Here is a 57,671-nt window from a genome sequence, read left to right as displayed (position 1 = left end):
TAGCGAGTGCTTACGCCATTGGTAGAGATACTCACGTGGGTGACACAATTATCGGAATCAAAGGAAGAGTTGGTTTTGAAGCGGCTGCTCCGCTTATTATCATCAAAGCACACCATTTACTAGAGAAACATACTTTAGGAAAATGGCAACAATACTGGAAAGAGCAACTAGGAAACTGGTACGGAATGTTATTCCACGAAGGGCAATTTTTGGACCCTGTGATGCGTAACATCGAGGCTTTCTTGCAAGACACACAAAAAACAGTTAACGGAAAAGTTTTTGTTACTTTAAAACCATACCACTTTATCTTGGACGGAATCGAGTCTGAAAACGACTTGATGAACACTGGTTTTGGTCAATATGGAGAGATGAACAATGCTTGGACATCAGACGATGCGAAAGGATTTATCAAAATTTTGGGTAACGCTCAAAACATCTTTTCATCAGTAAACAAAGAAATTTACGAGTAAGACAAATTGTTTTCTTAGGAGCAGAACCATTTTGCTTTTTAAGAAACATCCATCCCGCTGTACGTTACAATCTTTTCCTTTTGAAAAAAAAGGAAAAGGATTTTCACTGCCATCGGGGCTAATGAGAAAGTTTAAGTTTTCAAAGAAACTTTTACAATCTTTTAAAACCATTAAGAAATTAAGATTATTAAGCTAAATGAAACTTAATTACTTAATGGTTTAAATAAAAAATGTTTTAAAAATAGATTGCTTTTTTCAAAGAGACAATCTTAAAAAAAGAGATTATGATTACTATTGGAATAATTGGAGGATCAGGATATACTGCGGGCGAATTAATTAGAATTCTAATGTTTCATCCTAATGCAAAACTTGATTTTGTGTACAGTACAACCAATGCAGGAAAACCGCTTTCTACAGCACATCAAGATTTGATGGGCGATATCGAAATGAATTTTACTGACACCATCAACCCTAATGTGGACGTACTTTTCTTGTGTTTAGGACACGGAAAATCAATTGCGTTTTTAGAAAACAACAAATTCTCAGACAATACCAAAATTATTGATTTAGGAAACGATTTCCGTTTGACTAAAGACAAGGAATTTGATGGAAAATCATTTGTGTACGGTTTGCCTGAACTCAATAAATCCGATATTAAAAAAGCCAATTATATTGCAAATCCTGGTTGTTTTGCTACTGCTATTCAATTGGCCTTATTACCATTAGCAGCCGAAGGTTTACTAACCGAAGATGTTCACATCAATGCAACTACAGGTAGTACGGGTGCGGGTGTTAGTCTATCAGCAACATCGCATTTTAGCTGGAGAAACAACAACTTCTCACACTATAAAGCTTTCGAACACCAGCATTTGGGTGAAATCAATCAAAGCATCAATCAGCTACAAGCTTCTTATAGTGACGAATTAATTTTTGTCCCGAACAGAGGAGATTTCCCAAGAGGAATTTTTGCAACCTTATACACAAAATCGGAAGAAAGTTTAGAAGATTTAGTGGCTAAATACGAAGCTTTCTATGCAGACCAACCTTTTGTAACGGTTACTACTACTAACATCAACATGAAACAAGTAGTACAAACCAACAAATGCATTATCAGTTTATTAAAAAAAGGAAACCGGGTTTTAATCACATCAACAATTGATAACTTATTAAAAGGTGCTTCAGGTCAAGCCGTTCAAAACATGAATTTAATGTTTGGACTCGAAGAAACAACTGGCTTGCACTTGAAACCGTGTGGATTTTAATCCCCACCCCAGCCCTCCCCAAAGGGGAGGGAGGCATTATTTCATATACTTTGTCAATTATTTTAGTCTTATAGACTAATCAAAAAAATAAAATGAATTAATATAATCGTGAACTAACTGTTCTTTCTCTTAAAAAGAAAGAACAGTTAGAATCTAAAAGCAACACCCCCCGTTGTACATATTTATTCCCCCTCCTTCGGAGGGGGTTAGGGGGAGGAATACTATGAACTTATTTGACGTTTACCCATTATACCCTATTACGCCTGTAAAAGCAGTGGACTGCACAATTTACGACGAAAAAGGAATTGAATATTTAGACTTATACTCTGGCCACGGCGTAATATCCATAGGACACACTGAGCCTAATTATGTAGCCAAAGTAAAAGAACAATTGGATAATTTGAGTTTTTACTCAAATGCGATTCAGAATCCATTACAAGTGGAATTAGCTGAAAAATTAGGAAAAGCCTCTGGCTTGACTGATTTTAGCTTGTTCTTGTGTAGCTCTGGTGCTGAAGCCAATGAAAATGCTTTAAAAGTTGCTTCTTTTCACACAGGAAAATCAAGAGTAATTGCTTTTGACAATTCGTTTCACGGAAGAACTTCGGCTGCGGTTGCTGTAACTGACAATCCTAAAATTGTGGCGCCTATCAATGCACAACAAGTAGTGACGTTCTTGCCATTGAATCAAATTAATTTGGTGGAAGCTGAACTAAAAAAAGGAGATGTTGCTTGTGTGATTATCGAACCTATTCAAGGTGTGGGTGGTTTAGACCAAGGAACAACCGAATTCTTTCAAGCTTTGGAAAAAGTGTGTAAAGCAAATGAGGTGATTTTAATTCTTGACGAAGTGCAATCAGGTTACGGAAGAAGTGGAAAGTTTTTTGCGCACCAACACCACGGAATCAATCCAGATATTATAACAACAGCTAAAGGAATGGGGAACGGTTTCCCTATTGGTGGCGTTTTGATTTCGCCTAAATTTCAAGCGAGTTACGGATTATTAGGAACTACTTTTGGTGGAAGTCATTTGGCTTGTGCTGCTGGTATTGCGGTTTTGGATGTGATTGAAAGCAAAAACTTGATTGAAAACGCTAAGAAAATAGAAGCTTATTTCATGGAAGCGATTAAAGTAATTCCTGAAATCAAACAAGTAAAAGGAAGAGGCTTGATGCTGGGCGTTGAGTTTGATTTTGACGTGAGCGCTTTGAGAAAGAAAATGATTATCGAAAAACATATTTTTACAGGTGGAGCAAACAACAAAAACTTGTTGAGAATTTTGCCACCATTAACGATTACAACAGATGCTATTGATACTTTTGTAGTAGCGTTGCAAGAGAGTTTGGCTGAGTTGAAGTAGGATTTTAAGTTATAAATTAAAAATAAAAATCTGCTAAAATCTGTGAAATCAGCGTGCTATAATTTTCACGCAGATTTCGCAGATTTAAAAAAGATTTTAAAAACTTCACTTTGCAAATATAAAACTAAGGACTTAGGACTAGTTTTATACACAAAGATTGGTTTGCGTGAGTGATAGCAGCGAAAATCCTTTTTTATTGATTGTAGCGTAGCGGAAATGAATAAAAAAGATTGTAGCGAATAGCCCGACCCGAAGTTTTTACGGAGGGTCACGCCCAAAATAGAATAACATATAGTAAAAAAAATATGAGTACATTATTATCCATAGAAAAAAGAAACGCTGTATTGAATACGATGGCGACACTTTTGGAACAAGAAAGAGAAGCTTTGAAAGCCATCAATCAACAAGATTTAGCCAATTATAATGGCGAAGACTTAGCTATGGAGAAACGGTTACTCGTGGACGATGCTAAGGTGGACGGAATGATACTTTCGGTACAACAATTAGCGAGTCAAGAAGATCCTGTGGGGCAAGTTCGTTATGAATTTACCCACGACAACGGCATGCGCATTAGCAACAAAACAGCGGCTTTTGGAACGATTATGATTATTTACGAATCGCGTCCAGATGTTACTGTGGAAGCTGGTGGAATTGCCTTTAAATCGGGAAACAAAATTTTGTTGAAAGGTGGAAAAGAGTCTTTGCTTTCGAACCAAAAAATTGTGAGTCTTTGGCATCAAGCTTTGGAAAGCAATGGCGTAAGTACTGAATGGGTGGAATATTTGAATTATGACCGAGCGCAAACCCAAGCTTTCTTAGAAAAACCAACGCAAAGAATCGATTTAATCGTACCACGTGGTGGCGAAAAATTGATTGAATTTACTAAAAAACACGCGACTTGCCCTGTGATTGTAAGTGGTCGTGGCAATAACTTTGTATATGTCAATGCTGATGCCGATTTAGGCAAAGCAATGTCAATTATCATCAACGGAAAAACCTCAAATATTTCGGTTTGTAATGCTTTGGATAAAGTATTGATTGATGTTAATATACCAAACTGGGAAGTTTTTGCTAACGAATTAATAACCAAATTAAAAGGGTTTAAAGTAACTGTTTTAGGAGATGAAGCTATTGCTAAAGCGACTGGAGTTCCTGCAATTGAAAATGATTTGATTTGGTACGAAGAATTTTTGGATTACAAAATTGTAATTGGAACGGTTAACTCTAATCCAGCAGCAATAGAAATGATTAATAAATATTGTGGCGGACACTCGGCTTCTATCATTACAGAAAACACTGGTCTAGCACAAGAGTTTATGGAGAATGTTGACGCATCCTCAGTATATCATAATGCTTCGACTCGTTTTACTGATGGTGGGCAATTTGGTTTAGGTGGCGAATTAGCCATCAGTACCGATAAATTACACCAACGCGGACCAATAGGTTTGCAACATTTGGTAACCAATAAATGGTATATTTACGGCGAAGGACAGATTAGATAGTGTTCAGTAATGCGTTTTTAGTGTTCAGTCAATGCAACGTTGAAAACAATATTTGATAACAACTAGATAAAATAGCTTTGCGAACTTCGCGTTTTTAAAGCATAACATAAATAAAACTTTGTGCCCTTTGCGGTTAAAAAGATGGCTAAAAAAAGAATTTTATTAAAATTAGGTAGCAATACGCTAACCAAAGAAACCAATCATATTTCGAGAGGAAAGATTGAGGACATTGGGATGCAAATAGCAGAATTGAATGAGGACTATGAATTTATCATCGTGAGTTCAGGGGCGATTGCTGCTGCCAAACAGTTTGTAAAACTTGAAAAACAAGATAAAGAACTTTTTGTAAAACAAGCGTTGGCATCTATTGGTCAGCCTCATTTGATGCGGATTTACCATGAGAATTTCAAGGATTTAGGGTTGCATACTTCTCAATGTTTGCTTTCGTATTCTGATTTCGAGAAGGAACAAACTAAGAAAAACATTGTCAATACCATCAATGTTTTGGTCAAAAACAATTACATTCCTATTATCAACGAGAATGATACCGTTGCTACGGATGAGATTAAATTTGGCGACAACGATAAATTAGCCGCTTTAACCGCTGTGTTATTAGAAGTTGATATTTTGATAATAGCCACAAATACCGATGGTTTTTATACCAAGGAATCCATGCAAAACGGAAATCCTGAAACCATTTTAACGGTTGCTGAGTTAAACGATTTGGAAAAGGAAATTGGAGACTCTAAATCCTCACATGGTACGGGTGGTATGCAATCCAAAATCGAAGCTGTAGCCATTGCAAAAGAAGCTAATATTGAAACTTGGATTGTCAACGGCTTGAATGATAATTTTATATTGAATGCTATAAATAACAAAATTCCATTTACTAAGATTGTGTAAAATGGGACGCGGATGTAGCGGATTTGCTATCGCAAAAACACGGATAAAAACAGATTTTATTTTTTTTTTTGTGTTTATTATGCGGATAAAATAAATTAGCTAAAGCTTATTTTAGATTGAAACAGATTTACAACAGTTCTATTGAAATTGATTACTTTTTTAATGAGGAGATTTATTTTTATAATTAAATTATTTAAAAATTATGTCACTATTGCACGAAGACCTCACAGATATTATTATCAAAACCTTTTATGAAGTGTATAATGAATTGGGACAAGGGTTTTTAGAAAAAGTATATCAAAATGCTTTATACATAGAGTTAAAAAATAAAGAACTTGCTGTAGAACCTCAAAAGAGAATCGCAGTGTATTACAAAGGACAGCAAGTAGGTGATTATATCGCCGATTTAATTGTTGAAGACAAAATCATTCTTGAATTAAAGGCTGCTGAATCAATTGTGATAGAATTTGAAAATCAAATACTAAATTATCTAAGAGCTACTGATTGCGAAGTTGGTTTACTACTTAATTTTGGCAAAAAACCAGAGTTTAAAAGAAAAATATATGAAAACAAAAGAAAGCATCGAAAATAAAATCCGCTAAATTTGCATAGCCATACAAATCAGTAGTAATCGATAATTAGCTATAGCTAATCCGTTTAATTTTAAAAAAAATCTGCGACAATCTGTGACTTCGCAATTGCGAATCCGTTTTATCAGCGTACCAAACATAAAGAGTATAAAAATTCGCTAGAATCAGCGTCCAAAATTACCAACGTATGAACTACATTTCTATAAAAAATATCGACAACCTATCACAATGGGTTGAAGATGCATTAAAAATTAAAAAAAATCCACTAAAACACAAAAAACTAGGAAAACACAAAACCCTTGGAATGTTGTTTTTTAACCCTAGTTTAAGAACCCGTTTGAGTACTCAAAAAGCGGCTTTAAATTTAGGAATGAATGTCATGGTGATGAATTTCACCAGTGAAGGATGGACATTGGAATTTGAAGATGGTGCTATCATGAGTCAAGGTGCTTCTGAGCATATCAAAGAAGCTGCTGAAGTTGTTTCGCAATACTGTGATATCATTGCTATCAGAGCTTTTGCTGGTTTGGTTGAAAAAGACAAAGACAATGCCGAAATAGTATTGTCTGGTTTCTTAAAACACGCTACAGTACCTATCGTGAATATGGAGGGAGCAACGGGTCACCCACTGCAATCATTGGCTGATGCTATTACGATGGAAGAATTCAAAACACCACACAGACCAAAGGTAGTTTTATCATGGGCACCACACCCAAAAGCGTTACCACAGGCTGTAGCCAACTCTTTTGTAGAAATGATGCAATTACAAGATGCTGATTTTGTGATTACCCATCCAGAAGGATACGAATTGAATCCAGAAATCACCAAAGATTCCAAAATAGAATACGATCAAAACAAAGCTTTTGAAAATGCCGATTTTATTTACGCCAAAAACTGGAGTAACTACAACGAATACGGTCAAATTACAAATGCGGATACCAATTGGACAATAACTGCCGAGAAAATGGCATTGACTAACAATGCCAAATTCATGCACTGTTTACCTGTAAGACGTAATGTAATTGTGGAAGATGCAGTCATTGACAGTGAAAACTCTATTGTGATTCAACAAGCGAATAACAGAACTTATGCCGCACAATTAGTACTTCAAAAAATATTAAAAAATGCAAAATAAACCCTCGGTAACCCTTGTGAAAATTGGTGGAAACATCATTGATGATGCCAATGAATTACAACATTTTTTAGCGGACTTCTCTAAAATAGAAGGGCATAAAGTACTGATTCACGGTGGTGGAAAATCGGCTACTAAGATGGCAAAAAGCATTGGTCTTGTTCCTCAAATGGTGGATGGCCGTCGTATTACGGATGCAGCCATGCTTGAAGTAGTCGTGATGATTTACGCGGGACAAATCAACAAAGATATTGTGGCCAAATTACAAGCCCATAACACGAATGCCATCGGATTCTCTGGGGCTGACGGAAATTTAATTCAATCCACTAAAAGAAATCACCCCACTATTGATTACGGCTTTGTAGGTGATGTTCAAAAAGTAAACACACCGCTTTTACAAACGTTAATCACTAACGGAATTACCCCTGTTTTTTGTGCCATTACGCACGATAAAAAAGGACAATTACTCAACACCAATGCTGACACTATTGCAAGTGAATTAGCAATCGCCTTATCCGAAGTTTTTGATGTTACTTTAAACTATTGCTTCGAAAAACCAGGAGTATTGACGGATGTTGATGATGACAATTCGGTCATCCTACAAATGCATTCCGCCTTATATGCTAAACTAAAAGAAGAAGGAGCTATCCATTCGGGTATGATACCTAAATTGGACAACTGTTTTAATAGTTTGTCCAAAGGTGTTCAAAAAATAAGAATAGGACACCACAAAATGTTACAAAATGCAAATGCCATTTGCACAAGTATTCAATTATAAACGCATTTTTTTCAGTAGTAGTTAAACCCACTGAAAATTTGCGCCAAAAAAAAACAAAATGAAAAACCAAGAAACACTTACACAAGAAGCAATCCAATTATTAAAAGATCTGATTGAAACGCCTTCCTTTTCTAGCGAAGAACAACAAACAGCCGCTTTAATAGAGCAATGGTTTATTCAGAACAACATCCCTTTCGAAAGAGAAAACAACAATATTTGGGCGTTCAACAAGCATTTTGACAAAAACAAACCTACTGTTTTATTAAACTCCCACCACGATACCGTTCGTCCTAATCAAGCTTATACTAAAGATCCTTTCAAAGCCATTGTAGAAGACGGAAAATTGTACGGTTTAGGAAGCAATGATGCGGGGGGTTGTTTGGTATCCCTATTGGCTTCTTTTGTTTATTTTTATGAAAAAGAAAATCTAAACCACAATATTGTTATCGTTGCCTCTGCAGAAGAAGAAAGCAGTGGAAAAAACGGTTTAAATAGTGTTTTAAAACATTTACCTGAACTAGAATGTGCCATTGTAGGCGAACCCACTTTAATGCAATTGGCCGTAGCCGAAAAAGGCTTGTTGGTTTTAGACATCAAAGTCAAAGGAACCCCTAGTCATGCTGCTCATCAAAACGATGACAATGTGATTTACAAAACCATGTCGGTTATTGATTGGTTCAAAAACTATGCTTTCGAAAAAATATCAGAGCAATTAGGTCCTGTTAAGATGACGGTAACTCAAATCAATGCAGGAAAACAGCACAATGTAGTGCCATCTGACTGTGATTTGGTAGTTGATATTCGTGTCAATGATTGCTACAACAACACCGAAATATTAGAAACAGTACGAGCAAATGTTGATGCCGAAGTCAATCCTCGCTCGATGCACTTAAACGCCTCGTCTATCCCAGTTTCACATGGATTAGTACAAGCAGGAATTGCGTTAGGCCGTACCACGTATGGTTCACCTACCCTTTCGGATCAATCGGTTTTGAGTTGTAAATCATTGAAATTAGGCCCTGGTGATAGTTTGCGTTCACATTCAGCAGATGAATTCATCTATTTGAACGAAATCGAAGAAGGAATCGATTTGTATATTAAAATCTTAGGGGACTTTTTAAAATAATAATACACTGTACGGACAGGTTGCAATCTGTCTTTTTACATAAAAACATACAAATATGAAACTTTGGGAAAAAGGAATACCAACCGATAAACAAATTGACTTATTTACTGTTGGAAACGATAGAGAATTGGATTTGATTTTGGCCAAACATGATGTTACAGGAAATATCGCTCAGGCTAAAATGCTAGCTAAAATCGGCTTGATTACTAATGAGGAACGTGACGATTTACTAGGGGCTTTGGCAGAAATTCAGGAAGATATCAATGCAGGTAATTTTACTATCGAAGATTCATTTGAAGATGTACATTCAAAAGTAGAATATTTACTTACTCAAAAAGTAGGCGATGCTGGAAAAAAAATCCACACTGCTCGTTCTCGTAACGACCAGGTTTTAGTAGATATGAACCTGTATTTAAAAGAAGAAGTGCTTCAATTAAAACAGCAAGTAAAAGCCCTTTTTGATTTATTAATGGCTTCGGCAGAAAAATACCAAAACGTATTATTGCCAGGATATACGCATTTACAAATTGCCATGCCAAGTTCGTTTGGGATGTGGTTTTCGGCCTATGCTGAAAGTTTAATTGACGATATGAGTATGTTGAATGCAGCGTTGAAAGTAGTCGATCAAAACCCATTGGGTTCCGCTGCAGGATATGGTAGCTCCTTCCCTATTGACCGAACGTTTACTACCCAAGAACTAGGCTTTAGCACTTTAAAATACAATTCGGTTGCGGCACAAATGAGTCGTGGAAAATCAGAGAAAACGGTTTCTTTTGCAATGGCTAGTGTAGCGGGTACGCTTTCAAAATTCGCTTATGATGTGTGTTTGTATATGAGTCAGAATTTTGATTTTATTGGGTTGCCAGCCAATTTGACAACAGGCTCAAGCATCATGCCTCATAAAAAAAATCCTGATGTATTTGAATTAATTCGTGGGAAATGCAACAAAATTCAGTCGTTACCATATGAGCTAACTTTAATTACAAACAACCTACCAAGTGGCTATCACAGAGATTTACAACTTTTAAAAGAAGGTGTTTTTCCTGCGATTCAAAACTTAAAAGCTTGTTTGGATATTGCTATTTTCTCTATTCCAGATATTAAGGTAAAAGAGAATATCTTGGACGATAAAAAATACGACTATTTATTTACTGTAGATACTTTGAACGAAATGGTATCGGCTGGAATTCCATTTAGAGATGCCTACAAAGAAGTAGCATTGCAAATTGAAGCTGGAAATTACCAATCGCCAAAAGCGACTAAACACACCCACGAAGGTAGCATCAACAATCTTTGTTTAAATGAGATTAAAGAAAAGATGAATCAAGCTTATTAAGAGCTTGTTTTCAAATTATAAAGCCACGAATTCACGAATTACATTGGTTTATTCGTGAATTCGTGGCTTCCTTTTTATTAACTTCAATAAGACAAAATCAGGTAATTTGGTGATCTGTGGCTAACTATTTTAACCATATAAGTCATTGAAGTTTTTCTTGCTCCAAAAATGAAGTAAAAGTTCAGATAAGTTATTTTCATAAATGAAAATGGAATATGTGGCTTAAAATTTAACCGCAACGGACACAAAGTTTATACAAAGAAGACAAAGATTTATTTAATTTCTTCGATTTCTCCAATCTGTGTTCCTTTTTAAAATTTAACCGCAAGGGACACAAAGCTTACGCAATGAACAAAAGTCAAATCTCAAAAAAAATCCTTTTAATCTGTGGAATCTGTGGCTAAAAATTTTAACCATATAAGTCATTAAAGTTTTTTCTGGTTCCAAAATGAATCAAAAGTTTAAATAAAATATTTTTGACAAATGAAAGTCTGTCTAATCTGTTTAAATCTGTGGCAAGACACTTCACCACAAAGAAAAAAAAAATCTGCTAAATCTGCATGAAAAATTATTGCATGCAGATTTAGCAAATTTATGCAGATTAATTATACCTTACCTGTGTAAATTTCTTTTATTTCTTCAATCTTTGTTGCTTAAAATTTCACATTAAAGAGAATAAAACTTCTTAAACTTTTCGGTAAAAAACTAAACCAACTCCTTCAAAACCTCCGCATCAATATCAGAGTGCGAAGCATCGTAAATCGCCTTTCCGTCTTTAATCAAAATCAATTGTGGCGACTGATGGAAAACTCCAAATTTCGAAGCTATTTCATTTGAAATCTCTCGGTGTTCTAATAAATCTAAGTAATACGGACTTACTTTTTCATCCAAATCAAACTCATTCTCAAACTGCTTCAATGCCATGCGGCTAATACTACAACGCGTACTGTGCTTGAAAATCGCAATTGGCTTTTCATTTGATTGAGCGCTTATTTCTTCTAATTGAGTCAAATCCGTTAACGGAATCCAATTAATTTTAGATGATTTTTGTGATGGAGTCTCATTGCTCCCGAAGATATTTTTTAAAAAACTCATATTTTGACTTGTTTTCCGACTTTTTGACATCAAAACCTGATAAAAATCAGCTTTTTACCGCCTTTTTGTCTGTATATTTGATATGGAATATAATTTGTCGATTGCTTCACAAAGTTAGTTAATTAAGTACAAATCCAAATCGAAAAAACATGAATATCAATAAATTTACCATCAAATCGCAAGAAGCTATACAGCTCTCGCAACAGCTCACCCAACGAGCGGGTCAGCAACAAATTGAAAACGAACATCTCTTCAAAGCTATTTTTGAAGTAGATGAAAACGTTGCGCCTTTTATATTAAAAAAACTCAATGTAAATGTGCCGCTATTTTTACAAATCTTAGATAGCACCATTCAAAGTTTCCCAAAAGTATCAGGAGGCGATATCGTCCTTTCCAGAACAGCGAATACAGCCTTAAACGAAGCCGAAAATATCGCTCACAAAATGAACGATGAATACGTTTCTATCGAACATTTGATTTTGGCTATTTTTGCTTCCAAAAGTAAGGTCGCTCAAATCCTGAAAGACCAAGGAGTGACCGAAAAAGGTTTGAAAGCCGCTATCGACGAACTCCGAAAAGGTGAACGTGTAACTTCGGCATCGGCAGAGGAAACCTATAATTCTTTAAACAAGTATGCCAAAAACCTAAACCAATTGGCACGTTCTGGGAAATTAGACCCTGTAATTGGCCGTGATGACGAGATTCGTAGAGTTTTACAAATTTTGACCCGTAGAACCAAAAATAACCCAATGCTTGTGGGTGAACCGGGTGTGGGTAAAACCGCCATTGCAGAAGGACTGGCGCACCGAATCGTAGATGGTGACGTACCCGAAAACTTGAAAAACAAAATCGTCTATTCTCTTGATATGGGAGCACTGATTGCGGGTGCCAAATACAAAGGGGAATTCGAAGAACGTTTGAAATCCGTGGTGAAAGAAGTGACCTCGGCTGAAGGTGATATTGTGCTTTTCATTGACGAGATTCACACTCTTGTTGGTGCTGGTGGTGGCGAAGGTGCCATGGATGCCGCTAATATCTTGAAACCCGCTTTGGCTCGTGGAGAACTCCGTGCCATCGGAGCAACCACTTTGGACGAATATCAAAAATATTTTGAAAAAGACAAAGCACTAGAGCGTCGTTTCCAAAAAGTTATTATCGAAGAACCCGATACCGAAAGTGCGATTTCTATCCTTCGTGGAATCAAGGAAAAATACGAAACACACCATAAAGTTCAAATCAAAGACGAGGCGATTATCGCTGCGGTAGAATTATCACAACGCTACATCACCAGTCGATTTTTACCCGATAAAGCCATTGATTTGATGGACGAAGCGGCCTCTAAAATCCGTATGGAAATCAACTCTAAACCAGAGGAACTTGATATGCTAGACCGTAAAATCATGCAACTTGAGATTGAGATTGAAGCCATCAAACGCGAGAAAGACGAAAGCAAAATTAAAATTCTTGGACTGGATTTGGCCAACCTAAAAGAAGAGCGCAATCAAATTTTCAGCAAATGGAAATCGGAAAAAGATGTAGTAGATAACATCCAAGCTGTAAAAAAAGAAATTGAAGACTTTAAATACGAAGCCGAACGTGCAGAACGTGAAGGGGATTATGGAAAAGTAGCCGAAATTCGCTATGGAAAAATCAAAGAAGCCCAAGAGCGATTGGACGAATTCAACAAGCAATTACAAGAAAACCAATCGGGAAGTTCCTTGATTAAGGAGGAAGTTACCCGTGAAGACATTGCCGAGGTGGTAGCCAAATGGACCGGAATTCCAGTGATGAAAATGCTGCAAGGGGAACGCGAAAAACTGTTGCACTTAGAAGAGGAATTACACAAACGTGTGGTAGGACAAGAAGAAGCTATCGAAGCCGTGAGTGATGCTGTGCGTCGTTCTCGTGCAGGTTTACAGGATGTAAAAAAACCTGTCGGAACCTTCCTTTTCTTAGGAACCACTGGGGTAGGTAAAACCGAGTTAGCCAAAGCCTTGGCAGAATACCTCTTTGATGACGAAAACGCCATGACGCGTATCGATATGAGTGAGTACCAAGAACGCCATAGCGTGAGCCGTTTGGTAGGTGCGCCTCCTGGATATGTAGGCTATGACGAAGGAGGACAATTGACCGAAGCTGTGCGTCGTCGTCCTTATTCTGTTATATTGTTAGATGAGATAGAAAAAGCACATCCAGATACTTTCAATATCTTACTTCAAGTATTGGATGAAGGACGTTTGACCGATAACAAAGGACGTTTGGCCGACTTCAAGAACACGATTATCATCATGACTTCGAATATGGGTAGTCATATCATTCAAGAGAAATTTGACAACCTCAAAGGGGGTATCGAAGCCGCTACTGAAGCTGCCAAAATCGAAGTCTTAGGCTTATTGAAACAAACTGTACGTCCCGAGTTCATCAACCGTATCGATGAGATTGTGTTGTTTACACCGCTTACCAATGCCAACATCAAGCAAATCGTAGGCATCCAACTCAAATCAGTAATCAAAATGCTGGCACAACAAAACATCACGATGGATGCCACTCCTGAGGCGGTAGATTATTTATCCGAAAAAGGATTCGACCCACAGTTTGGTGCTCGTCCCGTAAAACGTGTGATTCAAAGAGAGGTGTTAAACAACCTGTCTAAGGAAATCTTAGCGGGCAAAATCACCACTGATAGCATCATTTTATTGGATGCCTTCGACGGACAATTGGTGTTTAGAAATCAAAGCGAGTCAGAGAACTAAGCAACCACCCTCAGTTCGAGTAAATTTTCAAAAAATAGGAATGGCTTTTTCAGAAAATTTGTATCGAGAACCCTATCAACCCTGTCAGAGTTTGTACTCTGATAGGGTTTTACTATTACACCAGTCGTCATTACTGGTGTTTTTTTTTTTTGAGCAGAACGATTGTTTTTTATAACAACCTCCCCTCCTGCTCTTGCCTTTATCTCATTCCGCTCCGCTACACGAGGATATCGGCTCGATCAGGGCTATTATTTTCGTTTCATTTTCAAAATATCGTTTTCAAAAAGCATCTTACAAATAAAATTCATTGTAGTCATTTGTAAGAAAAAAAGAATATATTTGAGATAATGAATTATACACATAAATTCAAACAAAAATAAGCGCATAACACACCAATTAGGCATAATACAAGTTTGATTTATGCGCTTATAAAATAGTTGCCAGCAATTTTAAAAAAAATGAACGAAGAGAAAATAATCAGAGAAGAAGCAAGGGAATTTTATGAAAATAGTTCCCTATCAAATCCAAATTTAGAATCATCTAAAAAATTAAGTGATTTAAAATATCGATTGTCCGACTTCTACTCGGCAGAGTTTAAGTCAATTTTTTTGGACGAAATGAAGAATACGATAAGTGAAGAATTGAAAGAACATCGTGACAAATCTCACGGTGGAAATCCGAGTCCGACTTGCGGATATGAAATTTCAGCTGAAAGATTAATTTTCTACTTAAATCAAGAACTTGGGACTTTACCGAAAGTTGTTCATCAGAAATATGAACTTCAAAATGCAAACAAACGTGAAAAAGTTTTTGTCAGTTATAATCATTTAGACAAACAATATTTGAATGATATTCAAAGACATTTTAAACCATTTAAAAACAAAATTGACTTTTGGGACGATTCTAGAATAGAACCTGGCAAAAAATGGAAAGAGGAAATCCGAAAAGCAATTTTGGAAACAAAAGTTGCTATTCTTTTAGTTAGTACCGATTTTTTAGGTTCAGATTTTATCTCAACAGATGAACTTCCACCTTTGCTAGAAGCAGCAGAAAAAGAAGGTGCTATAATTTTAATCGTTATATTAAAACCTTGTCTTTTTGAAGAGTTTGAAGATTTAAATCAGTTTCAAGCAATGAATTCACCAAATAGACCTGTAAGCAAAATGGATGAAAACGAAAGAGAGGAATTGTTTGTAAATCTTGTAAGACAAACGAGAAAAGTGCTGAATGAAAAATAAAATAACTGCTGGCAATCGAGTAGACGGCTCCGCTAGAAACTAACGGAGTGCGCCTCTCACACCACCGAGCGTACGGGTCACGTACTCGGCGGTTCGCAAAATGATGGGTTCAATTCGATATAAACATCTGTCAAGGATTGATAACCTTTTTGCCTTAGGCGCTTCAAAGTGATAGTTGAACCTAAAATAGGACTTCCACTCGCGCTCGTTTGTCCACATTCTCCAGTGCTCGTCTTTGACGAGTACCCACTTAAATTAAAAGAAAAATCGTAGCGTTTGCAACGCGAAAAACTAAAACAGGAATAACTTAAAAGTTGTTACTGTTTTTTTTTTTTTGCGTTCCCCCCTTCTCCGAAATGATACAAAATCAGCTTAACATAATGACATGGATTGCCACAGCAGAACCACAGGCAATACTTTATCGAGTTTCTTACGGAGATTGCTCCTTCGTCGCAAAGACAAGACTGGGGTTACTGTCACTTCAAACTTAGTTCATCTTTGTGTTTCTTTTGAGCGTCTTTGTGAAATAATAAAATAACTCATAGGAATCTTCTTTAATCAGAAAGACAGCATTGTGGTTACTGTCACCTCAAACTTAGTACATCTTAGTGTTTCCTTTGAGTGTTTTTGTGAAATAATAAAATAGCTCAGTTGATTCATCCTTAATCAGAAAGACAAGACTGGGGTTACTATCACTTAAAACTTAGTACATCTTAGTGTTTCCTTTGAGCGTCTTTGTGAAATAATAAAATAACTCATGGAAATCTTCTTTAATCAGAAAGACAAGATTGTGGTTACTGTCACTTCAAACTTAGTGAATCTTAGTGTTTTCTTTGAGTATTTTTGTGAAATAATAAAATAACTCATTAGAATCTTCTTTAATCACAAAGACAAGGTTGTGGTTACTGTCACTTAAAACTTAGTGAATCTTAGTGTTTCCTTTGAGCGTCTTTGTGAAATAATAAAATAACTCATTAGAATCTTCTTTAATCACAAAGACAAGATTGTGGTTACAGCCACTTCAAACTTAGTGTATCTTAGTGTTTTCTTTGAGTGTTTTTGTGAAATAATAAAATAACTCATTAGAATCTTCTTTAATCACAAAGACAAGATTGTGGTTACTGCCACTTCAAACTTAGTGTATCTTAGTGTTTCCTTTGAGCGTCTTTGTGAAATAATAAAAATCCCTACGCTACCAAAATTAATTTGTATTCATAAAAAAAGAGGCCCCATGTGAGACCTCTTGTGTAATTAATTATTTTTTAGAAAACCTATTTGTAAATCACGCCAAATTTAGCAGCTACTGCTTTTGCTTCTGGCACCATGGCTTTTAAATTTGCGATACGGGTAGCATCAGAGGGGTGTGTACTCAACATTTCGGGTGGTGCTTGACCTCCTGAATTGGACGACATACGTGTCCAAAACGCAATGGACTCATCTGGATTATATCCTGCAATCGCCATCAAAATCAAACCTATTTTATCGGCTTCGGTTTCATGGCTACGACTAAAAGGAAGCATCACTCCTACTTGAGAACCAATTCCGTAGTACTGTTGCCACATTTGCTGTTTTTCGGCAGTTTGACTTCCTGTAGCTACAGCAACTCCTACTGCTCCTAAACTTTGTAACTGAGAAGCACTCATACGTTGTGCCCCGTGATTAGCCAATGCATGTGCTACTTCGTGCCCCATAACAGTGGCCAAACCTGCATCATTTTTAGCAATAGGCATAATTCCAGTATAAACTACAATTTTACCTCCTGGCATACACCAAGCGTTGACATCTTTACTTTCGATTAATTTGTATTCCCAGCGATAATCATTTAAGTAAGCGGTTTGCCCCAATGAAGCCAAATACCTTTCGGCGGCTCCTTTGATTTTTACTCCTACTGTTTCCACACGCTTTGCATCTGTTGTTCCTGAAACGACTTTATTTTCTTTCAAAAAATCACCATACTGCTGAAATGAAGAAGGAAACAATTCGCTATTTGAAACAAAGTTTAATGTCTTTTTACCTGTCAGTGGATTGGTTGCACAAGACAACATGAATCCTACAACCCCAAAACCTATAATTATATTCTTTTTCATCTTTTTAATTTTTTAACAAAAATAAGCAATTGTATTAAAACCCTGTAATATGTAATACTCTAAATTCTTTTTCTACCACTAAATAATGTTCTTTATTCAAGGTCACTTCATCAAAATGGAGTGCCTCATTATTGATTTCGATCTTTTTAACTTTAAACGGCAATCCTATTAAATTTATTTTGTACTTGGAATAATCCGTTTGATACTTCCCTTCTTTATGGAGTTGGATAATCAACTCATTGGCTTTTCCTTTTACTTGAAAGGTCAAAAAGCTGTACCTGCCTTTTTTATAATCGTAGCCATCTTGTGCATCTTCGTACACAACTGATTTCTCAATTCCTTCTTTATAATACAAATCCAAAACTAGCGTATCAAAGGATAATTCGCCCACATATTGCTGTACGGGATATTTCGGAATTACGGCACCTGCTTTCACAAACAGCGGAATTTCATCAAATTTGGAATCGACCCACATCTCTTTTCCTCCATTCACCATTTTATGTGTCCAGTAATTATACCATTGCCCTCTAGGTACATACATTCGTCGTCCGATGGAATTAGGTTCTAAAATAGGACAAACTAAAATTTGATTACCAAATATAAATTCATCATTACGATAATGCGTCTGAATGTCCTCTTGGTCAAAATAGAACAGCGGTTTCAGCATAGGCAAACCTTCTTCAATATACTGCCAAAACATTGTATAGAGATACGGCAATAATTGGTAACGCAGGTTGATGAATTTTCGCGTAATATCAAGGACTTCTTCGTCAAATGCCCAGGGTTCCTGATGGCCGTGATCCCCTGAGGAATGAGTCCGACAAAAAGGATGAAATACGCCTAACTGAATCCAACGGGCATACAATTCCCCTGAAGGTTGTTCTGCAAAACCTCCTATATCTGAACCGGTGAACCCCATCCCGGACAAATTCAAACGCTGCACTTGAATATTGGCTATCCATAAATGCTCCCAAGTAGCTACATTATCTCCTGTCCATGAAGACGTATAGCGTTGCGCACCAGCATAAGCGGAGCGGGTAATTACAAAGGGTCTTTTGGGATACGCAAACCGTTTCATCCCGTGATAGGTTGCTCTAGCCATTTGGGTTCCGTAAATGTTATGTGCTTTGCGATGGCTACAAGGATTACCATCGTAATCATGTCTTACATCCATAGGAAACGTTTTATTAGGCACTTCCATAACGGCAGGTTCGTTCATATCGTTCCAAACTCCTTTGACTCCAATATCTGCTACCAATTCTTTAAATAATCCTGCCCACCAGTCTCTAACTTCGGGATTTGTGAAATCAGGAAAATTGCATTCCCCAGGCCAAACCTTTCCTTTCATGTAAGGTCCATCGGCTCTTTTACAAAAAAAGTCTTTTGATAATGCTTCTTGATATATCGCATATTCTTTATCAATTTTGATGCCTGGGTCAATGATTACAACCGTTTTAAAACCATCAGCTGCCAACTCTGCTACCATGCGTTTGGGGTCAGGAAAATGGTTTTTATCCCAAGTAAAACATCTAAAACCATCCATATAATCGATGTCCAAATAAATGGCATCACATGGAATTTTTAATTTTCTAAATTGGGCGGTAATTTCTTTTACATTACGCTCTGGAAAATAACTCCATTTGCATTGATGGTATCCTAAGGTCCACAGAGGAGGCAATTCGGGTTTACCAGTCAAATCAGTATAGGAACTGACTACTTCTTGCATTTTTGGACCGTAAATAAAGTAGTAATTCATCTCACCTCCTTCTGCCCAAAAACTCGTTACATTCCTGCGTTCGTGGCAAAAATCAAAATAAGTCCTGAACGTATTATCAAAAAAGATTCCATACGCTTTTTTGTGGTGCAAACCAATATAGAAAGGAACTACTTTGTACAAAGGTTCTTGGTCTTTTTGATAAGCATATTGGTCGGTGGCAAAATTTTCTAATTTTTTCCCTTTCAAATTCATCTGAGTTGCCTTGTCCCCTAAACCGTAAAAACATTCACCTTCGTTTGAAGCTTTACTCATTTTTACGATGTTTCCACCATATTCATAGCTTTCCTCCCAATGAAAACCCAATTCGTCTTCCAAAATGACATTTTCGTTCAAATCAAAAAGAGCAACTCTCAGGTCTATTTTTTGAATTTTACAAATAACTTTACTCGTTCGTATTTTATAATGGGTAGTTTCCTCGGTTACTTCTAGAAAATTATATCCGTGAGAATGATTTCTGTCGATAGCATACGAAAAATCATTACTAAAATAACCTTTAGTGGTGTATCTAAAACGCAACATACTATCTCTGAGAATGGTGAGTTTTAAAATCACATTATTATCTGTGTAAAAATAAACCGAATCTACTTCATGTTCGTACGAAATTATTTTAGAAGGATATAAATCTCCTTTGAATTCCAATTCAGTATTTGTAATCATTCGCTATATAATTTTAAGACCTATTTATTTGCATTCAAATTTACAACATTTCAGAGGCACGGTTTTCTGTATTCTTATTTAATTAACCTTATAATCAACCTTACTTAATGTTATAAAAGACTGCCGTTTTGATAATGACAATAAACAAAAACCACAAACTCACGAATAACCAAAATTAAATCGTGAATTCGTGGCTTTAATAAATTTATTTGGACTAACTGCGTTCCGTTGTCCAAATTGTTTTGTATTAAAGAAATTTTTATTTCATCAACCGAAATTAAAAAAATCAGTTTAACGCAACACTTTTACTGAATTAACTAATTTTAAAAACAACTACTGCCAATGGTGGCAACGTCAATTCAGCCGAATAATCTCTTCCATCATAAGGAGAAGCTTCAATGCTTATTTTTTCTAGATTTGCCACACCGCTTCCGTTATAAGCTACGGCATCACTGTTGAATATCTCAATTAATTTTCCTTTTCGAGGTAAGCCTATTCGATAATTTTTACGCACTACCTGTGTAAAATTACACACCACAATAAGGTTCTCTTTAGGTTCATTTCCTTTTCGAATATAAGACATCACCGCATTTTGATGATCGGAATAATTAATCCACTCAAATCCTTCAGGGCTAAACTGTTTTTCGTACAAGGCAGGCTCTGATTTGTATAATTTATTTAAGTCGGTTATTACGTTTTTGATACCATTATGCACTGGATATTGCAACAAATGCCAATCCAAACTGGTTTGGAAATTCCATTCAGCACTTTGACCAAATTCGCCCCCCATAAACAATAACTTTGTGCCCGGATGCGTGAACATGTACCCATAAAGCAACCTTAAGTTGGCAAATTTTTGCCACTCATCTCCTGGCATTCTTCCGGCAATAGAACATTTTCCATAGACTACCTCATCATGAGACAATGGCAACATAAAGTTTTCAGAAAACACATACGTCATCGAGAAAGTCAAATCATTTTGATGGTATTTACGATACACAGTTTCTTTTTTGAAATATTGTAAGGTATCATGCATCCAGCCCATCATCCATTTCATCCCAAATCCTAAACCGCCCACAAACGTAGGTCGGGAAACCATAGGGAAAGAAGTACTTTCTTCGGCAATGGTTTGCACACCTTCAAAATTTGAATACACAGCTTCATTAAATTCTTTTAAGAAACTAATGGTATCTAAATTTTCTCTTCCACCAAATTCATTTGGTTCCCATTCTCCATCTTTTCTGGAATAATCCAAATACAACATAGAAGCTACAGCATCCACACGCAATGCATCAATATGATAATGTTGCATCCAGAAAATCGCATTACTAATCAAAAATGAACGCACTTCATTTCGTCCATAATTGAATACCAAACTTTTCCAATCGGGATGATACCCTTTTCTACGGTCGGGATGTTCGTATAAATGAGAACCATCAAAAAATCCTAATCCATGAGCATCATCAGGAAAATGCGAAGGAACCCAATCCAATATCACTCCTATACCCGCTTGATGCAATTTATCAACCAAAGTCATAAATTCTTGTGGATTTCCAAAACGAGACGTAGGTGCAAAATAGCCTACCAATTGATACCCCCACGAAGGATCATAGGGATATTCCATAACTGGCATAAATTCGACATGGGTAAATCCTGTTTCTTTGACATAATTCACTAAATCTTCGGCAAATTCTAGGTAAGTCAAAAAACGATTGTCTTCAGCATGGCGTTTCCACGAACCTAAATGTACCTCATACACAGAAAAAGGTTTGTCCAGACTATTATGGTCTTTTCTGGATTTCATCCATTTAGAGTCCTTCCATTTGTAATCCAAATCCCAAACTACAGAAGCAGTATGAGGGGGTTTTTCACAATAAAAAGCAAACGGATCCGCTTTTTCAGTAATCAATCCGCCATTATTGGATTGAATTTTATATTTATAAGTTAGTCCTTTGTCAATATTAGGAATGAATCCTTCCCAAATACCTGAGGAATCCCAACGTACTTGTAGCGGGTGCTCTCCTTGAATCCAATAATTAAAATCTCCAACCACAGATACCGAACGAGCTGTAGGTGCCCAAACGGCAAAATACACTCCTTTTACACCATCGACTTCAATAAGATGTGCTCCTAATTTTTCATACAACCGGTAATGTTTTCCCGCTTTAAATAAATTGATGTCAAAGTCCGAAAAAAGAGAATATGTTTGTACTTTATTCATTTTATAGTTTGTTTAACTTAGTTATTTTTTAGAAACTAATTGTGTAGCTAATTAATTTCTTATTGTTGAATTTTGAACAAATGGAAAGGCAAATCAGGACTTAATTCAACAAAATTCCACTCCTTATCCCATAAGTAACTATTACCTGTAATTAAATCCACAATATGTACCGGATTGATGCCTATTTCTTCAATAGGCAATCGTACCGTAGCTTGTTGTGTATGGTGTGCATCCAAACTTACCACCATCAATGTTTTATTTTGACGGTCATCATCAAACTTATAATAGGCCATAATTTGCTCATTATCGGTATGGCAAAAAATGATATTATTGGTTTGTTGCAACGAAGCTTGTTCTTTACGGATACCATTAATTTTAGTAATCAGTCGGGTTAATTTGTTTTGAATGTTCCAATCCCATTTGTGTACTTCGTATTTTTCTGAATTTAAATATTCTTCTTTTCCTGGCGCTAATGGTGCGCAAACCATATATTCAAATACAGGTCCATAAATCCCTATGTTTGAACTTAATGTAGCTGCCAAAAAGTATTTTTGCAAATGAGTTGATTCATTGCCGCTTTGCAATGCAAATGGATTGATATCAGGTGTATTGGGCCAAAAATTAGGTCTATAAAACTCTTTTTGTTCGGATTGTGTAAGTTCGGTAACATATTCTGTTAATTCCGCTTTTGAATTTCGCCACGTGAAATAAGTATAGGATTGACTAAAACCTTGTTTGGCCAATTCATTCATAATTTTAGGTCGTGTAAAGGCCTCTGCTAGAAACAATACATCAGGATGTTTTTTCTTAATTTTCGCAATCAACCAACCCCAAAAATAAAATGGTTTGGTATGCGGGTTATCGACTCTAAAAACTTTAATGTTGCATTCTTCAATCCAAAACAAAGCCACATCTAACAATTCTTTCCACAAGTTTTTCCAATCACCACTTTCAAAATAAATGGGTTGAATGTCTTGGTATTTCTTTGGTGGATTTTCGGCATATTGCACTGTACCATCAGGCCTCCATTTGAACCATTGTGGAAAATCTTTTACATAAGGATGGTCTGGAGCGGCTTGTAAGGCATAATCCATAGCCACTTCAATTCCCCAATCTTGTGCTTTTTTTACCAATTGCTTAAAATCTTCTATCGTACCTAACTCTGGATGTGTCGATTTGTGGCCTCCGTGTACTGAGCCAATTCCCCAAGGAGAGCCTACATCGCCATATTCAGCGTGAGTGGCATTGTTTTTACCTTTTCTATTTACCTCACCAATGGGATGAATGGGTGGAAAATACAAGGTATCAAATCCCATTTGAGCTACTCTAGGCAGTAAACGCTCACAATCTTTGAAAGTACCGTGTTTTCCGTCTTCTTCGGACGCTGATCTTGGAAAAAATTCGTACCAAGTACTAAACAACGCTTTCTTTCTATCCACATACACTTTTAATTCTTGCGATTGATTGGCTAAAAACCGAGTAGGATATTTTTTAAATATAGTCGTTAGTTTATTGGAAGTTGCTTCCGAAATGGCGTTCTCATATTCCGATTCATTTTGAAAAAGGAATTCCAAGTGTTTTAAATACTCGCGTTCTTCTTGAGTGGCTTCGTCCAGAATTGTTTTGACATACTCTGCTCCTTCAAGTAATTCTGATTTTACGTATTGATTATCGTGAATTTTACGCTCTGTTCCATGCTGCCAATTTAAAGCATAATCAACCCAACCTTCTACAAAATAACTGTAATTACCTTGTTTTTCAACTTTAAATTCCGCGAACCATTCATCATTAACAGTCGAAGTCATGCGCACTTCTTTCCATTTTTTTTCAGATTCGTGTTTGTATTTCACACAAGCTTCAATAACATCATGCCCATCTGAAAAAACAGCTGCTGTTACTCTTACTGTTTGACCTACAATTCTTTTTATTGCGAATGCACCACCATCTAATTGAGGTAAAACATTTTCGATTATAATTCGGGTTTGATTTTGCATGTTATAAATGTATTGCTATTCTAATTTTATAATTTACTTCATTAATTGGTCAGTTGTTATTTGATAACAAAATTGTCTGGTAATACAACGCCTTTTTTAATAACCACAATCCCTTCTTTGACAGCATACAACTCATTAGAAGTATTTTCTAAATGGGGACCACCATTGATATGAACATCATTTCCTATGCGGCAATTTTTATCAATCAATGCATTTTTGATGAAACATCTTTCGCCTATTCCTATCAATATTTTGTTATTTGAGGCATCCTTTTCCATTTGTTCAATACTTTGATAAAAATCATTACCCATTACATAACAATTTTGAATCACCGATTCTTTTCCTATTCGAGAACGAATACCAATCACTGATTTTTTTATTTCTTTTGCATTCAAAATACATCCTTCAGAAATCAATGAACGATCAATCGTTGTGTTTTGAAATTTAGAAGGCGGCAATAATCTAGGTCTTGTGTAGATTTTATTATCATTATCAAATAAATTAAATTGAGGAACATCGTCAGTCAAACCAATATTAGCTTCAAAAAAAGAATCGATATTACCAATATCTGTCCAATATCCTTCGTATTGATAACTTAATACTTTGTTTTTTTGAACAGCTTGAGGGATGATTTCTTTTCCAAAATCTTTTGTATCGGGATTCTTCATTAAATCGACTAACAAGTCTTTGTTAAAAATGTAAATACCCATCGATGCAAGATAATGCTTCCCTTCGGCTTTCATTTGCTCACTTACATCCGAAGTCCAATCTGGCAATAATTCTTTGGCTGGTTTTTCAATAAAAGACTCGATAAAACTATCATTATTGGTTTTTAAAATTCCAAACTCAGGGGCATCCTTATCGTTTACAGGCAAAGTAGCAATAGAGATTTCAGCTTCTTTTTGGATGTGAGCTTCAATCATTTCGTTTAGATCCATTTGGTACAATTGATCTCCCGAAAGAATTAACGCATAATCAAAGTCATGATTTAAAAAGTGTGGCATGCATTGTCTTACCGCATCAGCAGTACCTTGGAACCAAGTTGGGTTGTCAGGTGTTTGCTCTGCAGCAAGAATATCAACGAAAGCTTGACTGAAGGCACTAAATACATAGGTGTTTTTAATATGTGCATTTAAAGAAGCCGAGTTGAATTGCGTCAATACAAACATTCTATAAATATCCGAATTCATACAGTTCGAAATAGGAATATCCACTAATCGGTATTTACCACCAATAGGTACTGCTGGTTTTGACCTGCTTTCTGTTAATGGATATAATCTTGAACCTTGTCCGCCGCCTAGAATAATTGCAATCACATTTTTTCTCTTCGCTTTCATCTTTTACTTTATTATTAAATTATACATTTCTAAATATTCTTTATAAGCCTTCTCCCAAGAGTGATTCAGCATCATTCCTGATTCTATGATTGCTATTCTTTCATTTTTTTTATGAAACAGTTCAACAGCTCTATCTTTTGCCAGTAGCATGTCTTCTACAGACGCTTGATTAAAGCCTATTCCAAATCCTTTTTCATCAATATCAATGACGGTATCTTTTAGTCCTCCTGTATTACGCACTACTGGAATTGCTCCATAACGATAAGCATACATTTGATTTAATCCACAAGATTCCACTCTTGATGGCATGAGCAAAAAATCAGTTCCCGCATACATTAAATGAGCCATATCTTCATTGAAACCAATATATACATTATAGTGTCCTGAATAATCGGCTACTAACTCCTGCAATTGTTTTTCAATCCCAACATTTCCTGAGCCTAATATAAGAATATTAATTTCTCTTTCCTTTTCTGACAATGATTTTTTTACAAATTCATAGAGTAAGTCGGCTCCTTTTTCATCATACAACCTTCCAATGTAACTTATCAAGGGTTTATGGACATCCAAATCAAACATTTTGCATAGTTTTTCCTTGTTTTTTTGCTTTCCCATTTCGCAAGTAGCTACGGAATAATTAAACTCAATTTTTGAATCTGTTTCAGGATTCCAAACCACAGTATCTATGCCGTTTAAAATTCCTCTGGATTTATATTTCACTTGATTAAACAACATTTCTAATCCGTTTCCTGAATAGCAAATTTCGTTTAAATAATTGGGAGAAACAGTGGTAATCGCGCGAGCACAACGCAGGCCTGCTGCCATCGAATTGATACAGCCGTTCCATTGCAAAATATCTGTTTTAGACAAATCATATTCAGGAAAATAATGCAACTTATCAAACCCAAATTGCCCTTGATACAAGGCATTATGAACCGTTAAGAGAGTTGGTATATCTTTCAAAGCAACATACTTTTTCCCATAGTTTAATAAAAACGGAATCAAAGCCGTGTGATGGTCATGGCAATTGATAACTGTTGGTTTTGTATCTACGGTGAGCAACCAGTCCAAAAAAGCTTTTTGAAAAGACACAAAACGCTCAATATCGTCTTTATAGCCATATATTTCTGCTCTATCAAATAATTCTGGAATTGCAATTAAATAAAGTTGGTACCCTAAATCATTGTTAATGCCTTTCAATACTGAAAAGGGAAAATTAAATTGGCCTAACGCCACGTGCGACCAAAAAACTGTTTCAAACTCATTTTCTTTAATAAAATTAGTTTCATAACAAGGAATCACCACATTTACTGTGTGCTTTTGTTCTTGTTGGTATTTTGCCAATGCCCCAACAACATCAGCCAAACCTCCTACTTTGGCAGCAGGATAACTTTCTGCACTAATATGAAATAGCTCCATTAATTACTATTTATTACGCTCTTTGATTATTATATTTTCAAATGACTATTTAAAATATTATAGTTATTTTTATGTTTTTCTAAATTTAGTAAAAAAAAAGTCAAATAAAAGTTTTGCCAAAAATTTAATAGTATCATAAAAAAAACAACCTTTACTTAATATAATGCTATATTTATAGGGCTGTTTTGTAAACACCATGCAACGAATGATAGTATTAAGCTTGTAATAACGAATCCCTTCGTTATGAAGATAATATTATTTTAGGGTTGAAATTGGCATTATAGAAATTATAACACCTGAATTTGATAATTTAGAAAAACAACTCTTTAATTCTTATCAATAAAAAAAGTACTTATGAAATATCCCGTTGAAAAAACAGAAGAAGAATGGAAAGAAATTCTAGGAGAAAAAAAATACCATATTTTACGCCAAAAAGGAACAGAGTACCCTCATACCGGAGAATATAATTTGCATTTTGAAAATGGTACCTATTGCTGTGCAGGTTGTAACGAACCTTTGTTTGAAAGTGATTCCAAGTTTAAGGCACATTGCGGTTGGCCATCTTTTGACCAAGCCATTCCTGGAAAAGTAAAAAATGTTTTAGACAAAAGCCATGGTATGATTCGCACCGAAATAGTGTGTGCCAATTGCGGAGGTCATTTGGGGCATGTATTTAATGATGGTCCTACTGCCACAGGAGAACGTTTTTGTGTAAACTCTTTGTCCATTACTTTTAAAGACCAAGAATAAACAATTATCTCAATAAAAATAAGCTGCTTTAAAATGCCTTTAAAACAGCTTATTTGATTCACCTCCTATTTAAGGATATAAAAACTACTGTATTCTTATTCTGCTTCATTCAGTAATCCATATACTTGATTGGCAATTTCCAATTCTTCGTTGGTAGGAATTACCAAAATTTTAGTTTTTGCGTTGGGTGCATTAATTTCTCTTATTTCTTTGGAACGTAAATCATTTTTTGCGTCATCTAGTTCTAATCCGAAAAACTCCATATTTGTACAAACTGATTTTCGGATGTACGAAGAATTCTCTCCTATACCAGCAGTAAAAACTATCGCATCCAATCCATTCATTACGGCTGTATAAGCGCCAATGTATTTTTGAATACGGTACACATTCATCGCTAAAGCTAATTGACATTCTTTGTTTCCATTAGATGCCTCGGCCTCAATATCTCTTAAATCACTGTAGCCCGTAAGCCCTAACATACCACTTTTTTTCAACAAAATAGCATTAACCTCATCCATAGAATACCCTAGCGTATTGACCATATAAAAAACAACCGATTGATCAATATCGCCACAACGTGTTCCCATAATCAGACCATTAGAAGGAGCAAAACCCATTGAATGATCAATACTTTTTCCGTCTTGTATGGCAGTTATGCTGCAACCGTTTCCTAAGTGTATGCAAATTATTTTGGCTTTTTTATCCAAATAGGCAATCGCTTGTTCCGAAACATATTTATGACTGGTACCATGAAAACCGTACAGTCTTATTTTATGTTCTTCCAATAACGCATTAGGAATAGCGTATTTATGTGCAATCACGGGAATAGTTTGATGAAAAGCGGTGTCAAATACTACTACCTGTTTGGCTTGAGGAAAAATAGCTTCAGCAACTACAATTCCTTCTAAATTTGCTGGATTGTGTAAGGGTGCCAATGCCGAAAGTTCCTTAATTTCATTCTTAACATCAGCGGTTACTTCAACCGTTTCCGAAAAAACAGCTCCACCATGCACCACACGATGTCCTACAGCAGCAATCTCGTCTTTCGACTTAATAACGCCTACTTTTTCGTCCATCAAAAACTGCGCTATTTTTTCTAAACCCATTTTATGAGTTGGAATAGGCACTGTTTCTTCTATAACATTTACGGTTGTTTTATAGGTAAAATTAGAAGTTTCTAAACCTATTCTATCAATCATTCCGGAACAAATCACCGTTCTTTCAGGCATACTCATTAATTGGTATTTTATTGAAGAACTACCCGAATTTATAATTACTATTTTCATTTCTGTTTTTTGAGTTGTTAAGGTGTTGAGTTTCTAAGTTTCTAAGCAACTTAGTACCTCGGTAACTTTATTAAATCTATAATCCTTGAGCCTGTATCGCTGTAATCACCACTGTATTGATAATATCATCTACCGTACAACCACGACTTAAATCATTAACTGGTTTATTAAGCCCTTGTAACATAGGCCCTATAGCCAAAGCGCCTGTCTCTCTTTGTACCGCTTTATAGGTATTGTTACCCGTATTCAAATCAGGAAAAATTAGCACACTCGCCTGCCCTGCAACTTCTGAATTAGGCATCTTACTTTGCCCGACACTCTTATCAACTGCCGCATCATATTGAATAGGACCTTCAATTTTCAAATCGGGACGTTTGGCACGAACAATTTCTGTTGCTTGACGAACTTTATCCACCTCATTTCCTTTACCTGACGAACCAGAGGAATAGGATAACATAGCCACTTTGGGTTCGATTCCAAAAGCCAAACTCGTATCTGCGGAAGAAATAGCAATCTCGGCCAATTGTTCTGCTGTGGGATTTGGATTAATTGCGCAATCCCCAAAAACAGAAACACGATCTTCCAAACACATGAAAAACACTGAGGAAACTACAGAAGACTCTGGTTTGGTCTTAATGAATTGCAACGCAGGCAAAATAGTATGTTGGGTTGTATGTGCTGCCCCTGATACCATTCCGTCAGCATGCCCTTTATAAACCATCATGGTTCCAAAATACGAAACATCTTCCATCAAATCCATCGCCATCCGTAACGTAACATTTTTAGTTTTTCTCAATTCATAATACGTTGCAGCATACTCCTCATAATGTGGGGATTCAATCGGGTTTATAATTCTTATTTTATCAAAATCAAAAGAAATACCCAGTTCGTTAACCTTATTCTCTATTTGGCGTCGGTTTCCTATAATAGTAATATCTACCACATCTATAGTCAATAATCGAGAAGCTGCAATGATAATTCGTTCGTCTGAACCTTCCGGTAACACAATATGTTTGCGATGGCTTTTGGCTCTTTTAACCAAGTTATACTGAAACATTTTGGGTGTCATACCCTCAGCTTCAAAAGCACTTAACTTATCAGCCAATTCATCCACCGCCATATATTTTTCGAAAGTAGCGATTGAGGTTTCAATTTTTTGCTTGTTGTCAGCATATATTTTGGCATTAATACTACCAATTTTATTTGTTATCATATACGTACCCTCGTTGACACTAATAATAGGCACTACACTAGTCAAGCCTTCAATTAACTTTAAAATACTTTCTTCAGGCAATATGTTTCCAGTCAAAATAATTCCTGAAACTGAAGGATAATTTGCCGATTCATTTGCTTGTAAAGCCCCTAAAATGATATCAGCACGGTCACCTGGTGTGATAACCAATCCTTTTTCTTTTAAATGCACTAAATAGTTGCGCAGTTGCATGGCTCCTACACTGAAGCTTCCTACCTCATTGTTCAAATATTCCTGACCAAAAAGGACTTCGGCATCTAATGTTTCGATAATTTCTTTGACTGTTGGATTCTTTAAACTTGGAATAAGTGGAATTGAATTTACCAAAACCGAAGAAGGCAAACAGGCCTTTAATCCATTAATAGCAACTTCTAAATTCTCAGGCTGCACTTTATTGGCTACCACTGCTAAAACATCAACTTCCTTCACTTTAAAAGAATCATAAGCAAGATACAAACTGTCAACAAATTCTTCCAATGTTTTCCCTACACCTGTACTCACGATAATAGCTGGAATACCTAAATTCTTAGCTATTAATACATTCATATCCAATTCGATTACAGTTCCCTCACCACTAAAGCTGGTCCCTTCAACCAATACAAAATCAAATTGCTCTTCGAGACGTTTGAATTTTTCAATAATTAAATCCAAAACCTCTCCTATTTTTCCGCTATTTTTTTTCTTAATCAATTTGCTTTTGGTAATGGCATAAGCATCCTCAAAAGCAATATCCAGGTTAAAATGAGAAATGACGGTTTCAATATGATTGTCTAATTTACCATCTTTAAAATCTTCTATAATGGGTCTAAAATAACCTACCTTGGCTGTTTTGCCAATCAGCATGCTCATTAATCCCAAAGTAATAATGGATTTACCACTGTTTTTTTCGCTTGTCGCTATATAAATTGCTTTATTCATCTATTAATTGATTTTCAAAACCATTTCCTTTTTTTAAAATAATAAATCATCAGCAACCCAATGACTACCATAAATCCGATAACGATATAATACCCGTCATGGTATTTCAATTCGGGCATATTTTCAAAATTCATCCCATATACTCCTACAATAAATGTCAGCGGAATAAAAATCGCAGAAATCACGGTTAAGGTTTTCATGATTTCATTCATCTTATGTGCTTGAGAAGAAAAAAAGAAATTAGAGGCACTTTCTAATATACCCATATCCGATTCTATTTGTTCTAATAACTCTAAACTTTTTTGATACAAACGAGTAAAATAATTGTAGGTATCTGGTTCAATAATCAAAAAAGAGGTTTCATTTTTTAGGCTTTTGATAGCCAATAACGAATCCCTTAAGGGCACGATGGACCTTTTTAAAAAATTAAAATTATCGCGGTGTTTTTCAATACTTACTAAAATTTCTGGGTTTGAACTTGTTTTGGACTGCGCTATCAATGCTTCTACTTTATCCTCCTCATTCTCTATAGTGATGTAAAAATTTTCCATTACAGCATCTAAAAGAAGGTACAACAGGTAATCTGTTTTCTCAGAACGGACATTTCCTGTTTTGGTTCGAATTCGCTCTCTGATGTGAGTAAAAAAATCGCTTCTTTTTTCTTGAAACGAAATTAAAATGCCTTCTTTTAAAATAAAACTAATTTGTTCCACATTAATGCTATCCGATTGTTCAGTTGGCAGTAATGATTTGATATTAAAAAACAACACCGAAGGAAGTTGTTCTAATTTAGTCCGCCTTGAAGTATTTAAGATATCCGAAAGGATAAAATGATCTATTTGAAAAAAACTACCTATGCCTTGAATGAGTTCTATGTTATTCAATCCATGAAGATTAAGCCAATTATTTTTTGAAGGCGTTATCTTTTTTAAATCCTCAAGTGTAAAATCAGGATACTCTTTAAAATACGAATCATCATAAATAAACAACTGCATTTGAGATTCAAATTGTTTATGCTTACCCGTATATTCCAAAGCATTGGGTTGAATTTTTCGTACTTTTCTAAACTTAATTTTTCGCATCCAAAATTATATTTACAGTAATATTACAAAAAAGATTTAAAACTTTGACCTTTGGCATTGTTGTGTACCAAAGAATAACATTACAATATCGTTTTGTTTTTATTTTTTTCAAAAGTACAGTCAATTAAATTTTGCACACATGAGAAAAATCATGTTTTCTATTTTTTTAAACAAAAAAAACCGAGCCATTTCTGACTCGGTTCTTATTCATTATTTAGTAAAGATGTAATGTATTACACCTCTCTACGTAATTATTTTACTTCTTCGAATTCAACGTCTTCTACGTTGTCTCCTTGCGCTTGCTCACCTTGTGATTGAGGAGCCTCTTGTCCTTGTTCACCTTGAGCATACATTGCTTCAGTAGCTTTTTTCCAAGCAGCGTTGATGTTGTCAAGAGCAGTTTGAATCGCTGGAATGTCTTGAGATTGGTGAGCCATTCTCAATTCGGTTAAAGCGTACTCAACAGCTACTTTATTTTCATCAGACAATTTATCTCCTAACTCTTTCAATTGAGATTCAGTTTGGAAGATCATAGAATCAGCTTCGTTTAATTTTTCAGCTTTTTCTCTTGCTTGTCTATCAGCATCAGCATTTGCTTCAGCGTCTTGTTTCATTCTTTCGATTTCCTCAGCTGTTAAACCAGAAGAAGCTTCGATACGGATATCGTGAGATTTTCCAGTTCCTTTATCTGTTGCAGATACTTTGATGATACCGTTAGCATCAATATCGAAAGATACTTCGATTTGAGGAACTCCTCTAGGTGCTGGTGGAATACCATCTAAGTGGAAACGACCGATTGTTTTGTTATCTGCAGCCATTGCTCTTGCTCCTTGCAGTACGTGGATTTCAACAGATGGTTGAGAATCAGCAGCAGTAGAGAATACTTGAGATTTTTTAGTTGGGATAGTTGTGTTAGCCTCGATAAGAGTTGTCATTACACCACCCATAGTTTCGATACCTAAAGCAAGAGGTGTAACGTCAAGTAACAATACATCTTTTACATCTCCAGAAAGTACACCACCTTGGATAGCAGCACCAATAGCTACAACCTCATCAGGGTTAACTCCTTTAGATGCTTTTTTACCGAAGAATTTCTCTACTTCTTCAACGATTCTTGGGATACGAGTAGAACCTCCTACAAGGATTACTTCGTCAATATCAGATGTAGATAAACCTGCATCTTTCAACGCTCTAGCAACTGGTGCCATAGAACGTTTTACTAGTGAATCTGCTAATTGTTCAAATTTAGAACGAGATAATTTTTTCACTAAGTGTTTTGGTCCTGAAGCTGTAGCAGTTACGTATGGCAAGTTGATTTCTGTTTCAGCAGAAGCAGATAATTCAATTTTTGCTTTTTCAGCAGCTTCTTTGATACGTTGTAATGACATTGGGTCTAAACGCAAGTCAATTCCTTCCTCAGCTTTGAATTCATCAGCCAACCAGTCAATAATAACTTGGTCAAAATCGTCTCCTCCTAAGTGAGTATCTCCATTTGTAGATAATACTTCGAAAACTCCGTCTCCTAATTCCAAAACAGAGATATCAAAAGTTCCACCACCTAAATCGTAAACAGCAATTTTTTGATCCGTTCCTTTTTTGTCTAATCCATAAGCCAATGCAGCAGCAGTAGGCTCATTGATGATACGCATTACTTTAAGACCAGCAATTTCTCCAGCTTCTTTAGTAGCTTGACGTTGTGCATCGTTAAAGTATGCAGGAACAGTAATAACTGCTTCAGTTACTGTTTGACCTAAATAGTCTTCAGCAGTTTTTTTCATTTTTTGAAGTGTCATAGCTGACAATTCTTGAGCAGTATATAAACGACCATCAATATCCACACGTGGTGTATTGTTATCTCCTTTTACTACTGAATAAGGAACTCTTTTAGCTTCTTCTGAAACTTCGCTAAATCCTTGTCCCATAAAACGTTTGATAGAAGCAATAGTCTTAGTTGGATTAGTTACTGCTTGTCTTTTTGCAGGGTCACCTACTTTAATTTCTCCACCTTCAACAAAAGCGATGATAGATGGCGTTGTTCTTTTTCCTTCTGCGTTAGGAATTACAACTGCTTCATTACCTTCCATTACAGAAACACAAGAGTTGGTAGTACCTAAATCAATTCCGATTATTTTACCCATTTTTACTATATTTAATTTTTATTATATATTCGTTTTAATAACTTGGTGACTTTAAAGCAATCTTTGTGCCAACAAAAAACCGCTCTTGAAATTGTCAGTTTTTGTTAAAATGGCGCAAAATCCACTGACAAGTTGACATTTTTTAATGCCTGACAACACTCTTTAAGTACAACCCTTTTTATCCTTACAAAAGTAAAACAGCTTTTAACTTAATAATTCAAACAAACACCAATAGTAACACTAAACTTTCTATCTCTTAATGTTTACTTTAACTTATAGCCACAGTTGCAATAACATTAATAGTAGAACATTTTAAATTTATCAGCCATTGCCAATTCAAATTTAAACTATATTTGATTTAAAAAAAAAGAACAATCATGTTTACAATAAAGCAAATTAAAGCCGCACATGACAAGGTGCAAACTGGCGCCGATTTCCCCAAATACATTAGCGATTTAATACAATTAGGAGTAAAAAGTTATACGACTGTTGTAGAGGATGGCAGTGTTGTGTATACTGGCGCTGACGGATTCGAAGTAAGTACTGAAAAAAAATACACTCCTTTAACCGTTTCTCCATTAGCCAACAAAGAACGCTTCATTGAATTTCTAGTAATGCACCAAGACGGACAAACGGACTACTTCAGTTTTTGCAATCATGCGGCCCAATGCGGCATTGCCAAGTGGGAAGTGGATATTGTTAAAATGAATTGTACTTATTATGATAGCGCTCACCATCCTATTCTAATTGAGAATATTCCCTTATAACTTTCCCTTGCAGTAATACCTTTCAAAATAAATCATCATTGATTCGTAGTATTCGATTTGAAAACTACGAATCATTTTTGTATATTTACTGTAAGCCTCATTAGGGAATGACAAACAAAATCTAATCCTTTCTAACATGACTTCCTTTTGCAAAAAATTATCCTTCCGTTGGTCAGACCTTGACCCCAATTTCCACGTGAGACATAGTGTTTATTATGATTTTGGCGCACAACATCGTATCGAAATATTAGAAAGTTTAGGACTCACAATGAAAGTATTTCAGGCCTTACATTTTGGTCCCGTCATATTTAGAGAAGAATGTGTTTTTAGAAGAGAAATTAACTTATCTGATTCGATTGCAATACATACCAAAGTGAGCAAAATGAAACCAGATTCTTCTCGATGGACTATCGTTCATGAACTGCGCAACGACGAAGACCAACTTGCAGCAACCATTACAGTTGACGGCGCTTGGATGGATACCAAACTTAGGAAACTGGTCAATCCAACTCCCAAAGCAGTTTTAGATGCTTTATCTATTTTCCCTAAAAGCGAAGATTTTACAACACTATAATTACGTAGTACTATTAAATTTTATTCTGTGATTTTGAGTTCAACTCGATTTTACCGCACCTAAAAAAATACTCATTTAAAATAAAGATACTAACCCTTAAAAATATATTTATGGAATCCACTATTCAATTTGTCCATTCTGACAGAAATAAAACAGCCGAACATATTGTAACCAAAAAACTTGATTCACTTACCAACCACTTTGATTGGGTTATCAGAGCAAGTGTCATATTCAAGGAAGAAAAAGATTCTCATGGAAAAGGAAAAATATGTGAAATTACCTTAAGTTGTCCTGGTCCACGAATTTTTGCCACTTCAAATGAAACTTCTTTTGAAATTGCTGCTGCTGAAACCGTAAAAGATATCGAAACGCAATTGAACAAAAGAAAAAGCGAAATGAAAACTCATTAACACAAGGAATCACTTGTTTTTTTTATCATTTATAAATTAAATCAACTTACTTAAATTTAAGTTATAAGCTAAATGGATGCGATGAAAGTCAAATCCATTTTTTTGTATCGTAAGCTATTGTTTTACTACTTTTACACCACTGAAAAAAAATTACTATGTCAACAGCAAAAAAAGATTACAAAAGAATAACGACCAAGTCATTAATCGATATGAAAGCGCAAGGAGAAAAAATCTCGATGCTCACAGCCTATGATTACACCATGGCTAAAATTGTTGACACAGCTGGAGTAGATGTAATTTTAGTAGGTGATTCTGCTTCGAATGTAATGGCAGGACATGAAACCACCTTACCTATTACTTTAGACCAAATGATTTACCATGCGTCTTCAGTGGTACGCGCTATCGAAAGAGCTTTAGTAGTAGTTGATTTGCCTTTTGGGAGTTACCAATCAGACCCTAAAGAAGCACTACGTTCAGCCATTAGAATTATGAAAGAAAGTGGCGGCCATGCTGTAAAATTAGAAGGAGGAAAAGAAATAAAAGACTCAATAAAAAAAATTCTTAATGCTGGAATTCCTGTCATGGGACATTTAGGCTTAACCCCTCAATCGATTTACAAATTTGGAACCTATACTGTAAGAGCGAAAGAAGAACAAGAAGCTGAAAAATTGATGGAAGACGCTAAAATTTTGGAAAAATTAGGGTGCTTTGCTATCGTTTTGGAAAAAATACCTGCACATCTCGCCGAAAAAGTAGCAAAAAGTATTTCTATTCCTGTCATTGGTATTGGTGCAGGAAGCAGTGTAGATGGTCAGGTGCTTGTTATTCATGATATGTTAGGAATGAATAACGAATTCAGTCCTCGATTTTTACGTCGTTATATGAATTTATATGAAGGCATGACCTCTGCTATAGGTCAATATGTGGCTGACGTAAAATCACTTGATTTCCCTAACGAAAAAGAACAGTATTAAATTGAAAATACTATCCAACAAAGACAACCTACAAGTCCTTCATGAAGACAACCATATTATTGTCATCAACAAACGTGTAGGTGATATTGTCCAAGGAGACAAAACGGGCGACAAACCTTTATCGGACATCGTCAAAGAATATATTAAAGTAAAATACAACAAACCAGGCGAAGTATTCTTAGGAGTAGTACATCGTTTGGACCGCCCCACCTCAGGAATTGTTGTTTTTGCTCGTACAAGCAAAGCTCTTAGCCGACTCAATGAGTTATTTAAAAATAGAGAGACTCAAAAAACCTATTGGGCGGTGGTAAAGAACAAACCTCCAAAACCCCAAGATAAATTGGTTCATTTTTTAAAAAGAAATGAAAAGAACAACACTTCCAAAGCCCATTTAAAAGAAGTCCCTGAAAGCAAACTAGCCAGTTTAGACTACACTATAATCAAGGAATTGACGAATTATTTTGTTCTAGAAATCAATTTACATACAGGCAGACACCATCAAATTAGAGCACAACTTGCCGCTATAGGCTGTCCTATAAAAGGGGACCTCAAATACGGTTTTGACCGAAGCAATCCCGATGGAGGCATTCATTTGCATGCACAAAAATTAACATTTACACATCCTGTAAGTAAAGAAAACTTAACTTTAATTGCACAAACACCTAATGATAGTATTTGGAATGCTATTTAAAAAAAAAGTGTAAATTTGCCTACAAATAAAAAACTAAAAAAATTAATTCATTAAATTCATGTCTATGAAAAAACAATTGCTTTTCGTTTTTGGATTATGTGCCTTAGGTATGTCTGCACAAGACCATTTTTCGGGATTAAAAAACTCGAACAAAATAGGTATTTTCAGTGCTAGTAGAAACCCAGCTGAACTTTCTAATTTAGGTTCAAAATATGACATCAACCTCTTTTCGGTGAGTATGAATGTCTCTAATAACAAAGTAGGGTTTCAAGATCTTATCAAATCGGATAATGATTTAGAAGAGTTAATCTTTTCAGGAAATGAAGCGATCAATTTACGTATTGATTCTGAAATTTACGGTCCGGGTTTTGCCTTAAGATTAAACAAATGGGCTTTTGGAGTGAGTACCAAAGCGTATATCAAAGCGAATTTTGTAGATATTGATGCCCAATTAGGTAAAGCAATTATCGATGGTAATGAAGATGCAATCGTTAGTTCTGTGGCTTTAAAAAGTGATTACAACCAACGTATGAATGCCACTACTTGGGGGGAACTTGGTTTTACTGCAGCACGCACTCTTTTTGAAAATGAAAAACACAAATTCAACGGAGGAGCGGCCATCAAATTATTATTTCCTGGTTCTTATGCCAACTTTGGTATCGATAAATTCCAAGGAACAATTGACTACGCAGCAACTACTGCTTACTTAAATGATATTAATACTAATTTGAACATTGCGTATTCAGGAAATCTAACTGGGGATTTTTCTGATACTGATAACTATACAAAATCTGTTTTTGGAAAATTAAATGGTGTTGCTCTGGATTTTGGTGCCAATTACCAATTAAAAGACAATGACAATGGATACAAGTTAAACGCTGGTGTTGCTGTTAAAAATATGGGATCAATGACTTTCAAAGATCCTGAAAATTCTTCAACTAACTATGCTTTTGTTATTCCAGACGGAACGGTGTTGAATCCAGGACTTGATTTAAGCTTATTTGAAGATGTTGAAAGTTTAGAAGACGCTGAAACTGTATTAAAAGAAAAAGATTATTTGACAGAGAAAAAAGCAGAATCTAACATCAAAGTAAAATTACCTACGGTATTCTCTGCTTACGCTGATATCAAAATTATTCCTAAACTGTATGTGTCGCTTTTCACCCAACAAAAATTAGGAAATGATAATGACAATGACCAAATCACCACTCAAAATGTAGTTTCTATTACTCCTCGTTTTTCACTTAACAATTTCGAAATTTTCTCTCCTTGGGCAAGCAATGAAATTTCAGGTACCACTGGAGGTTTTGGATTGCGTTTTTATGGTTTCTACTTAGGTTCCAGTTCAATTGTAACAGCTTTAGCTAACGATTCAAAACAAGCTGATTTCTATATTGGATATCGTTTGGCTTTACGATAAGAGCTCCGTTTTTAAATCAGTATGAAAGCTGATTTTGTACTCCCTATACTAATTCCCTTAAACTGTTTTATTTGGTTAACCAAATAAAACAGTTTAAGGGTTTTTATTTAAAAATCCTTTAGATTACTTTTACATTCCAAAAACAGGTAAAAAGAATACAATACATGGAACTCTTCAATGAAAAAACGGTTAGCGAAGCTATAAAATATAGGCGTTCTATTCGTGTATTTAAAAAAGACAATCTAGACACCACTAAAGTTAAGGAGTGTATTCGGCTAGCCTCACTAGCTCCTACGAGCAGTAATATGCAACTTTGGGAATTTTATCATGTGTGTTCCCCTGAAAAATTAGCTCAAATTACCGAAGCTAGCTTTTATCAAAATGCAGCAAAAACAGCCAATCAAATGGTGGTGGTTGTTTCCAGAAAAGATTTATGGAAAAAAAGAGTAGCGGCAAATATTCGTTTTTTAAAAGAAACCTTTGGTAATAAACCTGAATCAGCGTACACCAAAAGAGAAAAATTCGCCTTACATTATTACCAAAAAATGGTACCTGCTTTATATTTTGATTTTATTGGAATTTTAGGGTATTTAAAATACATCTATTTTCATATCATTGGATTTTTTAAACCTACATACAAAGAATCTCGACGTAGTGATATGCGAATAGTTGCTCAAAAAAGTGCTGCTTTAGCCGCACAAAACTTCATGATTAGTATGGCAGCAATAGGTTACGACACCTGCCCTATGGAAGGTTTTGACTCCAAAAGAATAAAAAAAATACTCAACATTAATTCAGCCGCTGAAATCAATATGATTATTGCGTGTGGCATTCGAGAAGAAAATGGTGTGTATGGAGAACAATTCCGAATCCCTCTTGACGAAATCTATTTTAAACTATAATTTCCTTCAAAATAAATCCCCAAATAATGAAACAAATTAAAGACCGAATAGCATTTATAAAAACGAATGGTTATCCACTAGAATTTGAACCTATTTTTACCAAAGTATTTGAAAATTATAAAAAAATTGCACTATATGCTGGCCTTGTACTATTTGTATTTGGCGTTCTATTACTAGCCCTCATTTACGGCGGATTGTTATCCTATTTTGGTATTGACACCCTTAGGGATATGTTGAAACCTGAAAATTTGCAAACTAAAAATTTATCAAAAGAATTTCTTATTAACTATTCTGCTGCGGTAATTTTGTTTACAGCATTAATTAGTCCTTTTACAGCGGGTTTTATCAAAATGGCTCATTGTGCAGATCAAAATGAAGAATTTCATGTGAGTACCATTTTTCAATATTATAAACTAACTTATTTTGTACCTCTTTTTATAGCTACTTTTTGCATCACCTTAATCAATACGGCAATTTCTACCACTTTCGAACTATTAGGAATACCATTTGTGGGTACGGTTGTAACCATGCTAATCTCCTTATTTACATTACTTACCATCCCCTTAATTATTTTTGGAAAATATAATGCCATTGAGGCTATCCAAAGCAGTATTTTGGTGGTTTCTAAACAACCTTTTACAATTATCAATTTGGCAGTAGTTTCCATTCTCGCCTCACTAGTGGGACTTATGGTCTTTTGTATTGGAGTACTTTTTACCATTCCGTTTGTGTATTCACTTTATTATGTCTTATACAAAGAAATCATTGGAATAGAATAAATATTTGCACCCTTTGAATTCCAAAAACTTAATTTAAAAGGATATTTTAAAATTTAGCCCCATTTTTTCCTTAAATTACGTTCCATTAAGGGCAATTCATTGAAATTAAACAACCTACTATGTTTTATTGCTTCCTACTAAAAAACTTATTATTATCAACCGTTGCTTCCTTTAGGTGGCGCGTGAATTTGATAGATATCACTTATTTTTCACCTTTGGATACCATATCTAATGAAAAAAGTTTTTTTAGAACCATCGCTATTTTATTTATTATTCTCTTATTTGTTTTCTTTTATGTTTATCTGCGACCCAAAACAATTCTAAGACCTCAATTTTCAGATACTTATATAGACCAAAATACTAAAAACAAAGAATACCAACTCTATTTCTTATACATTGGGTTGTTTTTCATTGTCATAGAATGCTCTTTGGAAATTTTTAATGTAAGACCGCAAAGTTTGTTCGTTAGAAACATTACATTAGGAAGTTTATTCATATCCATCTATTATTTAAGCCAAAAAATCACAAGAATTTTTGATTATTTACACCTGATTTTCAAAATTTTATTTTGTCTTTTTTTATTGAATGTCACGAGAAATATCATTATCAATCCTACTGATAGCATTCCTTATGTTGGTTTTATTATCATGTTTTTATTTGCTTTTAATATTTTCAAACCCATACGCTACTATTGGTATTATGTTGCTTATGTTTTTACAATAATTGGTGTTATATACGCTTTTGATTTATTAGCAGCCAAGCCACTACTAATTCTTTTTAATTATTGTTTAATCGTATTTTGTGTCAATTTCATTCGACATCTTTCATTTATCAATATTAGAAATGAATTCCGTTTTTCTAATGAAATTGTCCATAAAGGTAACTTCTTGACCATTGCGATAAACACTAACAAAGAAGTTATTTTTTGTAGTCAAAGCATAAAAACCATACTTGGGTATGAAGGCAAAGAAGTAATGGGAACTCGTTTTTTGGAACTCACAAAAAGCGATGAATTTATTACTGAAGTTTTTAATGACGGTGCTCTTGATAGTAAATTGTTTTTAAACAATATCAAATGTAAAGATGGAAGTTTTAAATACATCCAATGGAGTTATCAAAAGTATTCCGAAACACTATATATAGGTATAGGCCAAGATATTACAGAACAAATACGCATCCAAAAATCGTATGAAAATCTAGTAGAAACAGCTAGTGATATTATTTTTGAGTTGGATCGTTTTGGCAATTATATTTTTATCAATAAACATGCTGAAATGCTTACTGGCTATAGCTTAGAAGAACTCTATAATTCTAATTTCAAAAAATTAATTCGGGACGATTTTAAAGAAACTGTAACTAATTTTTACAATCATCCTACTGATGATATGAATAGTTATCCTGTTATTGAATTTCCTTTTTTGAAAAAAAACAGAGAAGTCGTTTGGGTTTCCCAAAAAGTAGCAATTAACCGCAGTGAAACAGGAAAAATTATTGGTTTTTTTGGTATTGCTCATGATATCACTTTCTTAAAAAACAATGAAAAAGAAAAGTCTGTACAGCAATTAAAAAATCAAAAATACAGTTCAGCTCTTAAACAATTTACTGAACAGTGTTATTCTAACAACGAAAGTTTAAACACTAAAATCAAATATATCTTAAAGTTAACTGCCAAAACATTAAAAATTGAAAGGGTTAGCTTTTGGGATTATAACGAAAAACAAATTGATTGCAGGTACCTTTATAATAGAGAATTCGACAATTTCACTCGGGAACCTTCTATTATTCGAAATCAATATCCCAACTACTTTTCGAATATTGAACAGATGCAACAAGTAGTAGCGTCTGATGTATATGTAAATCAAATTGCTTTTGAATTTTGCAAAGATTATTTCCCTCAAAACAGAATCGTTTCCTTACTTGATACTCCAGTTATAATTAACGGAGAACTAAAAGGGATTATTTGCTTCGAAGCCACAGATACCATCTATAATTGGGATAATTTGGATATCAATTTTGCTCGTTCTATCTCAGATATTATTGCTATTTCGTTTGAGTCAAAAATGAGAATTGATATCGAAGATAAACTACGATACAAAAGTGAATTATTAGCGGCAATGACCGTTTGTACAGAGAAATTTTTAATTAGCAAAGATGTTGATGATATTTTCTCTAATATCTTACTATTAATGGGAAAAACTACCCACTCTCATCGTTCCTATTACTATAAAGCCAATGTTCAAAACAAAACCATCAGCCAACAGTACCGATGGTTTTGTGGGGATACTACCCTATCTCCTATTAATCCCGCTCTTCAAAACCTTCCTTATGACTATTATGAGGAATTATTAGTGCCATTACTTCAGAATAAAATTTTTGAAGCCAAAGTACAGAACATTCAAAATGCATCTTTAAAAAACAAATTACTCAATTTAAATGTTCGTTCCCTTATCCTATTCCCTGTATTTGTAAAGGGTGAATTTCATGGTTTCTTAGGTTTTGATGACACTTCGATCGATAGAAATTGGGTGGAAGATGAAATAAACATTCTGCAAATGTTAGCCAAAAATATTGCTGCCTCATTAGAACGCATCGATTCGGAACTGGCTATTTATGAAAGTGAAGAAAAATTCAGGCTCTTAGCAAACAACATACCTGGTACGGTATATCTTTCTGAAAATGACCAAAATTTTACCAAAATTTATTTGAATGATGAAATTGAAAAATTAACTGGTTATCCAAAAAAGGATTTTCTAGAACAAAAATTGGCCTATACGGATTTGATTCATCCCGAAGATGTAGCTGCTGTCATCGCCGAATCAGCCCTGAAATTAGCCAAGTCAGAACCATTTCATTTAAATTATCGAATTATCAAAAAAAACCAAGAAATCGCTTGGGTAGAAGAATTTGGTGATGCCGTTATTAAAAATGGTAAAATAATGTATATCGAGGGTATCATGTTGGATGTTTCCAAAAGAAAAGAAGCCGAACAAGCCATCGAACGCCAAAAATATGCCGAAGCTGCAAATAAGGCAAAATCAGAGTTTCTGGCCAATATGAGTCACGAAATAAGAACTCCACTGAACGGAATCATTGGTTTTACAGATTTATTAATGAAAACCAAATTGAGTGAAAATCAACTCAAACACATGGTAACAGTAAGTCAATCAGCACATACATTATTAGGCATCGTCAATGATATTTTGGATTTTTCAAAAATTGAGGCAGGAAAACTCGAATTATTTATTGAACGTGTCGAAATCAAAGATTTACTCAATCAAATTATGGATTTAATTTCTTTCGATTCTAATTTGAAAAATCTTGATTTACAATTGTTCATCGCACCAGATGTGCCAACTTATTTTTGGATAGATGAAGTACGTATTAAGCAAATATTAATCAATTTATTGTCTAATGCGGTAAAATTTACCAATAAAGGCTTTGTAAAATTACAAGTAACCAAACGCCAATCCATGACCAATGAAAAAACAGTGATTCGTTTTGCTGTTATGGATTCCGGAATTGGAATTTTAGAAAAAAATAAGAGTCGAATTTTTAGTGCTTTTTCACAAGAAGATAATTCTACCACAAAGAAATTTGGTGGAACAGGACTTGGACTTTCAATTTCTAATAAATTATTGGGGTTAATGGATAGCTATTTGGAATTAGAGAGTCAAATTGAAGTGGGCAGTACGTTTTACTTTGACATTACCATTAAAACTTCCAATCAAAAGGACGAAAATTACATTCTTCCTTCTCATGATGCCGAAAATCTTGCTCTCAAAAGTATTGCCCTACTCCAAAATGACAAACCTGTCATTATGCTAGTAGAAGATAATAAGATTAACATGTTGTTATTAAAAACAATTTTAACCAATCTTATTCCAAAAGCAATTATTTTTGAAATACAAAATGGTGAAGAAGCTATACATCAATTTGAAACGATACAACCCGATTTGATATTTATGGATATACAAATGCCTAAAATCAATGGTTACGAAACAACCAAAGCTATTCGTGAACTTGCTAACGGCAAAGTTTTACCAATTATTGCCATTACAGCAGGAGCTGAAAAAGAAGAAAAAAATAAATGTATTGCTGCTGGAATGAATGATTATATTTCAAAACCTATCGTAAAAGGAATCATAGAAGAAAAACTAGCGCAGTGGCTACAGTAATACCACTGTTACAATTTCTAATTTAAGTCTCATTTAAAAAAAATAAAGCTATGAAGTGGAAAGGCAGACGACAAAGTGACAATGTGGAAGACAGAAGAGGCTTCTCAGGAGGTGGAAAAACACTAGTAGGTGGAGGAATTATTGGTATTGTTATTTTGCTACTCAATATTTTTGGAGGAGAAAATGCGCAAATGATTACTCCCATTTTGGAGCAAATGAATCAAGAACAAACTACTCCAAGTGAACAAAGAGATTTAACTGCAACTGAAATAGAAGAACAACAATTTGTAAAAACCATACTGGCAGATAGTGAAGATGTTTGGAGTGACTTATTTGCTCAAAACAATCTTACCTATGTAAAACCCAAAATAATCCTTTTTTCAGGTGGGGTTCACACGGCTTGTGGAAGTGCCTCTTCGGCTTCTGGGCCATTTTATTGTCCCGGAGATCAAAAAGTTTATATGGACATGACTTTTTTTGAAGAACTCAAAACTAAATTTGGTGCCCAAGGTGGTGACTTCGCCACCGCTTATGTTATTGCCCATGAAATAGGTCACCATGTACAAACCTTATTAGGCACTTCTGCCAAAATGCGTAAGATGCAGCAAGGCAAAAGCAAAGCCGAAGCCAACAAACTATCAGTAGCTCTTGAACTTCAAGCTGATTTTTATGCTGGTATTTGGACCCATTATAACCAAAAAATGAATAACGTATTAGAAATTGGTGATATTGAAGAAGCATTAAGTGCAGCACATGCTGTAGGAGATGATGCAATCCAAGCAAAAATTCAAGGCCACATTGTTCCTGAATCTTTTACACATGGTACATCAGAACAACGCAAATATTGGTTTATGAAAGGTTTCAAAACTGGCGATTTACAACAAGGAAACACATTTGAGGAGATTCAATAACAACAATCAATTAAATGTATATTTGCGTCAAATTATAAAATATTTTGTTTTCATATGAAAAAAACTACTCTACTCCTTTTCATCCTATTTTCGACTAGCATTATTTTTTCACAAACAGACAGTTTATCAATTAAAAAAGAAGGTACTTTTAAGACCGCTGCTACTGTAATTAAAAATAGTGTTTTGAGTGTTCCAAATGATTTTAGTGAAATGGGACATACCATCTCATCTGATTGGAAAAGAACAGCCCTATATACAGGAGGAATACTTGGATTAATTGCTACCGATAAAATCACAACTGGTTTTTTACATGACCACATTGAGCCAAACATCGACTATACGCTTCCAAAAATTGACGTCTTAAAAACAGGAGTTGATTGGTCACAAGGCAATAATGCTTATATACTTTACCCCATCTTAGGTTTGTATGCTGGTTCCTTTATTGCCAATCATGAAAAAGGTCAGGTGGTGGCCATTAACGCAGTAAAGTCTGTTGCCTATTCCTATGTATTATCGCATTTAGTTCTAAAAACTATTTTTGCGCGACATAGACCACAACGACGTTTGAACGATGACAATCCTGTAGAATCGCCCTGGACAAAAAACAACTGGGATTTTGGGAATTATCACCCTGTCTATTTTAAAAGTAAGGCTGACGGTACTGCTCTACCTTCTTTTCATGCTACTTTTTATTTTTCAGTTGCCAAAGTTTTCCAAATGGAGTACAACAATTACTGGATACCTTACACGATAGCAACGGGAGTATTTTTAGCTGATATTAAGAGCCATAATCATTGGGTATCGGATTTACTTGTAGGAGGATTAGTAGGAACCATCATCGGGAAATCTGTAGTAAACAGTAGCCGAAAACAAATGGCCCAAAACAAAGGTACAGCGGTAATTGAAAATCCTAAAAAATTCAAAATGAATAAACAATGGGTTCCGCAAATTTCAAGTACGATGGTAGGCTTACATTTTATTGGCAGTTTTTAACTTTTTTAAAATAAAAATCAGCACCAAAAAGTGATAGCTGCAATTTATAATCGAAAGTTGTTATTTTATTTCCTTATTAAAAATCTAATTTACAAATGATTAGTTACAATCCTAAAGACTGGCTTACCTTTATCTTTCGCTTTCATAAAGCAGATACATTTCGAAAATTGTTACCCTTGATGATACTTATAGGCTTGTATGCTGAGGTAATCGCGTATTTAGAATTAGAATATTGGCATTTACCAGAAGACAGTCGTGTAAAAAATATTTCTATAATGCATGGAATGTTGGGATTTGTTATTTCACTACTCTTAGTTTTCAGGACAAATACAGCTTATGACCGTTGGTGGGAAGGACGCAAATTATGGGGCGCATTAGTTAACAATAGTCGAAATTTGGCAATAAAACTAAATGCTATTTTAGAAGATGAAAAAGACAAGATATATTTTAGAAAAATGATACCGAGTTATGCAGCCATTTTGAATAAACATCTCAAAGACGAAGAAACAGGCAAACAATTAGCAGAAGATATCGTATTACCTGTAGATCATCACACCCATCGCCCAAACCAAGTGGCTAAAATGATGTTTTTAAAAATTAATGAACTGTATAAAAATCAAAAAATTACGGGGGACCAACTCATTATCATCAACAGTGAAATTCAATCTTTTACCGACATTTGTGGTGCGTGTGAACGTATCAAAAACACCCCTATTCCATATTCTTACAGTGTTTTCTTGAAAAAATTTATTTTTTTCTATGTCATGACATTGCCATTTGGTTATGTATTTAATTTAGGCTATCTGGTGATTCCAGTAGTGGTTTTTATCTTTTATGTTTTGGCGAGTTTGGAATTAATTGCCGAAGAAATTGAAGAACCCTTTGGAAACGATGATAATGATTTACCAACACAGAAAATTGCTGAAAACATTAAAAAACATGTAGAAGAATTACTCTAATGAGAAACGTATTTTCCACAGCTAATCCAACTAAATTCCGTTGTAAATATTCTTAAAAAGTGAGGTTAATAACTTTGAACCTCGATAGACAATGTTTATATTTGCAACCTTGAAAAAAACACAAAATGAAGATATCTTATAACTGGCTGAAACAATTCATAAAAACCGACTGGAAATCTGAGGAAGTATCGAACTTACTTACTGATTTAGGTCTTGAAGTAGAAGGTATAGAAAAATACCAATCTGTTAAAGGAGGTTTAGAAGGAATCGTAGTAGGACATGTATTGACTTGTGAGCAACATCCAGATGCTGATCGTTTGAAAGTTACCACAGTAAACATTGGTGCTGAAGCTCCAATTCAGGTGGTATGTGGAGCTGCCAATGTAGCTGCGGGACAAAAAGTGCCGGTGGCGACCATTGGAACTATACTATATGATGCTGATGGAAATCCTTTTACCATTAAAAAAGGAAAAATTCGTGGACAAGAAAGCTTTGGGATGATATGCGCTGAGGATGAATTAGGTCTTGGTAATAGTCACGATGGTATTATGGTACTTGATGAATCTTTGGTACCTGGTACTCCAGCAGCTAAAGTATTCAAGGTTGAAAACGATGAAGTTTTTGAAATTGGATTGACTCCTAACCGTGCTGACGCTATGAGTCATTTAGGAACGGCTCGTGACCTAAGAGCTGGATTAATGCAAAAAGGAATCAACACCGAATTGATTACCCCATCGATATCCAATTTTAGAGTGGATATGCGAACGTTGAAAATTGATACTAAAATTGAAGACATTACCTTAGCTCCTCGTTATTGTGGAGTAACTATTTCGGGAGTAACAGTAAAACCATCTCCTAACTGGTTACAAGATCGCTTAAAAGCAATTGGGATTACCCCAAAAAATAACATAGTCGATGTTACTAATTATGTGTTACACGATTTAGGTCAACCTCTTCACGCATTTGACGCTTCTAAAATTAATGGAAAAATCATAGTAAAAACACTTCCATCAGGTACAAAATTCACTACTCTTGATGATGTGGAAAGAACGTTACACGAAGAAGACTTGATGATTTGTGATGAAAAAGGCCCTTTGTGTATTGCAGGAGTGTTGGGTGGAAAAAACTCAGGAGTTACGGAGCATACCAAAGATATTTTTATAGAAAGTGCCTACTTCAATCCAGTAAGCATTCGTAAGACTGCTAAAAGACATCAATTGAGTACTGATGCATCATTCCGATTTGAAAGAGGAATCGACCCAACCATTACGGCTTATGCATTGAAACGTGCAGCCATTTTGATTAAAGAAGTGGCAGGTGGTGAAGTAACCTCTGATGTGAGTGATATGTACCAAAAGAAAATTGAGGATTTTACTGTTTTTCTTAACTTTAGTCATGTTACCAAAATCATTGGTCAAGAAATCCCAAAAGATGCTATCAAACAAATATTGGTTTCTTTAGACATTAAAGTTAATAGTGTCTCTGAAGCTGGATTAGGACTAACCATTCCTGCCTACCGAGTGGACGTACAAAGAGAGATTGATGTCATCGAAGAAATTTTGAGAGTATATGGGTACAACAATATTGGTTTTTCAGGTAAACTAAATGCTACTGTTTGCAATTCACCACGTAATGAAGATTATAAAATTCAAAATATTGTTGCCTCTCAATTGAACTCTCAAGGCTTTCATGAAATGATGGCTAACTCATTAACTACGGCTGATTATGTTAAACTTTCTGAGAATTTGAAAGAAGAACACAATGTAACCATGTTAAACCCATTGAGTAATGATTTAGCAACTATGCGTCAATCTTTATTGTTTTCGGGATTAGAAGCTATTTCATACAACATCAACCGTAAGAATAGTGACTTAAAATTATATGAATTTGGAAAATCGTACCATAAATTTTTATCGGGTTTTGAAGAGCAAAAACATTTAACTTTATTTCTTACTGGAAATCGAAATTCCGAAAGCTGGACATCAACACTAAAACCATCTGATTTCTTTTTATTCAAAGGATATGTAGATGCTGTTTTAGCACGATTGGGGATTCAAAAAACACAAAATTCACCTGTAAGTTCAGATGTGTTTTCAGAAGGAGTTGCTATAGGAACGGGACACAATGCCTTGGTAGAATTTGGTGTAGTTAAAAAATCCATTTTGAAACACTTTGGTATCAAGCAAGAAGTTTTTTATGCTGATTTTAACTGGGATGCTATTTTAAAAGCCATTTCATTAAAAATTAAATATACTGACATTCCTAAATATCCTGAAGTTCGCAGGGATTTGGCATTGTTGATTGACCAAACAGTAAGCTATGATGCTATTTACGAGGTAGCCAAAAAAACAGAAAAAAGTTTGTTGAAAAACATCAATCTTTTTGATGTGTACCAAGGAGACAAACTTCCAGAAGGAAAAAAATCGTACGCGCTGAGCTTCACCATTCAAGACAGTACCAAAACACTGACTGATGTACAAATTGATAAAATCATGAGTAAATTGCAAACTAATTTTGAAACAGAATTAGGCGCTAGTTTGAGATAATATTCATTTATTCCATTATAGAAAAATCCCATTAGTTGAAAAAACTAATGGGATTTTTAACTTTTAAAGACACCCCTATGATTTTGGCAAAAGTACCGCATCAACTACGTGAATAACCCCATTTGATTGATTCACATCGGCAATTGTAACCATTGACATTCCTCCTTTTTCGTCAGTGATGTATAGTTTTTTACCTTTCATCCAAGCAGTTAAAGTACCACCGCTTACGGTTTTCATAGTTGCTTTACCATTACCCATTTTAATTGCTTTGGCTATATCTGAAGCATTCATTTTTCCAGCTACAACATGATAGGTCAAAACCGTTTGTAATGTCTTTTTATTCTCTGCCTTTAATAAAGTTTCAACTGTTCCCATTGGTAATTTATCAAAAGCTGCGTTTGTTGGAGCAAAAACAGTGAAGGGTCCTTTACTTTGCAAAGTTTCAACTAAATCAGCTGCTTTTACTGCTGCAACTAGTGTTGTGTGATCTTTGGAATTTACTGCATTTTCAACAATGTTTTTAGTAGGATACATGGCTGCTCCACCCACCATTACTGTTTTTTGAGCATAAGAAGTTGCCCCGAATACTAATGCTAAAAATGCTACTGATAAAAATTTTCTAGTTTTCATAAATTTATTTATTAAGTTATAATAGCATTTACGCTAGAAGATTCGATTTGGTTTTAAAAAAAGAAGAAAAAAATAAAACTTTTTCATTCAAATCTATAAATCAACACTTTAGATATAAAAAAACTCCAATGACAAAAAAGAACATTGGAGTTTTAAAACTAGTTTAAATCTTAATTTATAAAGATGAAATAATCCCCACAATAAAAGTCATAAAAAATACGACCACATAAAACGATAAAAAAATTAACGCCACTATACCCATAAATTTATAATGAGATTTCAAATATTCAAATGATGCATTCAATTGCTGATTATCACTGAACTTAAATGCATTTTTCACTTTCGAAGAAAATTTAAACAAGTAATATACTGGAAAAAAGTACACCAAACCAATAAGAAGATAAATCACTGAAAAAATTCCACCACTTATTCCCATCATGGGATTAATCCCATTTCCAATACTATTAAATTTAGAAAAGATACTACCTATAAAAAAAGCCACAATAACAATAAGCCCAATAAAGACAAATCCTAAGATAGAAAGAAAATACCCCCATTTAGCAGTTTCTTTTAAAAATCCCTGAGCTTCAAGTGATAAGTCAAAAATCGGTTTTAACTCGGTTTCATTATAATTTTCTTCCATAGTTTCTAAAATTTAGATTTAATTTTTCTTTGCAAATTTAATTGTGGTAGTCCCTTTATTAGAATTTATTTTTAAAAAATAATTTCCAGTTTTTAAATTTGAAACATCAATAGACGAAATTTCATTATTTGCTCGTAAATCCAAAGCAAGCTCACCCAAAATGTTATAAACACTAATTGACTCTATAACTTCTCCACTTTGACTTCTTATATTTAAAAAATGAGTGACTGGATTGGGATGAATTGTAAAATTAGTTAAAAAATCGAAATTCGAATTTTCTAAGGTTGTACAAGTATAGGATATTCCCGTAATATTGTAATAGGCAAGATAAGAGGTCAAATCTTCGTGAAATGACTCCCCAATACAAATCGAATTCAAATTTGGGCAATTTATTATACTGACACCATTAATACCACATGGTGCCGGTGGAAAAGGATTCATAGTTTTAGCTGTTAAACCCGAGTTAGGATTTAAAAATTTTATCTTATTATTATTTACATTAATGGAAACCAAATTGGGATTATTGTCTAAATTTAAGCTTACAAGCTCACTGATTCCACTAATATCAATAGAACTAAATAAGTTATTTTGACAACTAAGTTCGGTCAAACTAGTAAAATAACTGATACCTTCAAGATTACTAATATTGGCATTATCAATAACCAATTCTTGAACAGCAGTAGCTTCTGATACTTCGATTTCACCATTATTGTTAACATCTATTTTTATAGGCATTAAGCGGTTACAACCATAAAATGCAATCGAATTATTAGTATCAGCAGCTAATAATAATGCCTTAAAATTAGCATCAGGAATAGAAACAATCTGAGCAGATGCATAATTGAGTATCAATAATGTAATTAGGGTAAAGTAGTTTTTCTTCATATGTAAGATTTTAGAGTAAATATACAACAAAAACCAATACTAAATATTTTCTTACTTTAATTAATTTTAAACAAAAAAAAACCTCACATTCCTGTGAGGCTTTCTATTATAAAAAAGTTGAGAATTATTTTTTCTCAGATTTTTCCATTTTAGCTTTCAATGCAGCTAATACATCATTGTTGTCACCTAAAGTCGCAGCTGGTGCGTTAGTAGATGCAGATGAAGTATTTTCAGTTGCAGCTTTCACATTCTTCTCTTCTTCTTCACGGAAGATAGCAGTGTGAGATGCTACTACTCTTTTAAATTCTTTGTTGAATTCGATTACTTTGAAATCTGCTGATTCCCCTTTTTTCAATTTCTTACCGTCTTCTTTTTCAAGGTGACGAGTAGGAATGAAAGCAACGATATCATCTCCAAATTCTACAGTAGCTCCTTTGTCAACAATCTCAGAAATCTCTCCGTTGTGGATAGTTCCAACAGCGAATGAATCTTCGTACTGATCCCAAGGATTAGCAGTAGTTTGTTTGTGACCTAATGATAATTTACGTCCTTCAACATCTAATTCTAATACTACTACTTCTAATTTTTCACCTACATTTACAAACTCAGATGGGTGCTTGATTTTCTTAGTCCAAGACAAGTCAGAGATGTAAATTAATCCATCAATTCCTTCTTCTAATTCTACGAAAATACCAAAGTTTGTAAAGTTTCTAACGATACCTGTATGCTTAGAACCTACTGGGTATTTAGCAGTGATATCAGTCCATGGATCTTGAGTTAATTGTTTGATACCTAAAGACATTTTACGATCGTCTCTGTCAAGAGTTAAGATAACTGCTTCAACAGTATCTCCTACTTTTACGAAATCTTGAGCAGAACGTAAATGAGTTGACCATGACATTTCAGAAACGTGGATTAACCCTTCAACACCTTCAGCTACTTCGATAAATGCACCGTAATCAGCGATTACTACTACTTTACCAGAAACTTTATCCCCAATAGTTAAGTTTGCATCCAATGCATCCCATGGGTGAGCGTTCAATTGTTTCAATCCTAATTGAATTCTTGTTTTCTCATCATCAAAATCAAGGATTACAACATTTAATTTTTGATCTAATTCAAGAACTTCAGATGGGTGGTTGATTCTTGACCAAGAAAGGTCAGTAATATGGATTAATCCATCAACACCACCTAAGTCAATAAACACACCATAAGAAGTAATGTTTTTAACAACACCTTCTAATACTTGTCCTTTTTGTAATTGACCAATGATTTCTTTTTTCTGTACTTCAATATCAGCTTCAATAAGTGCTTTGTGAGATACAACAACGTTTTTAAATTCGTGGTTGATTTTCACCACTTTGAATTCCATAGTTTTGTTTACGTAAACATCGTAATCTCTAATTGGTTTCACATCAATTTGAGATCCTGGTAAGAACGCTTCAATTCCAAAAACATCAACGATCATACCACCTTTAGTTCTACATTTTACAAAACCATTAACGATTTCCCCAGTTTCATTAGCAGCGATAACTCTATCCCATGATTTGATAGTACGTGCTTTACGGTGAGATAATACTAATTGACCTGTTTTATCCTCACGGATGTCAATTAATACTTCTACTTTATCACCAACTTTTAAGTTAGGATTGTAACGGAATTCGTTTAATGAAATTACACCTTCAGACTTAGCATTGATATCAACGATAACGTCTCTATCTGTAATTCTAACAACAACACCTTCTACTACTTCTTCTTGATCTGTAGCGATAAATGTTTTAGACACTAAATCTTCGAATTCTTGTAAGTTTTTTTCATCTACTACATCAATACCTTCTTCGAAATTGTGCCAGTTAAAATTTGCTAAAAACTCTTCTTGTGATTGGATTTGTTCAGACATGCTGATTAAAAATTTGTATTCTGCGCTCTCTTGAGTTTCTTAAGTGATAGAAAACAACAGAAGTTGTTTATATAATTAGTTGATACCTAATGGAAACTCTTATTCACCAAAAGGTCTGCAAAATTAATCTATTTTTCTGTAACTACAAACAAAAAAGACTGATAATCACCGTAAAACTCTATTTAATTTTAGGTTCCTTCATCACTATGCTTGATTTAATTAATTAAAATGGCATTAAATTACACATTGAATCCACACACCTCCATACTTTAACAGTAAGTCATCTTTCACAAAACTAAGATTTCAATACAAAAAGCTACCACATACTCACTTTCACCCCACCAAACAAACACTATCCTATTCACAAAACATAAGACGTATATTGTTAATAATTTATTAATATCGACTTCAAATAGGTAGTACTACTATTATTATATTTGATATTATTAAACATTTTATTACATATATTATGAAACAACTTTACTATTTACCCCTACTCATGTTGCTATTTTCCACTAGAAGTAAGGCGCAAACTTTAGATGTAAATTTCACAGGCAGCTGCACCAGCTACTCTATTCTGAACGACTCTCAAACTCTTGCACAATCTTTTACGGCAGGGATTTCGGGACAACTTTCGAAAGTAAAAGTTAGCCTTTCAGTAAATTCATGCATATACACTAGCAATATGAATTGTGTAGCTACTATTTACCAAGGTACTTGCGGAGGAACTGTTCTTGCTACACAAAATGTTTCATTTGCTACCGGAAGCACAAACACCCTAAAAGAAATAACTTTCAATACACCTGCTAATTTGGTTTCAGGCCAAAACTACACCCTACAACTTTCCGTGCTCCCCAACCAAATGTGTGATGAAGATTTTTTAGTACTTATACCCATTAATGTGAGTGCCAAATGGTATCAAGGCAGTGCTTTATGTGGAGGAGCTTCTTATGTAGGAGGTAGCGCCTATAATTCAGGATGTATCATAAATATATTGAGTGATTATTATTTTCAAACTTTTATAAATAATACCACCTTAAACAACCAAGAATTTATATCGGAACATTCAATTTTAATAGTTCCAAATCCAACCAATGATTACATCCATATCAATGGCTTAAACCAACCTGAAAATTTTAACATTTATAATAATGAAGGTAAAATTGTTTTGGAGGGCATTATCGAAAACAACAAAACGATTGACGTACAATCCCTAACCCATGGCATTTATTACCTAAAACTTACAAATGGTAAAAGGTATAAATTTTTAAAAAATTAGACAAAAATATCATGTATTTGTCAAAGAGTAAAACCTCATGACTCAAGTTATAATTGCCATTTTTTTATGAAAAACAATTATTCAGCCATTTAATTTAACATCACTATTAAAACACCTCATTGGAACAAAAAAAAATCTAAACACCATCATCCATCAAAATTAAAGGGGTAAAACTGTTTAATTTACCAAAAATCACAAAGCAACCCCATACAATTAGGTGGTGTGAATAATTTTTTTATACATTTGCCAAAAAATTACAAATACTATTCCAATTAAATTAAACCTAACAATCAACATGAGAAAAATTATTCTTAGCGTGATATTAATCGCTCTTTTGGTTTTTACCTTCTTTTCAAATTTCTTACTAACTCCTCATCCTGTTCCTGCAGAAGCAGTTACTTTTGATACTGGCGATACAGCTTGGATGATTGTTGCAACTGCTTTAGTACTGATAATGACTCCTGGATTAGGATTCTTTTACGGTGGTATGGTAGGGAAAAAAAATGTAATCAGTACAATGCTTCAAAGTTTTATGGCAATGATAATTGTAAGTGTACTTTGGATTGTTATTGCTTTTAGTATGTCCTTCGGTACAAGTATTGGAGGTATTATTGGAAACCCGCTTGAATATTTAATGTTTGAAGGTGTTGGTACAAAGACAGCTTGGAGCTTAGCCCCAACTATTCCTTTTATGCTTTTTGCTTTATTTCAAGCAAAATTTGCAATTATTACACCTGCTTTGATTACAGGTGCTTTTGCCGAAAGAATTCGTTTTTGGGCATATATGTTATTTATGGTTTTGTTCATCTTGTTAATTTACACTCCTTTATGTCACATGACTTGGCATCCTGATGGAATATTTTTCCAAATGGGTGTATTAGATTTTGCAGGAGGAACAGTTGTTCACATGAGTGCTGGATGGGCTGCCTTAGCTGGAGCTATGTTTTTAGGTAAAAGAAAAGTACAAAAAGTAAACCCTGCCCGAATTACCTATGTATTATTAGGAACAGGATTGTTATGGTTTGGATGGTTCGGTTTCAATGCTGGTTCAGCTTTAGGAGCTAATGGTTTAGCCACTCAAGCATTAGGAACTACTACTGTAGCAGCAGCGGCAGCTGGTATGGCTTGGGTATTTATTGATAAAATTTTAGGTCATAAACTTTCTGCAATGGGCGCTTGTATCGGAACCGTTGTAGGGTTAGTTGCTATCACGCCAGCAGCTGGATTCGTTAGTATTCCTCACGCAATATTCATAGGTGTATTTAGTAGTTTAGTGAGCAACTACATGGTTAGCTTATTTCCTAAAGGAAAAATCGACGACGCACTTGATGTATTTGCTTGTCACGGCGTAGGCGGTATGACTGGAATGTTATTAACTGGAGTTTTTGCCTCCTCTACTGTTAACCCTGCTGTTGTAGATCAAGGACTTATATTTGGAGAAACAAAATTGTTTTTCAATCAAACAATTGCTTTGGTAATGGTTTCTCTTTTTGCTTTTATTGCTTCTTACGCTTTATTTTTTATTGTAAACAAAATTACACCATTACGTGTATCCGAAGACAAAGAAGAATTAGGTTTAGACATATCTCAACACGGAGAATACCTTTAAAAATTTTTATTTACAATGTAAATAACCTGTCAAATACGAAAAGAAGCCGTCTCAAAACTGAGACGGTTTTTTTGTATATATTTGGTTTTTTATAGGTTATTTCGTATATTTAGTTATTGATATTAGATAGTTAAATATGAAATTCAAACATTACAACCAAC

General features: G+C 34.7%; 43 protein-coding genes (1 of these 43 running past the window's edge). 28 read left to right on the top strand and 15 right to left on the bottom strand.

Annotated elements, in window-relative coordinates; genetic code table 11:
• The 10 genes from K5R64_RS07080 to argH all read left to right on the top strand — a co-directional run.
• Positions 1-470: the end of an argininosuccinate synthase gene (locus tag K5R64_RS07080; RefSeq protein WP_220762193.1), read on the top strand. The gene continues 724 nt to the left of window position 1, outside the view; only the last 470 of its 1,194 coding nucleotides appear in the window; its start codon lies off the left edge, out of view; its stop codon occupies positions 468-470.
• A 284-nt stretch (positions 471-754) separates the two neighbouring features.
• Positions 755-1,732 (top strand): N-acetyl-gamma-glutamyl-phosphate reductase, encoded by a 978-nt coding sequence (gene argC, locus K5R64_RS07075; protein WP_220762191.1) that lies wholly within the window; start codon positions 755-757, stop codon positions 1,730-1,732.
• A gap of 223 nt (positions 1,733-1,955) precedes the next feature.
• Complete coding sequence (locus K5R64_RS07070) at positions 1,956-3,092, top strand: aspartate aminotransferase family protein (RefSeq protein WP_220762189.1); 1,137 nt, start codon at positions 1,956-1,958, stop codon at positions 3,090-3,092.
• Positions 3,093-3,397: 305 nt separating this feature from the next.
• Positions 3,398-4,594, top strand: coding sequence for a glutamate-5-semialdehyde dehydrogenase (locus K5R64_RS07065; RefSeq protein ID WP_220762187.1), 1,197 nt, complete (start codon positions 3,398-3,400; stop codon positions 4,592-4,594).
• Positions 4,595-4,735: 141 nt separating this feature from the next.
• Positions 4,736-5,497, top strand: a complete 762-nt coding sequence (proB, locus tag K5R64_RS07060) for a glutamate 5-kinase (RefSeq protein ID WP_220762185.1) — start codon at positions 4,736-4,738, stop codon at positions 5,495-5,497.
• A gap of 202 nt (positions 5,498-5,699) precedes the next feature.
• Positions 5,700-6,089, top strand: a complete 390-nt coding sequence (locus K5R64_RS07055; protein WP_220762183.1) for a GxxExxY protein — start codon at positions 5,700-5,702, stop codon at positions 6,087-6,089.
• Positions 6,090-6,274: 185 nt separating this feature from the next.
• Entirely contained in the window at positions 6,275-7,222 is a 948-nt protein-coding gene (locus tag K5R64_RS07050; protein ID WP_220762182.1) for an N-acetylornithine carbamoyltransferase, read from the top strand.
• Positions 7,212-7,997, top strand: coding sequence for an acetylglutamate kinase (gene argB, locus K5R64_RS07045; protein WP_220762181.1), 786 nt, complete (start codon positions 7,212-7,214; stop codon positions 7,995-7,997). The genes K5R64_RS07050 and argB overlap by 11 nt, the downstream gene beginning before the upstream one ends.
• Before the next feature lie 58 nt (positions 7,998-8,055).
• Positions 8,056-9,123, top strand: a complete 1,068-nt coding sequence (locus tag K5R64_RS07040; protein WP_220762180.1) for a M20 family metallo-hydrolase — start codon at positions 8,056-8,058, stop codon at positions 9,121-9,123.
• A 55-nt stretch (positions 9,124-9,178) separates the two neighbouring features.
• Positions 9,179-10,459 (top strand): argininosuccinate lyase, encoded by a 1,281-nt coding sequence (gene argH, locus K5R64_RS07035; protein WP_220762179.1) that lies wholly within the window; start codon positions 9,179-9,181, stop codon positions 10,457-10,459.
• A gap of 705 nt (positions 10,460-11,164) precedes the next feature.
• Here the strand turns inward: argH and ytxJ are convergent.
• Positions 11,165-11,554: a bacillithiol system redox-active protein YtxJ gene (ytxJ, locus tag K5R64_RS07030; protein WP_220762178.1), complete on the bottom strand. Its 390-nt coding sequence runs from the start codon at positions 11,552-11,554 to the stop codon at positions 11,165-11,167.
• A 149-nt stretch (positions 11,555-11,703) separates the two neighbouring features.
• Here ytxJ and clpB point away from each other — a divergent pair, with 149 nt between their 5' ends.
• Both clpB and K5R64_RS07020 read left to right on the top strand, forming a co-directional pair.
• Positions 11,704-14,307 (top strand): ATP-dependent chaperone ClpB, encoded by a 2,604-nt coding sequence (clpB, locus tag K5R64_RS07025; protein WP_220762177.1) that lies wholly within the window; start codon positions 11,704-11,706, stop codon positions 14,305-14,307.
• A 458-nt stretch (positions 14,308-14,765) separates the two neighbouring features.
• A complete protein-coding gene (locus tag K5R64_RS07020) occupies positions 14,766-15,545 on the top strand; it encodes a toll/interleukin-1 receptor domain-containing protein (RefSeq protein ID WP_220762175.1) in 780 nt (259 codons plus the stop codon).
• Between the two features lie 1,271 nt (positions 15,546-16,816).
• On the opposite strand, the gene K5R64_RS07015 is transcribed toward K5R64_RS07020, so the two are convergent.
• The 6 genes from K5R64_RS07015 to K5R64_RS06990 all read right to left on the bottom strand — a co-directional run bounded on the left by K5R64_RS07015 (position 16,817) and on the right by K5R64_RS06990 (position 27,037).
• Positions 16,817-17,632 (bottom strand): M48 family metallopeptidase, encoded by an 816-nt coding sequence (locus K5R64_RS07015; RefSeq protein ID WP_220762173.1) that lies wholly within the window; start codon positions 17,630-17,632, stop codon positions 16,817-16,819.
• 34 nt (positions 17,633-17,666) lie between these two features.
• Positions 17,667-20,066, bottom strand: coding sequence for a glycoside hydrolase family 31 protein (locus K5R64_RS07010; protein WP_220762171.1), 2,400 nt, complete (start codon positions 20,064-20,066; stop codon positions 17,667-17,669).
• 313 nt (positions 20,067-20,379) lie between these two features.
• The gene (gene glgB / locus K5R64_RS07005) at positions 20,380-22,287 is read right to left on the bottom strand and encodes a 1,4-alpha-glucan branching protein GlgB (RefSeq protein WP_220762169.1); all 1,908 of its coding nucleotides are present in this window, start codon (positions 22,285-22,287) and stop codon (positions 20,380-20,382) included.
• 59 nt (positions 22,288-22,346) lie between these two features.
• On the bottom strand, positions 22,347-24,281 hold the full coding sequence (locus K5R64_RS07000) for an alpha-1,4-glucan--maltose-1-phosphate maltosyltransferase (protein WP_220762167.1): 1,935 nt from the start codon (positions 24,279-24,281) through the stop codon (positions 22,347-22,349).
• 56 nt (positions 24,282-24,337) lie between these two features.
• Positions 24,338-25,618 (bottom strand): glucose-1-phosphate adenylyltransferase, encoded by a 1,281-nt coding sequence (locus K5R64_RS06995; RefSeq protein WP_220762165.1) that lies wholly within the window; start codon positions 25,616-25,618, stop codon positions 24,338-24,340.
• Positions 25,619-25,621: 3 nt separating this feature from the next.
• Positions 25,622-27,037 carry a glycogen synthase gene (locus K5R64_RS06990; protein WP_220762163.1) on the bottom strand — a complete coding sequence of 472 codons (1,416 nt, stop codon included), beginning with the start codon at positions 27,035-27,037 and terminating at the stop codon, positions 25,622-25,624.
• 354 nt (positions 27,038-27,391) lie between these two features.
• Between K5R64_RS06990 and msrB the strand changes: the two genes are divergently transcribed.
• On the top strand, positions 27,392-27,787 hold the full coding sequence (msrB, locus tag K5R64_RS06985) for a peptide-methionine (R)-S-oxide reductase MsrB (RefSeq protein WP_220762161.1): 396 nt from the start codon (positions 27,392-27,394) through the stop codon (positions 27,785-27,787).
• Positions 27,788-27,882: 95 nt separating this feature from the next.
• Here the strand turns inward: msrB and K5R64_RS06980 are convergent, their stop codons facing one another.
• From K5R64_RS06980 to dnaK, 4 genes are all read right to left on the bottom strand, one after another.
• Positions 27,883-29,073 carry an acetate/propionate family kinase gene (locus tag K5R64_RS06980; protein WP_220762159.1) on the bottom strand — a complete coding sequence of 397 codons (1,191 nt, stop codon included), beginning with the start codon at positions 29,071-29,073 and terminating at the stop codon, positions 27,883-27,885.
• A gap of 76 nt (positions 29,074-29,149) precedes the next feature.
• A complete protein-coding gene (pta, locus tag K5R64_RS06975; protein WP_220762157.1) occupies positions 29,150-31,243 on the bottom strand; it encodes a phosphate acetyltransferase in 2,094 nt (697 codons plus the stop codon).
• A gap of 14 nt (positions 31,244-31,257) precedes the next feature.
• Complete coding sequence (gene corA, locus K5R64_RS06970; RefSeq protein WP_220762154.1) at positions 31,258-32,325, bottom strand: magnesium/cobalt transporter CorA; 1,068 nt, start codon at positions 32,323-32,325, stop codon at positions 31,258-31,260.
• A gap of 251 nt (positions 32,326-32,576) precedes the next feature.
• Complete coding sequence (gene dnaK, locus K5R64_RS06965) at positions 32,577-34,463, bottom strand: molecular chaperone DnaK (RefSeq protein WP_220762152.1); 1,887 nt, start codon at positions 34,461-34,463, stop codon at positions 32,577-32,579.
• 377 nt (positions 34,464-34,840) lie between these two features.
• On the opposite strand from dnaK, the gene K5R64_RS06960 reads away from it, so the two are divergent.
• From K5R64_RS06960 to pheT, 13 genes are all read left to right on the top strand, one after another.
• Entirely contained in the window at positions 34,841-35,230 is a 390-nt protein-coding gene (locus tag K5R64_RS06960) for a DUF1398 domain-containing protein (protein ID WP_220762149.1), read from the top strand.
• A gap of 136 nt (positions 35,231-35,366) precedes the next feature.
• Positions 35,367-35,804 carry a thioesterase family protein gene (locus K5R64_RS06955; protein WP_220762147.1) on the top strand — a complete coding sequence of 146 codons (438 nt, stop codon included), beginning with the start codon at positions 35,367-35,369 and terminating at the stop codon, positions 35,802-35,804.
• Between the two features lie 110 nt (positions 35,805-35,914).
• Entirely contained in the window at positions 35,915-36,214 is a 300-nt protein-coding gene (locus K5R64_RS06950; RefSeq protein WP_220762146.1) for an HPF/RaiA family ribosome-associated protein, read from the top strand.
• Between the two features lie 155 nt (positions 36,215-36,369).
• A complete protein-coding gene (panB, locus tag K5R64_RS06945) occupies positions 36,370-37,188 on the top strand; it encodes a 3-methyl-2-oxobutanoate hydroxymethyltransferase (RefSeq protein ID WP_220762144.1) in 819 nt (272 codons plus the stop codon).
• Position 37,189: 1 nt separating this feature from the next.
• Positions 37,190-37,879, top strand: coding sequence for an RluA family pseudouridine synthase (locus K5R64_RS06940; RefSeq protein WP_220762142.1), 690 nt, complete (start codon positions 37,190-37,192; stop codon positions 37,877-37,879).
• Positions 37,880-37,943: 64 nt separating this feature from the next.
• Entirely contained in the window at positions 37,944-39,299 is a 1,356-nt protein-coding gene (locus K5R64_RS06935) for a DUF5723 family protein (protein ID WP_255580320.1), read from the top strand.
• 164 nt (positions 39,300-39,463) lie between these two features.
• Positions 39,464-40,201, top strand: coding sequence for a nitroreductase family protein (locus K5R64_RS06930; protein WP_220762140.1), 738 nt, complete (start codon positions 39,464-39,466; stop codon positions 40,199-40,201).
• 26 nt (positions 40,202-40,227) lie between these two features.
• Entirely contained in the window at positions 40,228-40,980 is a 753-nt protein-coding gene (locus K5R64_RS06925; RefSeq protein WP_220762138.1) for a hypothetical protein, read from the top strand.
• Positions 40,981-41,099: 119 nt separating this feature from the next.
• Positions 41,100-45,155, top strand: a complete 4,056-nt coding sequence (locus tag K5R64_RS06920; RefSeq protein WP_220762136.1) for a PAS domain S-box protein — start codon at positions 41,100-41,102, stop codon at positions 45,153-45,155.
• A 50-nt stretch (positions 45,156-45,205) separates the two neighbouring features.
• On the top strand, positions 45,206-46,066 hold the full coding sequence (locus K5R64_RS06915) for a neutral zinc metallopeptidase (RefSeq protein WP_220762134.1): 861 nt from the start codon (positions 45,206-45,208) through the stop codon (positions 46,064-46,066).
• A 54-nt stretch (positions 46,067-46,120) separates the two neighbouring features.
• Positions 46,121-47,059: a phosphatase PAP2 family protein gene (locus K5R64_RS06910; RefSeq protein WP_220762132.1), complete on the top strand. Its 939-nt coding sequence runs from the start codon at positions 46,121-46,123 to the stop codon at positions 47,057-47,059.
• A gap of 95 nt (positions 47,060-47,154) precedes the next feature.
• Positions 47,155-48,018, top strand: coding sequence for a bestrophin family protein (locus K5R64_RS06905; protein ID WP_220762129.1), 864 nt, complete (start codon positions 47,155-47,157; stop codon positions 48,016-48,018).
• Between the two features lie 125 nt (positions 48,019-48,143).
• Positions 48,144-50,564 (top strand): phenylalanine--tRNA ligase subunit beta, encoded by a 2,421-nt coding sequence (pheT, locus tag K5R64_RS06900; protein ID WP_220762128.1) that lies wholly within the window; start codon positions 48,144-48,146, stop codon positions 50,562-50,564.
• A 75-nt stretch (positions 50,565-50,639) separates the two neighbouring features.
• Here pheT and K5R64_RS06895 read toward each other — a convergent pair whose 3' ends face one another.
• The 4 genes from K5R64_RS06895 to rpsA form a co-directional block, all read right to left on the bottom strand.
• On the bottom strand, positions 50,640-51,194 hold the full coding sequence (locus K5R64_RS06895) for a fasciclin domain-containing protein (protein WP_220762126.1): 555 nt from the start codon (positions 51,192-51,194) through the stop codon (positions 50,640-50,642).
• A gap of 175 nt (positions 51,195-51,369) precedes the next feature.
• Complete coding sequence (locus K5R64_RS06890; RefSeq protein WP_220762124.1) at positions 51,370-51,837, bottom strand: DUF5362 family protein; 468 nt, start codon at positions 51,835-51,837, stop codon at positions 51,370-51,372.
• A gap of 18 nt (positions 51,838-51,855) precedes the next feature.
• Complete coding sequence (locus tag K5R64_RS06885) at positions 51,856-52,722, bottom strand: T9SS type A sorting domain-containing protein (RefSeq protein WP_220762122.1); 867 nt, start codon at positions 52,720-52,722, stop codon at positions 51,856-51,858.
• Between the two features lie 124 nt (positions 52,723-52,846).
• Complete coding sequence (gene rpsA / locus K5R64_RS06880; RefSeq protein ID WP_220762121.1) at positions 52,847-54,622, bottom strand: 30S ribosomal protein S1; 1,776 nt, start codon at positions 54,620-54,622, stop codon at positions 52,847-52,849.
• Between the two features lie 469 nt (positions 54,623-55,091).
• On the opposite strand from rpsA, the gene K5R64_RS06875 reads away from it, so the two are divergent.
• Together K5R64_RS06875 and K5R64_RS06870 are read left to right on the top strand one after the other, a co-directional pair.
• Complete coding sequence (locus K5R64_RS06875; RefSeq protein ID WP_220762120.1) at positions 55,092-55,901, top strand: T9SS type A sorting domain-containing protein; 810 nt, start codon at positions 55,092-55,094, stop codon at positions 55,899-55,901.
• A gap of 295 nt (positions 55,902-56,196) precedes the next feature.
• Positions 56,197-57,510 (top strand): ammonium transporter, encoded by a 1,314-nt coding sequence (locus K5R64_RS06870; RefSeq protein WP_220762119.1) that lies wholly within the window; start codon positions 56,197-56,199, stop codon positions 57,508-57,510.
• Positions 57,511-57,671 lie beyond the last annotated feature (161 nt).

Origin of the sequence: Flavobacterium sp. UMI-01 (genome assembly GCF_019656315.1) — a bacterium.
In the GTDB taxonomy this organism is placed as follows: domain Bacteria; phylum Bacteroidota; class Bacteroidia; order Flavobacteriales; family Flavobacteriaceae; genus Flavobacterium.
The sequence above is the reverse complement of the archived record's forward strand: the minus strand, read 5'-3'. Positions and strand labels throughout refer to the sequence as shown.

What these genes read in the sequence shown, in the direction of transcription:
- panB (WP_220762144.1), top strand. Translation starts at nt 36,370, where the DNA reads ATGTCAACAGCAAAAAAAGATTACAAAAGAATAACGACCAAGTCATTA.
- K5R64_RS06995 (WP_220762165.1), bottom strand. Translation starts at nt 25,618, where the DNA reads ATGAAAGCGAAGAGAAAAAATGTGATTGCAATTATTCTAGGCGGCGGA.
- K5R64_RS06955 (WP_220762147.1), top strand. Translation starts at nt 35,367, where the DNA reads ATGACTTCCTTTTGCAAAAAATTATCCTTCCGTTGGTCAGACCTTGAC.
- argH (WP_220762179.1), top strand. Translation starts at nt 9,179, where the DNA reads ATGAAACTTTGGGAAAAAGGAATACCAACCGATAAACAAATTGACTTA.
- K5R64_RS06925 (WP_220762138.1), top strand. Translation starts at nt 40,228, where the DNA reads ATGAAACAAATTAAAGACCGAATAGCATTTATAAAAACGAATGGTTAT.
- K5R64_RS06915 (WP_220762134.1), top strand. Translation starts at nt 45,206, where the DNA reads ATGAAGTGGAAAGGCAGACGACAAAGTGACAATGTGGAAGACAGAAGA.
- corA (WP_220762154.1), bottom strand. Translation starts at nt 32,325, where the DNA reads ATGCGAAAAATTAAGTTTAGAAAAGTACGAAAAATTCAACCCAATGCT.
- pta (WP_220762157.1), bottom strand. Translation starts at nt 31,243, where the DNA reads ATGAATAAAGCAATTTATATAGCGACAAGCGAAAAAAACAGTGGTAAA.
- clpB (WP_220762177.1), top strand. Translation starts at nt 11,704, where the DNA reads ATGAATATCAATAAATTTACCATCAAATCGCAAGAAGCTATACAGCTC.
- K5R64_RS07065 (WP_220762187.1), top strand. Translation starts at nt 3,398, where the DNA reads ATGAGTACATTATTATCCATAGAAAAAAGAAACGCTGTATTGAATACG.
- K5R64_RS06935 (WP_255580320.1), top strand. Translation starts at nt 37,944, where the DNA reads ATGAAAAAACAATTGCTTTTCGTTTTTGGATTATGTGCCTTAGGTATG.
- K5R64_RS06980 (WP_220762159.1), bottom strand. Translation starts at nt 29,073, where the DNA reads ATGAAAATAGTAATTATAAATTCGGGTAGTTCTTCAATAAAATACCAA.
- msrB (WP_220762161.1), top strand. Translation starts at nt 27,392, where the DNA reads ATGAAATATCCCGTTGAAAAAACAGAAGAAGAATGGAAAGAAATTCTA.
- K5R64_RS07000 (WP_220762167.1), bottom strand. Translation starts at nt 24,281, where the DNA reads ATGCAAAATCAAACCCGAATTATAATCGAAAATGTTTTACCTCAATTA.
- K5R64_RS06885 (WP_220762122.1), bottom strand. Translation starts at nt 52,722, where the DNA reads ATGAAGAAAAACTACTTTACCCTAATTACATTATTGATACTCAATTAT.
- ytxJ (WP_220762178.1), bottom strand. Translation starts at nt 11,554, where the DNA reads ATGAGTTTTTTAAAAAATATCTTCGGGAGCAATGAGACTCCATCACAA.
- K5R64_RS07050 (WP_220762182.1), top strand. Translation starts at nt 6,275, where the DNA reads ATGAACTACATTTCTATAAAAAATATCGACAACCTATCACAATGGGTT.
- rpsA (WP_220762121.1), bottom strand. Translation starts at nt 54,622, where the DNA reads ATGTCTGAACAAATCCAATCACAAGAAGAGTTTTTAGCAAATTTTAAC.
- argC (WP_220762191.1), top strand. Translation starts at nt 755, where the DNA reads ATGATTACTATTGGAATAATTGGAGGATCAGGATATACTGCGGGCGAA.
- K5R64_RS06910 (WP_220762132.1), top strand. Translation starts at nt 46,121, where the DNA reads ATGAAAAAAACTACTCTACTCCTTTTCATCCTATTTTCGACTAGCATT.
- K5R64_RS06930 (WP_220762140.1), top strand. Translation starts at nt 39,464, where the DNA reads ATGGAACTCTTCAATGAAAAAACGGTTAGCGAAGCTATAAAATATAGG.
- glgB (WP_220762169.1), bottom strand. Translation starts at nt 22,287, where the DNA reads ATGAATAAAGTACAAACATATTCTCTTTTTTCGGACTTTGACATCAAT.
- K5R64_RS06890 (WP_220762124.1), bottom strand. Translation starts at nt 51,837, where the DNA reads ATGGAAGAAAATTATAATGAAACCGAGTTAAAACCGATTTTTGACTTA.
- argB (WP_220762181.1), top strand. Translation starts at nt 7,212, where the DNA reads ATGCAAAATAAACCCTCGGTAACCCTTGTGAAAATTGGTGGAAACATC.
- K5R64_RS06895 (WP_220762126.1), bottom strand. Translation starts at nt 51,194, where the DNA reads ATGAAAACTAGAAAATTTTTATCAGTAGCATTTTTAGCATTAGTATTC.
- K5R64_RS07040 (WP_220762180.1), top strand. Translation starts at nt 8,056, where the DNA reads ATGAAAAACCAAGAAACACTTACACAAGAAGCAATCCAATTATTAAAA.
- K5R64_RS06920 (WP_220762136.1), top strand. Translation starts at nt 41,100, where the DNA reads ATGTTTTATTGCTTCCTACTAAAAAACTTATTATTATCAACCGTTGCT.
- pheT (WP_220762128.1), top strand. Translation starts at nt 48,144, where the DNA reads ATGAAGATATCTTATAACTGGCTGAAACAATTCATAAAAACCGACTGG.
- K5R64_RS07010 (WP_220762171.1), bottom strand. Translation starts at nt 20,066, where the DNA reads ATGATTACAAATACTGAATTGGAATTCAAAGGAGATTTATATCCTTCT.
- K5R64_RS06870 (WP_220762119.1), top strand. Translation starts at nt 56,197, where the DNA reads ATGAGAAAAATTATTCTTAGCGTGATATTAATCGCTCTTTTGGTTTTT.
- K5R64_RS06950 (WP_220762146.1), top strand. Translation starts at nt 35,915, where the DNA reads ATGGAATCCACTATTCAATTTGTCCATTCTGACAGAAATAAAACAGCC.
- K5R64_RS06960 (WP_220762149.1), top strand. Translation starts at nt 34,841, where the DNA reads ATGTTTACAATAAAGCAAATTAAAGCCGCACATGACAAGGTGCAAACT.
- K5R64_RS07020 (WP_220762175.1), top strand. Translation starts at nt 14,766, where the DNA reads ATGAACGAAGAGAAAATAATCAGAGAAGAAGCAAGGGAATTTTATGAA.
- dnaK (WP_220762152.1), bottom strand. Translation starts at nt 34,463, where the DNA reads ATGGGTAAAATAATCGGAATTGATTTAGGTACTACCAACTCTTGTGTT.
- K5R64_RS06905 (WP_220762129.1), top strand. Translation starts at nt 47,155, where the DNA reads ATGATTAGTTACAATCCTAAAGACTGGCTTACCTTTATCTTTCGCTTT.
- proB (WP_220762185.1), top strand. Translation starts at nt 4,736, where the DNA reads ATGGCTAAAAAAAGAATTTTATTAAAATTAGGTAGCAATACGCTAACC.
- K5R64_RS07070 (WP_220762189.1), top strand. Translation starts at nt 1,956, where the DNA reads ATGAACTTATTTGACGTTTACCCATTATACCCTATTACGCCTGTAAAA.
- K5R64_RS07015 (WP_220762173.1), bottom strand. Translation starts at nt 17,632, where the DNA reads ATGAAAAAGAATATAATTATAGGTTTTGGGGTTGTAGGATTCATGTTG.
- K5R64_RS06990 (WP_220762163.1), bottom strand. Translation starts at nt 27,037, where the DNA reads ATGGAGCTATTTCATATTAGTGCAGAAAGTTATCCTGCTGCCAAAGTA.
- K5R64_RS06875 (WP_220762120.1), top strand. Translation starts at nt 55,092, where the DNA reads ATGAAACAACTTTACTATTTACCCCTACTCATGTTGCTATTTTCCACT.
- K5R64_RS07055 (WP_220762183.1), top strand. Translation starts at nt 5,700, where the DNA reads ATGTCACTATTGCACGAAGACCTCACAGATATTATTATCAAAACCTTT.